General features: G+C 33.0%; 50 protein-coding genes (2 of these 50 running past the window's edge). 13 read left to right on the forward strand and 37 right to left on the reverse strand.

The features are described 5' to 3' along the window. The 4 genes from hisB to hisG all read right to left on the reverse strand — a co-directional run. Positions 1-1,055, reverse strand: partial view of a bifunctional histidinol-phosphatase/imidazoleglycerol-phosphate dehydratase HisB gene (gene hisB, locus EYY60_RS19855; protein ID WP_132991025.1) — the 5' portion only. 82 nt of this gene lie to the left of the window's left edge; 1,055 of the gene's 1,137 nt are visible here — the first part of the coding sequence; the start codon lies at positions 1,053-1,055; its stop codon lies beyond the left edge, outside the window. A gap of 173 nt (positions 1,056-1,228) precedes the next feature. Next, a complete protein-coding gene (hisC, locus tag EYY60_RS19860) occupies positions 1,229-2,278 on the reverse strand; it encodes a histidinol-phosphate transaminase (RefSeq protein ID WP_132991026.1) in 1,050 nt (349 codons plus the stop codon). A gap of 84 nt (positions 2,279-2,362) precedes the next feature. Continuing rightward, positions 2,363-3,646 (reverse strand): histidinol dehydrogenase, encoded by a 1,284-nt coding sequence (gene hisD / locus EYY60_RS19865; protein WP_132991027.1) that lies wholly within the window; start codon positions 3,644-3,646, stop codon positions 2,363-2,365. A 100-nt stretch (positions 3,647-3,746) separates the two neighbouring features. After that, positions 3,747-4,604: an ATP phosphoribosyltransferase gene (gene hisG, locus EYY60_RS19870; protein ID WP_111424887.1), complete on the reverse strand. Its 858-nt coding sequence runs from the start codon at positions 4,602-4,604 to the stop codon at positions 3,747-3,749. An 88-nt stretch (positions 4,605-4,692) separates the two neighbouring features. Between hisG and EYY60_RS22535 the strand changes: the two genes are divergently transcribed. Next, positions 4,693-4,821, forward strand: coding sequence for a hypothetical protein (locus tag EYY60_RS22535; RefSeq protein ID WP_262711229.1), 129 nt, complete (start codon positions 4,693-4,695; stop codon positions 4,819-4,821). Between the two features lie 109 nt (positions 4,822-4,930). Here EYY60_RS22535 and EYY60_RS19875 read toward each other — a convergent pair whose 3' ends face one another. Beyond that, positions 4,931-6,316, reverse strand: a complete 1,386-nt coding sequence (locus EYY60_RS19875; RefSeq protein ID WP_132991028.1) for a sensor histidine kinase — start codon at positions 6,314-6,316, stop codon at positions 4,931-4,933. Beyond that, on the reverse strand, positions 6,317-6,982 hold the full coding sequence (locus tag EYY60_RS19880) for a response regulator transcription factor (RefSeq protein ID WP_132991029.1): 666 nt from the start codon (positions 6,980-6,982) through the stop codon (positions 6,317-6,319). Positions 6,983-7,186: 204 nt separating this feature from the next. Here EYY60_RS19880 and EYY60_RS19885 point away from each other — a divergent pair, with 204 nt between their 5' ends. Then, a complete protein-coding gene (locus tag EYY60_RS19885; protein WP_132991030.1) occupies positions 7,187-9,325 on the forward strand; it encodes an LTA synthase family protein in 2,139 nt (712 codons plus the stop codon). 79 nt (positions 9,326-9,404) lie between these two features. Here the strand turns inward: EYY60_RS19885 and EYY60_RS19890 are convergent, their stop codons facing one another. Beyond that, the gene (locus EYY60_RS19890) at positions 9,405-10,403 is read right to left on the reverse strand and encodes a zinc dependent phospholipase C family protein (protein ID WP_132991031.1); all 999 of its coding nucleotides are present in this window, start codon (positions 10,401-10,403) and stop codon (positions 9,405-9,407) included. Positions 10,404-10,580: 177 nt separating this feature from the next. Here EYY60_RS19890 and EYY60_RS19895 point away from each other — a divergent pair, with 177 nt between their 5' ends. Then, positions 10,581-11,531, forward strand: a complete 951-nt coding sequence (locus EYY60_RS19895) for a glycoside hydrolase family 68 protein (RefSeq protein ID WP_132991032.1) — start codon at positions 10,581-10,583, stop codon at positions 11,529-11,531. 1 nt (position 11,532) lies between these two features. Here EYY60_RS19895 and EYY60_RS19900 read toward each other — a convergent pair whose 3' ends face one another. The 23 genes from EYY60_RS19900 to EYY60_RS20010 form a co-directional block, all read right to left on the reverse strand. Beyond that, positions 11,533-12,510: a YeiH family protein gene (locus EYY60_RS19900; protein WP_132991033.1), complete on the reverse strand. Its 978-nt coding sequence runs from the start codon at positions 12,508-12,510 to the stop codon at positions 11,533-11,535. 75 nt (positions 12,511-12,585) lie between these two features. Beyond that, the gene (locus tag EYY60_RS19905) at positions 12,586-13,482 is read right to left on the reverse strand and encodes a LysR family transcriptional regulator (RefSeq protein WP_132991034.1); all 897 of its coding nucleotides are present in this window, start codon (positions 13,480-13,482) and stop codon (positions 12,586-12,588) included. A gap of 69 nt (positions 13,483-13,551) precedes the next feature. After that, the gene (locus EYY60_RS19910; RefSeq protein ID WP_132991035.1) at positions 13,552-14,298 is read right to left on the reverse strand and encodes a M15 family metallopeptidase; all 747 of its coding nucleotides are present in this window, start codon (positions 14,296-14,298) and stop codon (positions 13,552-13,554) included. After that, positions 14,299-15,132 (reverse strand): DUF4846 domain-containing protein, encoded by an 834-nt coding sequence (locus EYY60_RS19915; RefSeq protein ID WP_132991036.1) that lies wholly within the window; start codon positions 15,130-15,132, stop codon positions 14,299-14,301. 212 nt (positions 15,133-15,344) lie between these two features. Continuing rightward, entirely contained in the window at positions 15,345-17,372 is a 2,028-nt protein-coding gene (locus tag EYY60_RS19920) for a hypothetical protein (protein ID WP_132991037.1), read from the reverse strand. 108 nt (positions 17,373-17,480) lie between these two features. Further along, positions 17,481-18,227, reverse strand: coding sequence for a 3-oxoacyl-[acyl-carrier-protein] reductase (gene fabG, locus EYY60_RS19925; protein ID WP_026729795.1), 747 nt, complete (start codon positions 18,225-18,227; stop codon positions 17,481-17,483). Between the two features lie 166 nt (positions 18,228-18,393). Further along, the gene (locus EYY60_RS19930) at positions 18,394-18,669 is read right to left on the reverse strand and encodes a hypothetical protein (protein WP_132991038.1); all 276 of its coding nucleotides are present in this window, start codon (positions 18,667-18,669) and stop codon (positions 18,394-18,396) included. A gap of 113 nt (positions 18,670-18,782) precedes the next feature. Continuing rightward, positions 18,783-20,123, reverse strand: coding sequence for a DUF4302 domain-containing protein (locus tag EYY60_RS19935; RefSeq protein ID WP_317128876.1), 1,341 nt, complete (start codon positions 20,121-20,123; stop codon positions 18,783-18,785). Between the two features lie 16 nt (positions 20,124-20,139). Next, positions 20,140-20,997 (reverse strand): zinc-binding metallopeptidase, encoded by an 858-nt coding sequence (locus EYY60_RS19940; protein WP_132991040.1) that lies wholly within the window; start codon positions 20,995-20,997, stop codon positions 20,140-20,142. Positions 20,998-21,014: 17 nt separating this feature from the next. Beyond that, positions 21,015-22,493: a RagB/SusD family nutrient uptake outer membrane protein gene (locus tag EYY60_RS19945; protein ID WP_132991041.1), complete on the reverse strand. Its 1,479-nt coding sequence runs from the start codon at positions 22,491-22,493 to the stop codon at positions 21,015-21,017. Between the two features lie 11 nt (positions 22,494-22,504). Beyond that, positions 22,505-26,233 (reverse strand): SusC/RagA family TonB-linked outer membrane protein, encoded by a 3,729-nt coding sequence (locus tag EYY60_RS19950; protein ID WP_132991042.1) that lies wholly within the window; start codon positions 26,231-26,233, stop codon positions 22,505-22,507. Between the two features lie 241 nt (positions 26,234-26,474). After that, positions 26,475-27,587 carry a FecR family protein gene (locus tag EYY60_RS19955; RefSeq protein WP_132991043.1) on the reverse strand — a complete coding sequence of 371 codons (1,113 nt, stop codon included), beginning with the start codon at positions 27,585-27,587 and terminating at the stop codon, positions 26,475-26,477. 89 nt (positions 27,588-27,676) lie between these two features. Continuing rightward, entirely contained in the window at positions 27,677-28,291 is a 615-nt protein-coding gene (locus tag EYY60_RS19960; protein ID WP_132991044.1) for an RNA polymerase sigma factor, read from the reverse strand. Positions 28,292-28,547: 256 nt separating this feature from the next. Further along, positions 28,548-31,082: a DUF7619 domain-containing protein gene (locus tag EYY60_RS19965; protein WP_132991045.1), complete on the reverse strand. Its 2,535-nt coding sequence runs from the start codon at positions 31,080-31,082 to the stop codon at positions 28,548-28,550. Between the two features lie 121 nt (positions 31,083-31,203). Further along, complete coding sequence (locus EYY60_RS19970; RefSeq protein ID WP_132991046.1) at positions 31,204-31,632, reverse strand: hypothetical protein; 429 nt, start codon at positions 31,630-31,632, stop codon at positions 31,204-31,206. Positions 31,633-31,772: 140 nt separating this feature from the next. After that, complete coding sequence (gene sucD / locus EYY60_RS19975; protein WP_012024957.1) at positions 31,773-32,645, reverse strand: succinate--CoA ligase subunit alpha; 873 nt, start codon at positions 32,643-32,645, stop codon at positions 31,773-31,775. An 86-nt stretch (positions 32,646-32,731) separates the two neighbouring features. Continuing rightward, positions 32,732-33,094, reverse strand: coding sequence for a nuclear transport factor 2 family protein (locus EYY60_RS19980; protein WP_132991047.1), 363 nt, complete (start codon positions 33,092-33,094; stop codon positions 32,732-32,734). A 2-nt stretch (positions 33,095-33,096) separates the two neighbouring features. Beyond that, positions 33,097-34,026 (reverse strand): UDP-3-O-(3-hydroxymyristoyl)glucosamine N-acyltransferase, encoded by a 930-nt coding sequence (locus EYY60_RS19985; protein WP_132991048.1) that lies wholly within the window; start codon positions 34,024-34,026, stop codon positions 33,097-33,099. A gap of 222 nt (positions 34,027-34,248) precedes the next feature. Continuing rightward, positions 34,249-34,815 (reverse strand): elongation factor P, encoded by a 567-nt coding sequence (efp, locus tag EYY60_RS19990; protein ID WP_132991049.1) that lies wholly within the window; start codon positions 34,813-34,815, stop codon positions 34,249-34,251. 129 nt (positions 34,816-34,944) lie between these two features. Next, positions 34,945-35,730, reverse strand: a complete 786-nt coding sequence (lpxA, locus tag EYY60_RS19995; protein WP_026729784.1) for an acyl-ACP--UDP-N-acetylglucosamine O-acyltransferase — start codon at positions 35,728-35,730, stop codon at positions 34,945-34,947. 72 nt (positions 35,731-35,802) lie between these two features. Continuing rightward, on the reverse strand, positions 35,803-37,191 hold the full coding sequence (locus EYY60_RS20000; RefSeq protein ID WP_132991050.1) for a bifunctional UDP-3-O-[3-hydroxymyristoyl] N-acetylglucosamine deacetylase/3-hydroxyacyl-ACP dehydratase: 1,389 nt from the start codon (positions 37,189-37,191) through the stop codon (positions 35,803-35,805). Next, the gene (lpxD, locus tag EYY60_RS20005) at positions 37,184-38,227 is read right to left on the reverse strand and encodes a UDP-3-O-(3-hydroxymyristoyl)glucosamine N-acyltransferase (RefSeq protein ID WP_132991051.1); all 1,044 of its coding nucleotides are present in this window, start codon (positions 38,225-38,227) and stop codon (positions 37,184-37,186) included. The genes EYY60_RS20000 and lpxD overlap by 8 nt, the downstream gene beginning before the upstream one ends. A 39-nt stretch (positions 38,228-38,266) precedes the next feature. Next, on the reverse strand, positions 38,267-39,496 hold the full coding sequence (locus EYY60_RS20010) for an HD domain-containing protein (protein WP_132991052.1): 1,230 nt from the start codon (positions 39,494-39,496) through the stop codon (positions 38,267-38,269). Positions 39,497-39,708: 212 nt separating this feature from the next. Between EYY60_RS20010 and porX the strand changes: the two genes are divergently transcribed. The 5 genes from porX to EYY60_RS20035 all read left to right on the forward strand — a co-directional run bounded on the left by porX (position 39,709) and on the right by EYY60_RS20035 (position 43,973). Next, entirely contained in the window at positions 39,709-41,262 is a 1,554-nt protein-coding gene (porX, locus tag EYY60_RS20015) for a T9SS response regulator signal transducer PorX (RefSeq protein ID WP_132991053.1), read from the forward strand. Between the two features lie 80 nt (positions 41,263-41,342). Beyond that, positions 41,343-41,750: a tRNA (adenosine(37)-N6)-threonylcarbamoyltransferase complex ATPase subunit type 1 TsaE gene (gene tsaE, locus EYY60_RS20020; RefSeq protein WP_132991054.1), complete on the forward strand. Its 408-nt coding sequence runs from the start codon at positions 41,343-41,345 to the stop codon at positions 41,748-41,750. A gap of 41 nt (positions 41,751-41,791) precedes the next feature. After that, entirely contained in the window at positions 41,792-42,265 is a 474-nt protein-coding gene (locus EYY60_RS20025; protein WP_132991055.1) for a GNAT family N-acetyltransferase, read from the forward strand. Positions 42,266-42,350: 85 nt separating this feature from the next. Continuing rightward, a complete protein-coding gene (locus EYY60_RS20030; protein ID WP_132991056.1) occupies positions 42,351-43,550 on the forward strand; it encodes an alanine dehydrogenase in 1,200 nt (399 codons plus the stop codon). A 36-nt stretch (positions 43,551-43,586) separates the two neighbouring features. After that, positions 43,587-43,973, forward strand: a complete 387-nt coding sequence (locus tag EYY60_RS20035; RefSeq protein WP_026729776.1) for a DUF4258 domain-containing protein — start codon at positions 43,587-43,589, stop codon at positions 43,971-43,973. Between the two features lie 13 nt (positions 43,974-43,986). Here EYY60_RS20035 and EYY60_RS20040 read toward each other — a convergent pair whose 3' ends face one another. Beyond that, entirely contained in the window at positions 43,987-44,658 is a 672-nt protein-coding gene (locus EYY60_RS20040; RefSeq protein WP_132991057.1) for a uracil-DNA glycosylase, read from the reverse strand. A gap of 110 nt (positions 44,659-44,768) precedes the next feature. On the opposite strand from EYY60_RS20040, the gene EYY60_RS20045 reads away from it, so the two are divergent. Further along, positions 44,769-46,934 carry an endonuclease MutS2 gene (locus EYY60_RS20045; protein ID WP_132991437.1) on the forward strand — a complete coding sequence of 722 codons (2,166 nt, stop codon included), beginning with the start codon at positions 44,769-44,771 and terminating at the stop codon, positions 46,932-46,934. A 270-nt stretch (positions 46,935-47,204) separates the two neighbouring features. Beyond that, positions 47,205-47,618, forward strand: a complete 414-nt coding sequence (locus tag EYY60_RS20050) for a thiol-disulfide oxidoreductase DCC family protein (protein ID WP_132991058.1) — start codon at positions 47,205-47,207, stop codon at positions 47,616-47,618. 233 nt (positions 47,619-47,851) lie between these two features. On the opposite strand, the gene ettA is transcribed toward EYY60_RS20050, so the two are convergent. From ettA to holA, 3 genes are all read right to left on the reverse strand, one after another. After that, positions 47,852-49,543: an energy-dependent translational throttle protein EttA gene (gene ettA / locus EYY60_RS20055; RefSeq protein WP_132991059.1), complete on the reverse strand. Its 1,692-nt coding sequence runs from the start codon at positions 49,541-49,543 to the stop codon at positions 47,852-47,854. A 46-nt stretch (positions 49,544-49,589) separates the two neighbouring features. Beyond that, complete coding sequence (locus EYY60_RS20060; protein WP_035108693.1) at positions 49,590-49,772, reverse strand: CAL67264 family membrane protein; 183 nt, start codon at positions 49,770-49,772, stop codon at positions 49,590-49,592. A gap of 65 nt (positions 49,773-49,837) precedes the next feature. Next, positions 49,838-50,842 (reverse strand): DNA polymerase III subunit delta, encoded by a 1,005-nt coding sequence (gene holA, locus EYY60_RS20065; RefSeq protein ID WP_132991060.1) that lies wholly within the window; start codon positions 50,840-50,842, stop codon positions 49,838-49,840. 94 nt (positions 50,843-50,936) lie between these two features. Between holA and EYY60_RS20070 the strand changes: the two genes are divergently transcribed. From EYY60_RS20070 to EYY60_RS20080, 3 genes are read left to right on the forward strand one after another with little or no spacing between them, the layout of a single operon-like run. Then, positions 50,937-51,389 (forward strand): type I restriction enzyme HsdR N-terminal domain-containing protein, encoded by a 453-nt coding sequence (locus tag EYY60_RS20070; RefSeq protein ID WP_132991061.1) that lies wholly within the window; start codon positions 50,937-50,939, stop codon positions 51,387-51,389. 20 nt (positions 51,390-51,409) lie between these two features. Then, positions 51,410-52,429 carry a glycosyltransferase family 2 protein gene (locus tag EYY60_RS20075; protein ID WP_132991062.1) on the forward strand — a complete coding sequence of 340 codons (1,020 nt, stop codon included), beginning with the start codon at positions 51,410-51,412 and terminating at the stop codon, positions 52,427-52,429. Between the two features lie 34 nt (positions 52,430-52,463). Next, the gene (locus EYY60_RS20080; RefSeq protein WP_026729768.1) at positions 52,464-53,297 is read left to right on the forward strand and encodes an OmpA/MotB family protein; all 834 of its coding nucleotides are present in this window, start codon (positions 52,464-52,466) and stop codon (positions 53,295-53,297) included. A gap of 224 nt (positions 53,298-53,521) precedes the next feature. Here EYY60_RS20080 and EYY60_RS20085 read toward each other — a convergent pair whose 3' ends face one another. From EYY60_RS20085 to EYY60_RS20095, 3 genes are all read right to left on the reverse strand, one after another. Further along, on the reverse strand, positions 53,522-54,556 hold the full coding sequence (locus EYY60_RS20085; protein ID WP_132991063.1) for a carboxypeptidase-like regulatory domain-containing protein: 1,035 nt from the start codon (positions 54,554-54,556) through the stop codon (positions 53,522-53,524). Between the two features lie 78 nt (positions 54,557-54,634). After that, positions 54,635-55,255 (reverse strand): L-threonylcarbamoyladenylate synthase, encoded by a 621-nt coding sequence (locus EYY60_RS20090; RefSeq protein WP_132991064.1) that lies wholly within the window; start codon positions 55,253-55,255, stop codon positions 54,635-54,637. 125 nt (positions 55,256-55,380) lie between these two features. Continuing rightward, positions 55,381-57,671: the 3' portion of an ATP-dependent helicase gene (locus EYY60_RS20095; protein ID WP_132991065.1), read on the reverse strand. Its footprint extends 46 nt past the window's final position; only the last 2,291 of its 2,337 coding nucleotides appear in the window; its start codon lies beyond the right edge, outside the window — the gene reads right to left on this strand; it ends in the stop codon at positions 55,381-55,383.

A 57,671-nucleotide genomic window follows, 5' to 3' on the forward strand; every position in this document is an offset into this window, starting at 1 on the left:
TTAAAAATTGCTTCAATCTTGTGATGCTCGTTGATTCCTTCCGCTTTGATGTTTAAATTCGCTTTTGCACCGTCTGTGAATGATTTAAAGAAGTGATAGAACATTTCTGTTGGCATTTTGCCTACCATTTCACGTTTGAATTCCGTTTCCCAGATCAGCCAGTTTCTTCCACCGAAATCAATTGCTGCTTGAGCTAAACAATCGTCCATTGGAAGACAGAAACCATAACGTTCAATTCCTAATTTATTTCCTAAAGCTTTTGCGAAAACTTCTCCTAAAGCAATTGCTGTATCTTCGATTGTATGATGTTCATCAACTTCTAAATCCCCTTTTACAAGAATCTCCAAGTCCATTTGACCGTGACGCGAGATTTGATCTAACATGTGGTCAAAAAATGCAATTCCGGTGTCGATTTTGCTTTTTCCTGTTCCGTCAAGATTTAAATTAATATAAATATCCGTTTCGTTCGTTTTTCTTGTAATAGAAGCCGAACGCGCCTCTAATTTTAAAAACTCATAGATTTTCTTCCAATCCATTGATTGCAAAACAATTGTTTCGTTCAATTCTTCGCGTTTTGATGAAATTTCGTTGCTTCCTGCTCCGTCAGTATCGTTCATGAAAATCGCTTTTGCGCCAAGGTTTTTAGCCAGTTCAACATCAGTCAAACGATCTCCTAAAACAAAAGAATTCTCCAAATCATATTCTGGATTATTCAAATATTTTGTCAACATTCCCGTTCTTGGCTTGCGAGTTGGCGCATTCTCTTCGGGAAAAGTTCTGTCCACGAAAATTTCATCAAAAACAACTCCTTCATTTTCAAAGGCTTTTAAAATGAAATTTTGCGTTGGCCAAAACGTATCTTCCGGAAAACTATCTGTACCTAATCCGTCTTGATTAGTTACCATTGCTAATTCATAATCCAATTCATTGGCAATTTTAGCCAGGTACTGAAATGCTTTTGGATAAAATTCTAGTTTATCCAAACTATCTAATTGTAAATTTTCAGGCTCTAGGACAATCGTTCCGTCACGATCGATAAAAAGTACTTTTTTCATATTTTATGTTTTTTGCCACAGATTAAAAGGATTAGAATGATTTTTCTTTTGCCACGAATTACACAAATTTCACTAATTCAATTCGTGTAAATTCGTGTAATTCGTGGCAAAAAAATTATACACAAACAGAATAAAAAAATCATTTTAATCTGTATAATCTGTGGCTAATATTTTTAGTTCAACAATTTTAATTCTCTAATTACAATTGCATTTTCTTCTTTTGTTCCAATTGTAAAACGAAGACAGTTTTCACATAAAGGCTGTGTTGTTCTATTTCGAATCACAATTCCTTTTTCGATTAATTGATCGTATCTTTTGTTTGCGTCATCCACTTTTGCTAAGATAAAATTGGCTTCTGTTGGATACACTTTTTCAACAAAACTTACTTCAAGTAACACTTTAAGCAATTCCTCTCTTTGCTCAACAATAGACGCTATTTCTTGCTTTATTTTTTCAGAATCTTTTAAACGCTCAATTGCTCTTTGCTGTGTTAGTTCATTGACATTATAAGGAGGCTTGATCTTGTTTAAAATTGAAATTACAGTTTCTGAAGCATAACAAATTCCTAGACGAATTCCTGCCAAACCATACGCTTTTGAAAGTGTTTGCGTAATTACTAAATTAGGATAAGCATCAATTTCCGCCAGCCAGCTTTCTTTCTCAGAAAAATCTATATACGCTTCATCAATTACTACCAAACCTCTGAAATTTTGAAGCAATTTCACCACGCTTTCATCTGAAAAAGAATTTCCTGTTGGATTATTAGGCGAACATAAAAAGATGATTTTTGTATTCTCATTAACCGCTTCTAGAATCTTTTCTACTTGTGGCTGAAAATCTGTTGTTAAAAGAATTTCTCTGTTTTCAACCGCATTGATATTCGCCAAAACACCATACATTCCATATGTTGGTGGCAACGAAATAATATTGTCTTTATTAGGTTCGCAGAAAGCTCTGAAAAGCAAGTCCAAGACTTCATCACTTCCGTTTCCTAATAAAATCTGATTTTGTTTTATTAAATTATTTTTAGCCAAAATCGCTTTAACTGAATTTTGTTGTGGATCCGGATAACGGTTTACGCCATTTTGATATGGATTTTCATTCGCATCCAGGAAAATCATGTCGGCGGTATCAAAATCCTCAAACTCATCTCTTGCAGAAGAATATGGTTTTAAGGATTTTACATTTTCTCTTGTTATTGTATTTATATCGAAAGTACTCATTGTGTTATTTTTTTAAGAAGCAAGAACCAAGAAGAAAGACTTCATAAAATCTTACTTCTTTGCTCATTTTTTTCTATTCTCATCTTATTCTAAACTCTTCAATCTTAAAGTTACTGCATTCTTGTGCGCTTGCAAACCTTCGGCTTCAGCCATTGTTTCGATTGCTTTTCCAATGTTTAAAATTCCTGTTTTTGTAATTTTTTGAAAAGTCATTGATTTCATAAAACTATCCAAATTTACACCGCTGTAATTTTTAGCATAGCCATTTGTAGGCAAGGTATGATTCGTTCCTGAAGCGTAATCTCCGGCACTTTCAGGCGTGTAATTTCCAATGAAAACTGAACCTGCATTTACAATTCCGTTACAGTAGAAATCATCGTATTCTGAACATATTATAAAGTGCTCAGGCCCATATTCATTGATTAAATCCAAAGCAATTTGATCGTTTTCAACATAAATCAATTTCGAGTTTTGAATTGCTTTTTCAGCGATCGCCTTTCTTGGAAGAACTTCTAATTGTGATTGGATTTCATTTTCAACGTCATTGATTAATCTTCTCGAAGTTGAAACCAAAATCACTTGGCTGTCTGTCCCATGTTCTGCCTGAGACAACAAATCCGAAGCTACGAAAGCCGGAACTGCTGTATCATCAGCCACTATCAATAATTCTGATGGGCCAGCCGGCATGTCAATCGCAACGCCAAATTGCGTTGCTAATTGTTTCGCCACAGTCACAAATTGATTTCCCGGTCCAAAAATCTTGTATACTTTTGGTATCGATTGTGTTCCAAAAGTCATTCCTGCAATAGCTTGAATACCACCAACTTTCAAAATTTTAGTTACGCCACATAAATTCGCTGCATATAAAATTGCCGGATTAATTTTCCCTTTTTTATCTGGTGGCGAACACAACACAATTTCTTTGGATCCAGCAATTTCGGCGGGAACAGCCAACATTAAAACAGTTGAAAACAAAGGCGCTGTTCCTCCAGGAATATACAAGCCAATCTTTTGAATTGGTCTTTTTTCTTGCCAGCAATTTACTCCTTCAACAGTTTCGACCTCAATTCTGTCTGTTTTTTGTGCACTATGAAATTTGTAAATATTGTTCTTTGCCAATTCAATAGCCTCTTTCAATTCATTCGGAATCAAACTAATAGCTTCATTGATTTCTTCTTGAGAAACCTCATAATTATCTAATGAAATTCCATCAAAAATCGAAGTATATTTTGCTACAGCTTCATCTCCTTTTCTCTGAACTTCTTTGAAGATTTCTTTTACTGTAACCTCAATATCATCAATAGTTTGAGTTGGTCTTTTTAATATTTCTGACCAGATTTCTGGTTTTGGATTGTCTATTTTATTCATTTTTTTTATGCTTTATGCTATAAGCCTTAGGCTTTAAGCTTTCTTAACTTTGCGATTTTGGCTTATAGCTTACTGCCTAAAGCCTAAAGCGGGCGAAGCCCTACAAAACCATTTTCTCAATTGGGCAAACAAGAATTCCTTCTGCTCCAACTTCTTTTAATTGATCGATTACATCCCAAAAAGTATCTTTATCAATTACAGAGTGAACACTGCTCCAACCTTCTTGCGCTAATGGAAGAACCGTTAAACTTCTCAAAACCGGAAGGATTTTTCCAACTGCTTCAATTTTATCGTTTGGAACGTTCATTAAGATATATTTTGAATTTCTAGCCCTTAAAACTGCCTGGATTCTGAATTTTAAAGTGTCAATGTGTTTTTGTATTTCAGGAGAAACTTTTGGAGAAACTGCTAAAACCGCTTCACTTTTTAAGATTACTTCAACTTCTTTTAAGTTGTTTTTGAAAAGTGTGCTACCGCTTGAAACGATATCTACAATTGCATCAGCAAGTCCTATATTTGGAGCAATTTCAACTGAACCAGAAATTTGGTGAATATCTACAGTTAACCCAAATTTACTGAAATATTCATTAACTGTATTTGGGTAAGAAGTTGCAATACGAAGATTTGCTAAATCTTGAACTGAATTGTACTCGAAAGTTTTAGGAACTGCAACAGAAACTTTGCATTTTGAGAAACCTAGTTTTTGAACCACTTCAATTCCTTTTCCTTTTTCCACTAAAAGATTGTCGCCAACAATCGCTAAATCTACTACTCCATCAATTAAATATTGAGGAATATCTGAATTTCTAAGATACAAAACTTCAAGAGGAAAGTTTGAAGCTTCTGCTTTTAATTGGTCGATTCCGTTGTTGATTGAAATACCGCAATCTTTAAGGATCTGAATGCTGTCTTCGTTTAAACGACCTGATTTTTGAATTGCAATTTTTAAAGTACTCATTTTTTTTAGTTGTTGTTTGATTAATAGTTTGAGTACAAAGAATTGGTATAAAAAAACCCGTTTGATGTACTCAAACGGGTTTTAAAATATGATGATTTACATCCATACCATTAACACATCGCTTGAGAGCAATAATGAAAATGATGATGATGTAATTGATTTGAAATCATTGTTTGGTTTGTTTTATAATTCTTTGATTCGGTTGCAAATATACTAGTTAATTTCATAAAAAAGCAATTTTTAATATAACTTAACGATAGTTTATTGTTAAATAAAAATTGAAGCGCCATTTTTACTGCCGATTTTCAATTTACTATAACGTTTTCTTAATCTTCTTTAAAAGTCAAGATTACAGTTGTTCCTTCTTCTAGTTCGCTCTCTATTTTTAGCTTGATATCCAGTAATTCAGTAGTTCTTTTCACAATAGACAAACCTAGCCCAGTTCCTTTAATTTCAGGGTGATCAGTCGAATTTGACCTGAAAAACGGATTCATGATAAATTCTAAATCCTCTTTCGCAATTCCGATTCCGTTATCTTTTATTTTGCATATTGTCTTGCCGTTTTGCTTTAGTAGCAAAACCAAAATGCTGCCTCCATTATTTGTATATTTAATTGCGTTTGAGATAATATTTCTTAAAATCGTAATCATCAAAAAAGTATCCGACTGAATATAACAATCGGTACTCGCATCAAATTTCACTTTAATGTTTTTCGCATTTATCTTTTCAGAATTCAATGTAAAAACATCTAAAATCAATGAATTCAAATAAACCGATTCTGTTTTAATATTTTGTTTTTGATTCTCAAAACGCGCCATTACAAGCAACTGATCTACAAGTGCATTCAAATGATCAACTTCATTTATACAATAATTTATTTTTTCTTCATATTCCTTATTATCACGAGGTTTACGAATCAAAACTTCAAGTGTTCCTTTAATTACTGTGAGAGGCGTTCTTAGCTCATGTGAAGCATCTGAAGTAAATTGTTTTTCGCGTTCAATAGCGTCTTCAATTCGGTTCAATAAATTATTTATTGTTTTTGAAAGTGTAAACAATTCGTCACGTGTTTTTGGCAACGGAATCCTCGTTTTTAAATTGTCTTTTGTAATTATTTTAGATGTATTTATAATTGCATTTATTGGTCTAATACTTCGTCCAGCAAAAAACCTCGCAATTAAATAAAGTACTACCAAGATTATTGGAAAAGCAATTAACAAAGTATCCAAAAGGTTTTCCAATACTTTAGCCGAGTCAGAAAGTGACATTGCAATGATCAAATAGCCTACTTTTTTAGACTTTATATGAAGCGGAATTTGAATTTGCCTGATTTTATTGCCCAATAATTTGGTGTCAAACAATTCATAATGATCTTTGCTTTCGTGGTAAACTAATTTTTCGTTTTTTAAATTTGGAGATTTTTCAATTATTTTCTTATTCAAATCCAAAAACTGGACAAAAACAGGATTCACATCAACAGAATTGTGCTCTCGCTCCTCCCATTCTTCGGCATCCATAAAAATCACTTTCTTATTTTCGATTCTGACTTCTTTTAAATGATCGTTAATTTCAATCATCAAATTTTCATCAATATGCTTATAAACAGTAAATTTTACAGTAAAATAAGTGGCTGAAAAAACCACCAATATCAACAAGCCCGTTGTTATGATATAGTTTAAAGCAATTCTGTGCTTAAAAGATAGTTGTTCCATTTACAAATCATTAGCTATATAACCAATTCCACGAATCGTTTTTATATAATCTTCTTCAATTTTTAAATTGAGTTTTTTCCTAATGGCGTTCATAAAAACATCAATCACGCCTGTATCGTACTCAAAATTAATTTCCCAAACATCTTTCAAGATTTGATTTCGGGTACAAACTTTACCTTTATTCTGAATTAAATAGGTCAGCAATTCAAATTCTCTCTGCGTGAGCGCCACTTCTTCATCATCTTTAAGCACAATATGTTTCGACAAATCAATTTTTATGGTGCCAAGCATTAATTCCTGATCTCCTTTTTTATGCCTGAAATGAATTTTAATGCGCTCTACAAGCTCTTCAAAACTAAAAGGCTTCTTGATATAATCATTTGCACCAGCTTTTAAACCTGCAATCGTTTCCTGCACAGTATCTTTTGCAGTCAAGAAAATGATTGGCGTATGCTGATCTTTGATTCTGATCGCTTTACACAAATCCAAACCGTTAATTTTAGGCAACATCCAATCCAACAAGATTAGGTCAAATTGATGCTCTTGAACCAATTCAAATCCTTTTGAGCCGTCATTGGCTGTTGTCACCAAATAACCTTCTTCTTGTAGTCCTTGTTGCAGAAATTGCACAATTCCTAATTCATCTTCAACTATTAAAATATGCATGTATTTACGATTTAGATTTAAAACTGAATCTCCCCTTAGGTTTGTCAAAGATAAAAATTTTCATACTTAGAAGTAGCCTTAATGCTCTATAATAAACCAATTTAATCATCTTAAGACAACATTAAGTTAACGCTAAGCAAGGTAAAAGCATATCTTCATCTGCCATTCATTAATGCAAATTAATTTTGCATAAAATATAATACCATGGTTTTCTATAAAAAGTTTTCACCTTTTTACAATCTCGCAATCTTCTATTTTTTAGTTAGTTTTTTATTGCGAATTGTTCTTTTCTTTCACCCAATAACGCAGAGCTCGTTTACAATCCTTGAAAGTTTAAAGATTTTCAGTTTAGGATTAGTTTCTGATTTTTTTGTTTTTGTATTGGCAAGTGGATTCTTATGGCTTTATTTAATTTTCATTTCCAATGCAAAATACCACAAACCATACGGATACATTATCCTTTTGGGCTTTGTTGCTTTACTTCTATATATTGCCTCTGGAAAAAGCATATTGGATGAATACGGCGGTGCTTTGCCACGAATTGTTTTAATATTTGTTGGAATAAAAACGCTCCTTTTTTCTCTATTGCTTTTTCTTCCAAAATGGAGAGACAAAATCAGATACTGGTTATTTGCTTTTGTTATTTTCCTTTACGTTCTATTGATTCTTCAAAATGGATTGAGCGAATATTTCTTTTGGAATGAATTTGGAGTAAAATACAATTTCATTGCTGTCAATTATTTGATTTACACAAATGAGGTAATCGGGAATATCATGCAGTCTTATCCTGTTGTTCCTATTTTTTCTGTTCTTTTTATAATAACTGCCACAATTACTTATTTTATATTAAAAAAATCCAAAAACTATCTTGAAGAAATCCCTAATCTAAATGAAAAATTAAAAATTTCGGGAATCTACTTAGGTCTGTTTTTTATCTCTTTATTTGCAGTTCCAACGATGTCAAAAACTGAAAACTCTAAAAATGTTTTTGTCAATGAATTGCAATCAAACGGAATATATAAGTTTTACTTGGCTTTCCAAAACAACAAATTAGACTATTTCAAGTTTTACAAAACGTTGCCGAACGATCAGGCATTTGCTAATTTAAAGGTAAATTTTCCGAATATCTCAGGCGACAATACAGCCAGAAAAATTTCTAGCGATTCTCTTGAAACTCACAAAAATGTTGTTTTAATCACAATTGAAAGTTACAGTGCCGATTTTATGAAAGCTTATGGAAATAAGCAAAACATTACTCCTTTCCTAGATAGTTTAGCGCAAAAAAGCTTGCAGTTTACCAATTTGTACGCTGCAGGAAACAGAACTGTTCGCGGTCTTGAAGCAGTGACTTTGTGCTTGCCTCCAACTGCTGGCGAAAGTGTTGTGAAGCGCGAAGACAACAAAAACAAGTTTTCAACTGGATCTGTTTTTAAAGCAAAAGGCTATAATGTAAAATTCATGTATGGAGGCGATGCTTTTTTTGACAACATGAGAGATTTTTATTCCGGGAATGGCTATCAAATTGTAGACAAATCAAGCTTTTCGCCAGAAGAAATTACATTTTCAAATGTTTGGGGAGTTTGTGATGAAGATATGTACAATAAAGCAATCAAAGTAATGAACGCCGAAGCAAAGGGAAACAAACCTTTTTTTAATCATATTATGACGGTGAGCAACCATAGACCGTTTACCTATCCAAACAATAAAATTGATATTCCAGGTGATATTAAATCTCGTGAAGGCGGTGTAAAATATACTGATTTTGCACTTCGAAAATTCTTCGAAATGGCAAGCAAACAACCTTGGTTCAACAATACTGTTTTTGTTATTGTGGCCGACCATTGTGCTTCAAGTGCAGGAAAAACGCAACTTCCATTAGACAAATATAGAATTCCGGCCTTTATTTACACTCCAAATAAAAAACCAGCGCAATACAATCAATTGATGTCGCAAATTGATTTAATGCCAACGCTTTTTGGAATGTTGCATTTTGATTATGAAAGCAAATTTTTCGGTCAAGACGTTTTTAAAACCGATTACAAACCGAGAGCTTTCATTGCGACTTATCAAGACTTGGGACTTATAAAAGACAATGTTTTGACTATTTTGTCGCCAAAACAAGTAGTAAAACAATATGCCTTAAAAGTAAAACCAATGGCAGGAGTTGCACCGGATTTTCAAATTATGTACGAAGAAAGTCCATTGAAAACTGAAAGAACCGATTTGGTAAATGATGCCATTTCTTACTATCAATCAGCTTCTTATTTATTAAAAGAAAAGCAATATCAGTTCAATGATTTAAAAGCAAAACACGCCAAGTTGTATGCTGCCGACAAATTATAACAGTCATAAAAACCAAAAAAGAAAGCCTCAAATTCATAAGAACTTGAGGCTTTCTTTTTTACTTGAACTTGATCGAAACTTAATCGTTTTGATTTTTCATTCCGAATAAATCACCTTTTTGGTATAGCTTTAAATCTTCCTGCAAAGCTGGATAATTTCTTTGAGTAATAGCTGGGGCATCTAAAGTACTTAAATCTGGTTTTCCTGCATTTACCCATGCTGTGTACCAAAAACTTGCTGTTGCAGCGATTGCTTTTCTCATTTGAGACTCAACCATTCCATTCAGATCTTTATGCAATTTCTCAGCATATTCTTCAGAGAAAACAGCAGTATTGTATTTTGTTTTCAAAATTTTGCCTTCAGCATCTTTTTTAAACACACCATCTTCTGGAGTTGAAGTTCTCAATTTTTTATCGATATCCAACAACGGTCTAACTAAGCTGTGTGTATCATTAATCATAGCCCAAGTTGCTTTATGAACATCTTCATAATATTGTGCTTCAGGAACATTTAATTTATAGTTTTTTGCGAATAATTCTGGCAATCTGCTTTCCCAAAGTGAATGAATTCCTTTTTGATCGCTTAATTGTCCGTCATGATTCGCTGAAGTATGCAAAGGCATGTGCGCATCTCCGATATAATGACCTAAATCTGCTGCAAGAAACAAAATTTCAGCTCTGTTTTTATCTTTAAAAGCTTTAGTCAATTTTGCCATCATTTCTTCAATGTACCAAGGCAAAATTCCATTATCATTCAAAAATTTAGCATCATATTTTTGTTTCGCTTCTTCTAATGTCTGTGGCAAACTCTCAACAGGTCCAAAATTTTCCATATCAAAATAATGTCTCCCATTTTCTTCTTTATAATTTAAAGCATATTTACGAATGTCTGGAACTGAAGCCTCTTGAGTAATAAAATCAATGTGATTGTAAAAGAATACCTGTACTTGTTTTGGCAAAGCCATTACAGCCGCTTTGTTGATTCTTTCATGGCCTACAATACCCCATGATAAAGTAAAAAAACCAATAATTAAAGCAAATAAGGCAATTAACCTTGGTCTCATTCTGAAGTTTTTCATTTGTTTTTGTTATTTGAGGGGGCAAATCTACACATAATTTAAAGATAATTCAAAGAATACTATTTAAGATTGTACTAATTTAATTTTTTCTCCATTTTAAGCTTTATAAGTGCCATAAGCTTATTTCTGACTCAAATTTTATTTGTAAGTTTGATTTTACAATTTAACAAAATTACTATGCGCCTTACTGCTTTACATCTATTTCTTTTCTTGACTGTAATTTCATTCGCACAAGAAACTGATATCCACCTAAAAAATGTTAGCGATACCATTTTAAACACAAAAAGAACACTAAAAATTGCTGATCCATTTAACGCGGAAACGACAATGCTGCAATTATTTACAGGAAACATATACCATTACGCTGATAAAAATACCTTTATAAGCTGGAAGTGCAAATCTTGCAAACCAGCCGCTTATATAGATGTGAATGGAACAGAAGGCGATCAATTATTTCCTTACACACAAGGCGTTGCAACAAGACTTCTCGAAAATTTCGATTATGCAGATTCAAAAGGAAATCAGTTCAAGCTATTATTCTTTAATCATTCAGAAAATGATGAAGATGGTTTGCAAACAGGACGATTTTTTGGAGGTCTTGTTGGTGTTGCTAAATTTGCCAAAAACGGAACTATTTGGGAAATGAAGTCATTTCAACCCGCAATTGCTGCATTCGGTTCATTTTCTCAAGCACCAAAACCCAAACTTGTTGAAATTGGAGAAAATCAATATGCCTTTACCATTTTACATACCAATGGAGGCGCAGGTGCGCCATACAATGGCTATTTATATCTAATTGCAGGATTTGACGGCAAATATCAACCTTTAATGGAGGTAGATTATTATACGCTTTCAAATAGTATTAGTTCGAACTGGTCAAGCTCTTATACTGTCATTACAGATAACAACAAGAAGTTTTTTAGGGATTTTATAATCAAAACAACTGGTTCCTATAAAAAAGCAAAAAATACAGAAGATGATTTTGAAGTTGATTTGCCGGCAGAACTCGCTACGACAGCCAAAACAAAAAAACAATTTGATTTTGCAATTGAAAGGCGTTTTGAATTTAAAGGGAAATTCTACAAAATGATCGGCAAACCAGTGGTCAAAATTTTTAATGCAAAATGATTTATGCCAAATAAATAACCGAAACTAAGCTCAAAACTGCAATAAAAACCCAAAGAAAAACACCTTGAAGCAAAGGCTTCACTCCTACTGCTTTTAAAGTTGTAAAGTTTAAAGTGGCACCAATCAAGAACAAAGTTATCGTCAATCCAATTTTTGCAACACTTACAATATGTGGCGCAAAATGAGAAATATTTGGAACGTAAGAATTCAACAACATCGCCAAAATAAACAGTCCGATGAAATAAGGAATCTTTATTTTTGTCCCGACGCTTCGGGATTTATTCTTGAAAATCACTGCTGTAATAAGCGAAATCGGAATAATCCATAATGCTCTTGCTAATTTTACAGTTGTTGCTATTTGCAAAGCTTCGGCACCATATTTATTTGCAGCGCCAACAACAGAACTTGTATCATGAATTGCAATAGCGCACCATAACCCAAAATCTTGCTGTGACAAATTCAACTGATGTCCAATAAATGGGAAAACAAACAATGCGATAGAATTCAAAATAAAAATAACGCCCAATGCAATCGAAGTCTGATTTTCATTTGATTTAATTACTGGCGAGATCGCCGCAATTGCGCTTCCTCCGCAAATTGCTGTGCCACATGAAATTAAGTGAGATGTTTTTTTCTCGGTTTTCAGCCATTTTCCCAAAAGAAAACCAAAAATTAAGGTGCTGAAAATAGAAAATACAGTTAATATAAAACCTTCTTTTCCAGCTGAAAAAGCGCTAGAGGCATTCATTCCGAAACCTAATCCAACAACTGAAAATTGCAATAAAAACGTGATTGCTCTAGCATTAAATTCTGCAAATGGATTTCCGAATACATTTACAAGAACAACACCTAACAACAAAGCAACTGGAGGAGAAATAATCGAAAATAAACACAATAAAACAATTACTGCAAAAAGTACTTGCTGTAATGATTCATTGATTTCAAATAATTGCGATGCTGATTGTTGTTTCGTTTTCAAAATGTGATAATTGATATTTTACTCTGCAAAGGTCAGTTCTTTTTAGGAGAATCACCAATCGCAAATAACAATCTCCTATAACTTCAAGTTATAATGAGATGAAATATTCTGAATAAATAATTCAGATAAAGGGTCGGATTTCCCTAACAAAGTAATAATATAGAAATATCTGTCGATGGTCAAATTTTCAACATCCAAAACCATCAATTCTTTATTTTTCAATTCATTACCAACAGCATGAATAGACATAAAGGCAAAGCAATCAGAATTTAAAAGATACGATTTTATGCTTTCCGTACTTCCTAACTGCATTTCAATCTGCAAATCAGAAAGTTTTAAGTTTATATTTTTCAAAGCAAATTCTATAACTTCAAGTGTTCCTGAGCCACGTTCTCTGGTTATGAATTTCATTGATTTTAAATCGTTTACTGAAACTTCATTTTGCTTCGCTAACGGATTTTTACTGCTGCAAACCAAAACCAGTTCATCTTTTAAAAACGGAATATATTTAATCGACTGATTTTTAGATTGCCCTTCAACAATTCCTATTTCGATTTCTTTGTTGATTAAAGCATTTTCAATTTGCTCTGTATTTCCATTCAGCAAATTGACTTTAATGTCTTTTTGTTTTTGATGAAAACGCGCCAAAACTGGAGAAATAACATATTGGGAAATTGTTGTACTTGCTCCTAAACGCAGCAAACCTTGACGTTCACTGATAAAGGAACTCATTTCAAAATCTATTTCGCGATAAATTTCGAAGATTTCTTTTGTATGTTTTAATAAAATTTCTCCGGCTGGAGTCAAGGCAATTTTAGAACCGTTTCGTTCAAAAAGTTTCGTTTTATAGGTTTCTTCGAGCTCCTGAATGTGTTTTGAAACAGCAGGCTGTGTGATATACAATTCGGTTGCCGCTTTAGTAAAGTTAAGGCGGAGCGCAACAGTGTAAAATACTTTTAGCCTAAAATCCATAATTATAAATTTTTAATTCCTAATCCACTTTCCTCTGAACTATTTTTTGCAATAAAATAATTTTAAAACTTACAACAAAAGTTCAGGTCGAAACTCAAAATGCATTGTATCATAATGTTTCCAATTTCCTCCCCAAATAAAGCCGTATTTTTCGAAAATTGAAACTAGCTTGAGCGGAATCTGATTTCTATACGAAAGAGTAGCATCTTCATTTTTACAGTTACAATCCCATTGCCAATAATTAGAATTTTTGATATTAATATCTATTGTCATTCCAAAACTATGCATACTCAATCGGTTTGTCCCTGAAATTTTTCTCCAATTAAATGTGCCTCCAATATCAATAATGTATTTTTTAAACTCTGGATTATTATCTAATTCTGCTGAGAGTTTTTTTATTATTTTATCAATACCATTTACGGTTGTTACTTTTATTTTCTGATTGACTAATTTTGGGCACCAAATAATTTCAGTCATTTTTGATTCAACTTCTGATTTCGAATTTCCGTAGATTTTCTTAAAAAAAGCTTCATTTCGAATTCTTCCTGGATCGTCCTTTGGAATTAAATTCTTATCTGCTTTATTATAAACAAACTTAAACTGATCCTCAATATCAGGACTATCTAATAATTCTTGATCCGTTTTATTTTTAAAATCATCATAAATTAAAGTTGTTTTATCACTAAAAATAATCTTATTGTCTTTATAACCAATGATTTGATCTGGATATGCTTTAATTATTTTTTGAACATTCAATGGGATTTCTTGCGAAAAAGCATTTTGAAATATAAGGACTAAAAAAAAGAATCGTTTCATTTAAAAACGTTTTAATTGTAAGGAACTAAAAGTCCATTCGGGTGTTTTCAGAGAAGTTCCAAAATCAACAGCATACCAAGGACTCAACGAACTATTATTTGGATTTTTCAATATTTGAATTTCCTGTGCCGGCATATAACTTTGCGCCAAAAGCATAATTTTTTGATTGTTTTTGGGATTTACAGCCATATCAACCACAATAACGGCATGACCCGGAAAGCCTCCTTTTATAAAAACATCCCCTATTTTTATGTCTGAAACATTAATTGGTTTTAGTTCTTTTTCTAGCGAAGCCGTTCCTGCATACATAAAAACCGTCTCTAAGTATTTCCAATAAGTTTCATAAGTGTCAGATGGTTTTGCCGTTTTAATCCAATTGGTTTTGTTGCCTTTAACTGCAATTCTGTAACCTGCAGCCCATTTGCTAAAATCAGCTCGGAAACCATTTGTAAAATTAAAATGTATTTTATCGTACTGTTTTTGACTAAAAAAATAATCTGCTCGTAAACGCATTACGGCATCAGCACATTGATGCAAATCCTGTTTTCCAATGGGCAAATCCACAACCGCTTCATAAACGTTTTTATTTGGTTTTATAGTTCCATCAAAATACAAAACATTTGAACCCAATGGTTTTAATGGAAGATTTCGCAAAAAAAAATCAAACGAAGTTTTAGATTCCTCTTCCCTCACAAATCCCTGAGGCAGTTGAAAACGTTGCTGGATCGTGTTTTCCAAAAGATTGTTTTTGTTGGTAGTATTTGTCTCTGAAAATGAAAAAAAGCAAAAAATTGCCATTAAAATTGCTACGGTAAAAAAGAATTTAACTTTCATAATTTTAGACTTTTATCTTATAATCACAAGATTAAAAAACGCTAGGAATTCAATTATATTTCATCACAACAAAACATTCCGTTGTTAATAAATTCTACCAACATTAAGCTCCTAACGGAGCTAAAACAAATAGCAAACAATCTCGTAGAGATTAAATATTGGTAACCTAAAGCCAACAACATTCTTTATGTCCCGTAGGGACAGCATAAAAACTACAAAAGTCCATTATACTTCCTAACAAACCATTCCGTTGTTAATAAAGCAGTAATCAAGATTAACAACCAAACCCAGTCAATTATTGGTGTTTTTGTTGAAACATTTTTCTCGATTGATTTGTATTCTTTATTTTCTAAAAGCGTGTTAATTAAATCATCTACCTGATTTTCGAAGAATGCTTTTCCATTAGTTTGTAAAGCTAATTGTTTCAGTTTTAAAACGTCAGGATTTACAAATTGTTTTTCAATATCAAAATCTAAAATTTCAAAATGACTTGAATACGAAGTATTTGAATTTAATTCCTTTACCGTAAAATTGTATTTTCCGGCAGTTAATCCGTCTAGATTTACAGAATAAGAATTATTTCCTTTTAATAAATCGTAGTTTTTATTTTGCTTCGTTTCTGTATTTGTAACCGAAATTGTCAATCTTGCTTTTTCGTCAAATTCGTAGTTTTTATTAAAATATTGCGCATTAATTACAAGTTCATCTCCAGAATTATAAAAACTTTCATGTGTTACTACCAAAGATTTTTTTGAAGCTGAAGTCGCTAAAAACTGAATTATCTTATCTATAAAAACATCATATTTTTCAAAAGATTGATTGTCGATATGACTCTGCAAACGCCATTTCCAGCTGTTTTCTCCTAAAAGAAAAGCCGTTCTTTTTCCTTGATTTTCGGCGAAAGCCAATAAAGGCGCATTTGTAGAAACATTTCTAATTCTTGAAGAAAGCAAAACTGAAACATTTCCGTTAGTTGTAATTGTTCCGAATGCATTTTGTAATGGAGGGAAATTTTCGAAACCTATATTATCAATTGCAAACAGATTAAACTGCGATTGAAATTCGGACAAATAATCCTCAACTTGTCCACTCATTTTAAAAATCAGATTGTTTTGTTGCTGATTTAAAAAATTGAAATCGGTATTGTTACCTGTTATGATGAAGGTGTTTCTTCCGGCATTTTTATTGTTATCGAAAACGGCTTTAAAAGAAGCATTCGGTTGATACAAAACCAAAACAGAAGCTTCTTGCAACTTACTGATATCATTTGGTTTAACTAAAATCACTTTACGTTGCGCATTAACTTCAATTGAACGTTTTAAAGCTGCAATATCTGGATGATTTATAGCCGAAACAATTGCGATTGTAGATTTTTGATCAATTATTTCAACAGCAAAATTCTTGATATTATTGTAGCTGTTTTTCTCTTTTACATTTGAAGAAATTGAGGCTCTAAATATTTGAAGTCCCACTTTATCGGCTGGCAAAAGCAAATTTATTGAAGCTGTTTTTTTAGAAGGCGAAAAGGAAACTTTCTCTTTTGCCACAACTGAATTTCCTTGTGAAATGGTAAAATCAGCAGTTGTTGGCTTATCGCCTGAATATTGTAGAAAAACTTCTACCGGAAATTTATTTTTATGAAAAGCGTATTTGTTTACATTTAATTGATTGATTTTTAAATCAAAAAAAGTGGTTGTATCTCCCACAACCAAAGGATAAACTTTATTAGCAGGATCGAATCTATAAACGTAGTCGTTTCCTGTAGTCTGATTTCCATCGGTAATAATTACGGTTGGGAAAGTCAGGTTTTTGTTGATGTTTTTTAGATTTTTGGCAACTTCATCAAGATTAGTTTGCTTTCCTTTAAAATCAAATTTATCCGAAGATTTAAAATCGGCATCAAATTTATACGACTGAATTTCGAACTTTTCCTTTAAAGCAGGGTTTGAAATCAGTTTTTGATACAATTCAACAACTTTTTTATCTGATTTTAAAGCTGTTATTGAACTTGAATTATCAACTGCAATTGCCAAAGGCGTTTTTATAACTTCAAGCGAATTTTTCGAAATTATTGGGTTTATCAATAAAACCAATAATCCAAAAATGGCCAAAAAACGCAAAAAAGCCAAAAACCAAATCAGATTCGATTTGTTTTTGGCTTTAAAAAAATATTGAAAATACGACAACCCACCAGCAATTATTAAAGAAAGCAATAATAAAAAAATCGTGTTTGTAGTCATATATATTTAGTATTCAGTATCAGTTCGCAGTGATCAGATTAAAAATTGCGTTCTGTTTTCAGTGAGTTTAAAAAACTTAGCGCCTCAGAACCTTAGCAACTTAGCATCTTAGGTCAACATTCCTCCGCAAACGTTAAGAACTTGTCCTGTAACGTAAGCACTCATATCTGAAGCTAAGAAAAGACAAGCATTTGCAACGTCTTCTGTAGTTCCTCCACGTTTCAACGGAATTCCGTCTCTCCATCCTTTTACTACATCTTCAGGTAATTTTGCAGTCATTTCAGTTTCAATAAAACCTGGAGCGATTGCGTTGCAACGAATATTACGAGAACCTAATTCAAGTGCTACAGATTTTGTGAAACCAATTGCACCCGCTTTAGAAGCTGCGTAGTTAGTTTGACCAGCGTTTCCAGAAACACCTACAACAGAACTGATATTGATAATAGAACCTGCACGTTGTTTCAAAAATGTTTTTTGGATCGCTTTTGTCATATTGAAAACCGACTTCAAGTTAACATCAATAACTTGGTCAAAATCAGCTTCAGACATACGCATTAATAAGTTGTCTTTTGTAATTCCGGCATTGTTGATCAAAATGTCAACCGTTCCAAAATCAGCCAAAACAGCGTCAACAAAAGCTTGTGCTTCATTGAAATCAGCTGCATTCGATTGGTAACCTTTCGCTTTTACTCCTAAACTATTCAATTCAGCCTCAAGAGCTTCTGCAGATGCAGCAGATGAACTATATGTAAATGCTACGTTTGCGCCGTGTTTAGCAAAAACTTCAGCAATTCCTTTTCCGATTCCACGGCTAGCGCCTGTAATGATTGCTACTTTTCCTTCTAGTAATTTCATATTAAGGTATTCGTTTTTATTTTTTGAAATACAAATATAGATTATTTGGGCGTTTAATAAAATTTGAAGTACAAAAAATGGCATTTAATCTTCTTTTTTTAACCTAAAAAGCAACCCAAAAAATGGATTGCTTTTAGCTCAAAAAAATAAAAACAAAAAATAAAATCTATAAATAATTTTGTCGCGTTAGTAAATACCCGATTGCAAGCAATACAGCCACAATAAACATCCTAAAAATAGCAGCTTGAAATTTTATCGTTCCGTTTTGTTTGTCTTCTTTTCGCTGTTTTGTCAGATTTACAACCATTACAGGAAAAATTACAAGAATAGAGGCATACAAATAATATCTTGTGTATTGCGGATATGATTCTGAAAACGTAAGCAATACTAATCCCCAAAAAAGGAATATAACATTCACCGGTGTTATAATTTTTTTTATCATACTTTAGTAAATATTTTTATTATTTATTAATAATATCCATCCTTAAGAATAGTGACAAAAAGCAACCCATAAAATGGGCTGCTTTACCTCCAAAATTAAAACAAAACTAAAAACTAATTAAGTTTCCAAGTGGTCATCCTAAATGGACTTGATGCACTTGTAAATGTATATACAGGATCTGAGTAGAATAATCTGAAGCTTTCCGCTTTTACATAAAGTCCTTGAGGATCCATGAAATATTTATCAATACTAGCCAAGAAAGCAGGTGTTGCAACTGTAGTATTTCCGTTCCAAGATTTATGCTTTAAGATTATTTTCTTGCCAACTGCATCTTCTTGCACGGTTACATGATGTTGTAATGGATTTCTTCCTACAAAAGTGTAATAAATAAAAGTTCCTATCGAATGATTACCATATATCTGAATAGAAGCAATACTTTGCCCTGCCGGTAATGCTGCATTGACTTTTTCTAACTCAGCATAAAACAACGGCGAGTTTGCCGGAGAATCCATCGTGTAATCATCTGCATAGAATCCAAACCATGCCAATGGCTGTCCAGGAAGCATAAATTTATAATCATCTGTAAGAACCAAAGGTTTATCAGTGTATTTTATAATTGCAGATACACCGCCAGTTCCAGTTGACGTAAAACTTCCATCAGCATCATTATAAATGAAATTAGAAAGTTTTTGCCCGCCTACTTCAACGGCTGGACTCACAATAATTCCAGTTGGCGTGTAGCCAATTCCCATATTGTAGCTAACAGAATAACCTGCTTCAATAGAGTTTGAGTTTGCAAAACGAGTTGCTGCTGTAAATGAAAAGTCAAATTTATGAATCGCTTTACCATCGTTTGTTTCAAGAAGTCTAAAAAGAGGTCTTTCTTCTCCCCCAATAACATTTTGCTCCATATCTAGATTCTTAGACAAATTTGCCCAATCATCTGCAGTTGCTTTTACAAAACGAACTTCATGATTATTTCTGTTGGCTTTAAAAATGATTTCTCCATTTTCTTGTCCGTAATAAAGAAATTGAAAATCTCCCAAATAACCTTTTGCTCGCAATGCTGGAATTGGATAATTATTTGAATCTGATAAAAGGTGAATTCTGTTGTGTGTCGTAAAAGTTAAACTTACTGTACTTCCAACTTGAATTGCATATTCACTTTTATACGTTTTTGTATCATCATCAAAATCAGAAGCCATTTGCACTGTTCCATCTTTTGCGAATGCAAACAAATGAGTATAGCCTCCCAAAACTGTATTGTCTGTAAAATAAACCGCTTTCCATCCGTATTGTGATGAAAGCAAAGCCTCGTTTAATTCCGCTTTTTGATTATTTAAACGTGTCGTAGGCGTTTCTTCAAATAGTTGTTCTGCATCTGTATTATTGTTACATGCAGTCAATTGCAGTATTAAAATAGCTGCAAATAAATACTTATATAGTTGTTTCATTTTCATAATGCTAATTTTAATTTATTACAGATGTCGTATTTTTTTCTGCTTCGTCTCTCAAAGCATAAAAATCCATATTAAAAGCTTCTTTGAAATATTTTACCACAATTGCTTCTTTCGCTTTTAAAGCTTGAAGAGCAAAAGGACTTTGAATACCTGCCAAAAATGCTGCATATTCAGCTTTTGAATAAATCAGGATCATTGAAGCTGTTTCGGCAAAATCCTCATTAATATTTGATCTTGCATAACTTGTAATAAAGCCAAGCTCATTTGATTCTGGAATTTCATAATTGTACCAATCAGCTGTATAACCGCCTGGCGTTAATGTTTTCCAAGTTTTTTCATCAAATGGCTTGTTTTGATTTAAAATATGAATGTATTCGTGCTGAATAGTATGTATGAACTCTGATACGTTTGCACGGTTCGACTTATCAATATAATCTGTTTCAAACAAAGTAACTCGTTGTCCTCCTTCGGCCAATCCTAAAGTTCTTGTTCCAACACTATTTAAATTGACGCCTCCAACCAAAACAATTTCTCGTGGCGCAATTTTCTTTACAAAGTCTGGCCCGCCAATCGCAGTATAACTTTTTAGCCATATCGTTTGTACTATTTCAAGCGCAGGCTTGACTTTATCGACTGTAGGAGGAAATAAATAACGGCTATTGTCTACCGTGTTTTGATTCCATTTATATTGAACATTAATATTATATGGTTTTAGATAAGCACCATCAATCCAGTTATCTAAACTTGTTTTTTCAGGTTGCGTAAAATCTAACTGACTCTCTCCTACAAGATCATCACTACCACATGAAAATAGTGTTATTGAAACTAGTGCTAAAACCGCAATTTTATTATATTTTAATAATTTCATAATTTTCAATTTTAAGATTATCTAGGATTTAGTTCTATACCAGTGTTTGAAGCATGCAACGGAATCTGCAAAGCTCTTCTGTTGTCATCTTTTACCAATGTATTCGCTGGTTTGTTTGATGTTTCGTGTTTCACAACAATGTTGAAACGCTTAATATCAAACCATCTAAGTCCTTCGTGAATAAAATCTCTTCTTCTTGTTTCTGCAATTGCTTTTATATAAGAGGTCTGTACCGGTGTCATTGCATAGAATGGAGTATATTCATCTGCAATTACAGGGAATTTAGCCACTACTTTTGCCTCTGTCAATTTATCTGTTGTTGGATTATAAGTTGGAGTTCTTGTCGCTAAGAAATACTCTAATTCTGCAGTAGCTGTAGCGATATCGCCTTTCATTACATGAGCTTCTATTCTGTTCAAGAAAAACTCATCATTGCTTAATAAAACTTCAGCAACATAAGGATCTCCAATTCCAGCTGTTACATTAGAATATTTAAAGTATTCATAGAATTTTGGAAGGAACAAAGTAATACTTCCGTTTGAAGAATAGAAGTTGTAATAGTAAGCTTTATTAAAAAGGTTTGTAGTTGATCCAAAAATTTCTGGACGACGCAAACCTGATAAATTATAGCGGTTTAAAGAGTACAATCTCCCTACAATGGTATTTGCTGAAACAATCAATAAATTGGTTTCAACATCACTTGCGCCATATTTTAGCTGTTGATCTTCTACACCTATAGATTCATAAGTTGCAAAATCTCTCAATTTGCCTACAGGTTTCGAACCTAAATCGTTAGACAATTCAATTACTTTATCCCAGTTTCCTTTTACTAAATAAAATCTACTTGCAAAGGCTTTCGAAGCTGCGACATTAAAGTGGAACTTTGGTTCTTTATAGTCGTTTGTCACATACTTTAAACCATCTTCAATATCTTTTTCAAGAAAAGCAAAAACTTCAGCAATTGTATTTCTTTTGTATTTTGTCAGCAATTCTGTTTCCGGTTTTGTTACATACGGAATCCCTAAATCAGTATTAGCCGTTGATGGATTATAACGCTTTGACCATAATGAAACCAGCATAAAATGTGAATATGCTCTTGCCATTAAAGCTTCGCCTTTTTGCGGATTCAAACTTGCCGGATTCCCTAATTCTTCAATTGCTTGTAATGCTTTGTTGGCATGAGCGATTGCTTTATAACAAGCATCCCAATAATATGCTTGCGTATCAATATCAGTTGCCTCTGTATTAATTTCCCAATTGTAGTTTTGCTCATTTTTTATTAGTGTAGTAGCCAATCCGCTGTCAAAAACATTATCAGACATTGTTTCAGCAATCTCAAAATAACTCATTTGAGGATAAGCTTCTACTAATAATTCCTTTATTTTTTCTGGTGTATCAATTTCTGTTCTATTATCTGGTTTCTCTGATAAGAAATCATCGCAGCTAGTAATACTTATAAGTATCAATAGGGATAATGCTATTTTTAAGTTTTTCATGATCTCGACTATTATAATGAAAGGTTTAAAGTAAATGTGTATTGAGAAGTAACTGGCAAAGCAACTCCTCCAGAATTACGAAACTCAGGATCTTGTCCGTTTAATCTTTTATCAGAATAAATCAACCAAGGATTTACCGCCGAACCTTTTAAAGTAAAGGTGCTCACTCCTATTTTTTTCTTGAAGTCACTAGGAAATTCCCAACTCAATGAAATGTTTTTCAATCTGACAAAATCTCCATCAGCAATACGAACATCTGAATAGTTGTAGGTATTATACGCTCTAGCTAAAATTCGATCACCACCATAATTAGCATTCAAACGTTTGTCTGCGATAACTGGTACATTTGTAAAATTTTCATCTCCTGGATTAATCCATCTGTTTGTAAAATCTTTTGTAAATACTGTCAAGTCATCATAAGTACTGTCATACACTGGATTTAAACGCACTTTATTTCCTCCTGAACCTACAAAAAACACATATAAAGACCAGTTTTTGTATGTAAATGTATTTGCTAAACCAATTGATTTATTTGGCTCAATTGACCCTTCGTATTTCAAATATTTAGTAACATTCAAATTATCCTGAAAATTGGCGTCTGTAATGTTATTTTCAGCTCCATCCTGCAATATAAATGTTGGAAGACCTTGATTGTTCAAACCTGTAAATTGGTAAGAATACAATGAATTTCTAGGATGACCTACTGTATTTCCTCCATTTGCATCAACTAAATCAAACGCAGTTGGAGTGTTTTGCAACTTTGTAATTTCTTGATTATAAATTGAAAAATTAAGATTTGTTGACCATTTAAAATCTTTAGCATCAATGTTTCTAGTTGTAAACGCAACCTCCAAACCTTTTGTTTCCATATCAGCATTATTACCTTGTCTTATTCTTTGCCCACCAACACCCGAAGTAATTACATAATCAACCAAGTCAAAGGCTTTACGACGGTAAATATCTGTTGTAAACTGAATTCTATTATTGAACATTCCAAGATCAACCCCGATGTTAGTCTCAAACTGTTTTTCCCAAGTCAAACTTCCGTTTTGTAGTTCTTCAATTCTAATAGCTGATTCTCTGTCATCAAGTCCGAAACGGTCAGTAATAGCACTTTTATAGATCGCCAAAGAATTTGTAGCAGGCCCTGCAGTCGCCGTTAAACCGTAAGAAGCTCTCAGCGCCAAAGTATTTACTGAATGCACATTTTTCATAAAGCTTTCTTCGGCCACATTCCATTTTCCACTAAAAGTATATGTTGGCAACCATCTTGAAGAATCGCTGTCTCCTTGTCTGTTAGAACCATCATAACGTCCTGTAACAGAAGCTGTGTAACGACGATCGTATGTATAACCTACTTTTCCAAAGAAACCAACTGTTCTTTCTTTTTCTTCATTAAAACCATAGTACGAATCTCCTGCGTTTATTATCTTTTCAATAATTCTTGGATCCGTAAAAGCTGTCAATCCTCTGTCATATTGCAAACCTGCAGCTGTAAATTGATCACTGGTTCTATCAACCACTCTCATTTCAGTTCCAAATAAACCTTCTAGTTCGTGTTTTTCGCTGAAGATGTTTCTGTAATTAACACTATTTCTTAAATTATATGAAACCATGTCATTTGTAAACTTTCTTAGGAATCCTCCGTTTGGTAAAACCGATTCTTTTGGAGCTGTCAAATCATTAGGATCTTGATATAAAAAGATGTTCTGATCTCTTACCAGAGTATTTACTCCATCTTCACCAATTGCAGTTCCTGCTCTATAAGCCCCAACAACGTTTGACCCTTCTAAGATTTTATGCTCACGGCTTGTGTTTGCGTAACGCGCTGAACCTGTTAAATTATAAGTCAAGTGTGAATTGATCTTGTAATCCAAATCCAATTGAAAGCGAATATCTTTCACCTCAATTTCCATGAAATTGTTGGCTAATTCGTTTACGATATTCATTTTAGCCCAGTTGTTTCTGTAGTATTCTAAATTGCCATTTTCATCATAAGGTCTAAGCGTTCTGCTCGTATTTAAAACATAATTAAATGGATTGATGTCGAAATCACGTGTCACTTTTCCAAAAACAACATCTTTTTCACTTTCATAACTTCCTGGTGCGCCTTGATCACGAACAGAAGCAAGCGTAGATAATGTGACATTCAATTTGTCATTGATAAAAAATGTACCTTTAATATTCGATGAAAGCTGTTTTACATCATCAGCAATTGTCCATCCTGGATCTGTATAATACCCTAATGAAGCATAAAAAGTATTGTTTTTTCCTCCGCCAGAAAAACTTAAAGAGTGGTTTTGCGTAATAGCCGGTCTAAACAAAACACCAAACCAGTCTGTGTTTGCTTGCTCGTATTTTTTCAAAAAGTTATTACGGCTCACTGGATCATTATTTACTAAATAAGTCCCAGTTTCTGGATTGTAAGTATTTATGGCTCTCCCTAAAATATTATATGCACCTCCGTATCTTCCATTTACTGTAGATGGCAAATCCAAATAACCCTTAGCTTCCATTTCCTTAAAAATACTCATAGATTCCTGAGAATTCAAGATATCGTACTGACTGTAATTAGGAACTGCTCTTACAGTTTGTTCTAATCCGTAAGAAATTTTCAACGGAGAATCTCTTCGTCCTTGTTTGGTATTCACGACCACCACTCCATTCAATGATCTTGATCCATAAATTGACGTAGCCGATGCATCTTTAAGAATTTCAATGCTTTGAATGTCGTTTGCATTCAAACCGGCAACAGATGAGCTTAATAAAGTTTCAGAATTTCCAGATGCCAAGTCGGCAAATGTTAAATTAATAATGTCCTCTTGAACCACACCATCAATTACCCACAGCGGTTTTGTGTCTCCAAAAATTGAAGACGAACCACGAACTGTAATTTTAGGCGCCGTACCAAAAGTCCCCGTGACATTTTGAACTGTAACTCCGGCGGCTTTTCCTTCGATCATTCGGCTTACGTCAACTACTCCATCTATTTTTAATTCACTTCCAGAAATTTTACTGATTGCTCCCGTAAAAGTTCTTTTAGATGTTTTTTCATAACCTGTTGTTACTACCACTTCTTTTAGGTTTTGACCTAATTCTGTCAAAACAATAGTTGGTGAAGTATTTGAAGTACCAATTTCTTTTGTTTCCATACCTACATAAGAAACCACTAAAACTGTACTGTTTGCAGGCATTTCGATTGAGAAATTTCCATCAAAATCTGTCAAAACTGCAATTTTGGTTCCTTTTGCCAATACTGTTGCGCCAGGAAGCGGGTTTCCTGTTACATCGGTTACTTTCCCTTTTATAATTGGTCCCGCAGTAAATATGTTTGATAAAGCGTCATGATTTGCTGTGCTTGAAAATGAATCTTCAGACACGCTTTTTTGCAAAATAATCTGATTGCTTACTTCGGAAAAAGTGATATTAAAAGGCAATAAAATTCTGTTCAAGATACTTGAAAGCGTTTCTTGATTGGCTTCGATGCTGACCTTTTGGTTCAATTGAGGCAATCTCGAGTTGTAAGAAAATTTTACCTGTGCCGATTTTTCAATTTTAGATAAAGCATTGTCTAAAGTCAAATTTTCAACTGTAATGGTAACTTTAGTATCTAATTTTTTTTGCCCATTTACACTGTTTGCCATAGTAACACTTGAAAATATAAGTGCTAAGACAAACTGAAATAGTGTTATTTTCATGATTCGATGGAGTAATCGTTGTTTACCAACTGGTTTTTTCATAATTTTGGTTTGTTTTGATTAATACTGATTCGCGTGTATTTTAAGAAACGAACTGAATTGTTCTTTACAGAGCGCAATTCAACCCAATAAGTGTCGAGAATGTTACAGCATTTCGGCACTTTTTTTATGCTTTGGTTTTTACATAGGCTTATACTATTAGTTTGGTTTTTGGTTGATTTTTTGGTGTTAAATTTTAGGCCCAATCAAAAAATGTTTTACAATTACAGTTATAAAACAAAAATTAATTGCAACCTTCAGAAGTTATAATAATCTGATTCCCATTCATTTCAAAATTGGTTGTTGCGCTTATACTTTTACAGACAATCTTAAGTTTTTCGGGCAATGGCTGATCACTGAGTGAAGTGGTCAAATGGCAATCTTTCAATTTATTTTTAGGATAATCGATCTTGACTTGATAGGCTTGTTCAATTGTTTCAAAGATTTGAGAAACCGGAATATCACTAAATTCAAAACTCAATTGCTCGATATTGCCTGCACTTTGAACCAATTCCTTGTCTTGTGTAACATTTGTTATTTTATTGAATTTCAGCTCGTTTCTAAAAAAACGAAGCGCCTGATTTGGAAGAAGGACTACTTCCTCCTGATTTGCTTTGGCAACCAAATCATTAGATTTTACCTTCACTTTACCGGTGCGTACAAGAACTTCAACATCTGGCTGATCAGAAAAAGCTTTAACTCTAAAACTAGTTCCAACAACTTTTGTGACAATCTCATTTGCGTAAACGAAAAAAGGCTTTTTAGGATTTTTACTAATTTCAAAGAAACCTTCGCCGGATAAATACACCTTTCTTTCGTTGCCGGTAAAGATTTTAGGGTAACTTAATTTACTATTTGGCTGTAATAAAACTGAACTTCCGTCAGACAACGTGATAATTTGAGGATTATTCGAATTGTTTGTCTGCTCTACTAGGCCTTCACTATTTTCGGCTATCAGTTCTTTATAAGTGACAATATTGTCTGCTGGCAGATAATTTTTATAATACCATACAGCAATCAAACAAAAGACTAAACTGGCAGCAATTCCAGTAAAAAAATAGTTTTTGAAAAACTTAGTATTGGCATTTTTGCTGAAAAGAATTTCATTTTCTTTTTCTTCGATTTTCAGCCAAGTCTTTTGAAGTGCTTTTTGAATATCAGATCTTTCTAAATCTGAATCAGGAACTTTCATTGCCAATAGTAAATGTCTAGCATCTTCTACCAGTTTGGCACGTTCAAGGCTTTCTAAAGTCCATTCTTCCCAACCATCTTGATCCATTTTAAGTAAGATCCATGATTGAAAAGATTCATCAGACAAGAAGTCTTCAATTTGAGTATATGTGTTACGTTTTTGCATCTAAAAATGAGGTTACAAAAACATAGAGGACAGCTCTCTTATTATATACTCACTAAATTGTGATTTTTTTTATTTTTTTTGAAAGAAAATTAAAAACTACTTGCAGATAGCAGAAGAAATAAGGCAAAATTACCTTTCCAATCCTTGCGAAGACTCATCAAACCACGATGCAATAAATTACTAGCAGATTGATAGTTAACATCTAACATTTCTGCAATTTGTTCTACACTTAAACCTTGATGATATCGAAGATAAATAGCTTCTTTTTGACGCGCTGGTAAAGCATTCAATAGTTTGTTCAGGTGGATAATTTTTTCTTTCGCATCATCGTCAGCTTCGTCTAAAAGTTGATGATCAACTGAAAACTCAAGAAGGAAGGCTATTGAATCTGTACTGGCAGTTTTTCGAAAAATATGATCGCGTTCGTGCACACGTGCAATTCGCTTTCGCACACTGGATAGCAAATAAGCTTTTACGACCACTGAAGATTGCAATGAATTTCGATAAATCCAAATATCAGTAAAAACATCCTGAATACAATCTTGGACTTTTTCCTCAAATGGAGAAAAAGAATTCCCGTATCGGACTAAATCGGCATAATATCTTTCAAACAACATTGAGAATGATTTTTCATCACCATCTCTCAATTTGTTCCAAAGCGTGTTATCATCAGCAACATCAAATAGTAAAGTCGGGGTCTTCATGGTATTTCGGGGCAAGATTCTCTTCTTTGAGATTTACTTAATACAAGGATTTCATTTTTTTAACATTATCCTTCAATTTTGTGCGATAAATATATAAAAGCGATTTTGCAAAAGCAATTTTTTTACAAAAAAGAGACATTTATTTAATAATAAATCTATCGCAATCGATTACATAAAGAAAGGCAAGCAACTCGTTAAGAGATACAAATCTTCAAAAACAATCCCTTTTTTAGATTTTACATCTCCAGCACTTGCTTTAATTTTTAATGAATTTTGCCGAAGAAGTTCCTAAACTTGATTTAATTTTTAAAATATAATTGCCTGATTGCAATAGCGAAACATCAATTTTTGAAACATTTTCAGCATGAGGAACTGCAAGTACTAATTGCCCTAACATATCATAAACATACATAGCCTGTTTTTGCATTTCCATTTTAGAATTGATATTCAAAATATCTTTCACTGGATTTGGATAAATACTGAAGTATTGTGAAAACTCAAAATCCTGCGTTCCTAGTAGCGCCTTAAATGTTGAAGTGGCTTTATTAGTTAAAATAGGAAAGTTATAATCAAAATAAATATTAGCTTCATTTTCAAACGTATCTCCCACTTTTAAGGTTGGTAATGTTTTGATTTTAAAAGCAATATATCCGTTTCGATTGACACTATTAAAAGGAAGATTTATATTTTCGAAGATAAATTCGACTTTATTTCCATCAGAAATTTTTGTTGTATACGAATGACTTGCGCTAGTGGGAACCAAAGTCGAAATATCAAATTTTGATAGATCAATCAAATCTTTAACCACAATATTTTGAGCCATATAAGTTCCTGTGTTTTCAAAACGAATCATATAGTGAACATATTCGCCTATCAAACTTGGTGTAACAATATTTCCTTCTAAACAGGTTTTATCATTTGGATCGTAAGAACCAACAACAGTTTCATTATATGTAAAAGTATTATCTAGAGGCAATTCATCTGTTGCAGAAGAAGTTATTGTTGCAACATAAGAAAGAATATCGCCATTATTTACTGCAGGAATATCAGTTGGGGAGTTTATATCAAAATTTAGTAAAATCTGTCTTGATTCAAAAGGTTTTAAATTACTGAAATTCCATGAAATTTTATTTGATGCAGTTGTCGAAACCAAAGGATTTGCACCCGTTAAATCAAGAACAGAATCATCAAACGCTAAACTAATTGTTCCTGATTGAGCTACATTTCCTTTATTTTTATACACAATTTTATATCTAGCGGCAAAACCAGGTCGCGATGGCCAAATTGGCAAAAATGTAATTTCTAAGTCATTATGAACTCCTACTGCTTTGACACAAAAATCCTGTTGAAATGGGCTTGAAACTGTTGGAAACTCAACCTGGGTTGAAGCTGGAGAAATTGAAAAGTAGCTTGGATTTTCAAAAACTGGAGTAACTTTATAATTTCCTGCCGAAACTTTTACATCATACTTTCCTGCTTCATTACTTATAAAATTTCCTGTTTTCACCCCATCATCAATTTTGAATTTTAAGAAAGAAGCCGGAATATCCAAAGCATCACAGCCATTATTATTCAAATCATTACGATTTGTCAACTGAATTGAATAATTCTCTCCTCCTGGTCCAAAAGAACAATAAGAATTAACCAAACAATTATTATAATTATAGTAAGACACAATGCTTTGAACTTCAGATAACTGATCATCATCTGCGCAAATGTATTTTAAATTTGGTGTTTCATCCATAGATATCTCATTTTCAATGCTTCCATTTTTCATAAAAACAGTTTCTAACAATGGATTCCTATCAAAATAAAACGATTTTAGATTTGACAAATTGCTTACATCCAATTTTTTAAATTTATTAACGCTACACGCCAAATACTCAATAAATTTATGATTTGTAAGATCTAATTCCTCCAAGTTTAACCCACCGCAAGATAACATTGTTAGATTTTTGAACTTTGAAATATCAAATTTCGTTGTAGTAGTACCACCGCACACCAAAATCTTCAAATTTGGCATATTTAGCTTGCCAAGTTCAATATCTAATAATGGGTTGTTTTCAAAATTCAGTGCTTGGAGTTCGGTTTTATTATCTAAATTTAGTGCTGATAGCTTATTTCCACTTACAAATAAATTAACAAGTTTTAAATCTAATAAATCTAAGTTCGAAATTTCATTATTTGCACAACTTAAAAATACTAATTTGGGGTTTCCACTCAAATCTACATTTTTTAACCTATTACCATCACACTGTAAAAAAAGTAATTCAGGTAAATTCGAAATATCTATATCTTCAATTAAATTAGCATAAAATTGAAGTCTATATATTTTAGTTAATCCTGTTAAATCTAAATTTGTCAAAGAATTATTAGAACAATTTAAATCGAGTATTTTATTTGAACCGCTCAAATTTATTGAAGTCAACATGTTATCATAGCACGAAACATCTGTTAAATTTGGCAAATTACTTACATCTAAACTTGTCAATTGATTTTTGCTACATTGCAAATTCCATAAATTAGTAAACTTTTTAATTCCATCCAGACTAACTGCTTTAGTGAACGTTATCTTTAAAAAACGCACTTCTAATGCTTCGCTTTCCTGAATCTCGCCATCTCCGTTTGAATCAATTTTGATGTTTTTTTGGTTATTATCCTTGGCAATATCATTAGTAACATCCGCTTCTAGAAGTTTAGCCTTAAAATTAGCATCAGGAATATTAATTGTTTGAGAATTTATTGAAGAAAAAATACACAAAGCCAGCAATAGCAAGTAGTTCTTGGTCATAGGGTTAGTTTTGTTTTGGTTTTTAAATATATAAAAACCAAAAATCAAAACCAAAAATTTCATAAAAAAAGCCTTACTAATTAAAGTAAGACTTTTTGATTATTTATTTTGGAAAATAGTTTTAAAAAGCTACGTTCCAGCGTGGCAATTTGCCATTTGCATCTAAGAAGTTTTGCAAAACTTGCCCTTCAACAGCAGTTGGGATCGCTTTTATATCTGCATTAAAAGTTTCATACCAAACTACTTCAAGCTCAGAAATGTTTTCCAATTTCATTTGCGCTGGCCAAGAATATTTTCTTCCTGTTTTTGCAAATTGATGTCCGTTTACAATTTTATCGTATAAACCACCATTTTTGGTTTTTAACGTTCCATCATTTTGAACAGTTCCTGTAGAACCAACCATAATAAGCTCGTTCTCTGCTCCTTCAACAGCATAAACTACAAAAATTCCAGCGCTTCCTTCTGGAGCATTGCAAACTTCTTCTAAACTGTCTTCAATAGTAAAAGCAAAACTGCTTGTTGCTTTAAACTTTTCTAATTCTTTACTCATATTTCTTTTTTAAGCTTCTAAGACACTGAGATACTAAGATGCTAAGTTTTTTCTTTTTTACGCCTCAGTCTTTAAAATGTAAAAAAGTCTCAACAAAATATTGAGACTTCTTTGGAATTTGTTATTTCGAGACTTGAAGATTATCCAAGTACTTCTTTTACTTTTTTACCAATTTCAGCTGGTGAATCAACAACGTGAATTCCATTGTCTCTCATGATTTGCTTTTTAGCTGCAGCTGTATCATCAGAACCTCCAACAATAGCACCTGCGTGACCCATTGTTCTACCAGCAGGAGCAGTTTCTCCAGCGATAAAACCAATAACTGGCTTACGGTTACCATCAGCTTTTACCCATTTAGCAGCATCAGCTTCTAATTGACCTCCAATTTCACCAATCATGATGATAGCTTCAGTTTCTGGATCGTTCATTAACAATTCAACAGCTTCTTTAGTTGTAGTTCCAATAATTGGATCTCCACCAATACCAATAGCAGTAGTGATTCCTAAACCTTGTTTTACAACTTGGTCAGCAGCTTCATAAGTCAAAGTTCCTGATTTAGAAACGATACCAACTGTTCCTTTTTTGAAAACGAAACCTGGCATAATACCAACTTTAGCTTCACCTGGAGTAATAACTCCTGGACAGTTTGGTCCAATTAATCTTGAACTTCTTTCTTTAACATAATTATTTGCTTTAATCATATCTGCTACAGGAATTCCTTCTGTAATAGCGATAATTACTTTAATTCCAGCATCAGCAGCTTCCATAATTGCATCAGCAGCAAAAGCTGGCGGAACAAAAATGATAGATGTATCAGCTCCAGCTTGATCAACAGCGTCTTTTACTGTATTAAAAACCGGACGATCTAAATGGCTTGTACCTCCTTTTCCTGGAGTAACACCACCAACAACATTAGTACCGTACTCAATCATTTGAGAAGCGTGGAAAGTTCCTTCACTTCCTGTAAATCCCTGAACAATTATCTTGGAATCTTTATTAACTAAAACACTCATGATATATATTTTATGTAGTTTTTAAATTTGTGTTGCAAAAATAAGGTTTTGTAATGTATTTTGCCTCTTTTATTGTCAAAAAAATATTAAGAAAATTGACTCATCTGATAACCTCTAAAAAGTTTATCATCTTTTATTTGCCAAATAGTTGAAAAATGTGCCAATAACATCTCTTCTCGAGGGTTTTCAATCGTTTTTACATAATGCGAGTAACGTATTGAAACTAAGTCCTCTTCTTCAATAATATGACTAATTCTGACCTTAGAACGCACATATGCACGACTTAAATCATTTGCCATATCCAACATCGAATTATAATCCATTTCGATCAATCCTTTTGTGCTGTGCCACTCCAATTTTATTTCTGGATGCAAGTACGTTTTCATGATTTCGCTATCAATTAAGGCATCCGACTTATAAAATTTTTGAACAAATTCTTTTATAGACATAATTACTTCAATTTATTTAGAATTTCAGGAATCTTTTTGATATTGGCTAATTGCTTAAGTTTTTCTCTTGATTCTTCTATTGGAGTTCCAAAATATGATTTTCCGCCTTCAACTGATTTGGTCACACCTGTTTGCCCCATAATAACAGCCTTTGCTCCTATTGTAATGCCACTCGTTGTTCCTACTTGTCCCCAAAGTGTTACTTCATCTTCAATAATTACACATCCAGCAATACCGGTTTGTGATGCAATCAAGCATTTTTTCCCGATAATAGTATCATGTCCAACATGAACTTGGTTATCGATTTTTGTTCCTGCTCCAATTGTTGTATCACCCGTTACTCCTTTATCTATTGTACACAAAGCACCAATTCCAACATTATCTTCGATTACTACTCTTCCACCAGAAATCAACTGATCGAAGCCTTCTGGACGTTTTTTGTAATAAAAGGCATCTGCTCCTAAAATAGTTCCTGCATGAATAATAACATTGTCGCCAATAACTGTATGATCATAAATTGAAACATTCGAATGAATCAAACAGTTTTTGCCAATTTTCACGTTATTTCCAATAAAACTATTCGGCTGAATCACGGTACCTTCACCAATTTCTGCAGTTTGCGCAATCGCAACATTTGTAAATTGAAAAGGCTTAAAATGTTTGGTCAAAGTATTGAAATCTCTGAAAGGATCATCAGAAATCAAAAGCGCTTTTCCTTCTGGACAATCTACTTTTTTATTAATCAAAACAATAGTTGCAGCAGATTGCAAAGCTTTGTCATAATATTTTGGATGATCCACAAAAACAATATCACCAGGCTCTACAACATGAATTTCGTTCATGCCTAAAACCTGAAAGTCTTTGTCACCAATAAATTCGCAATTCAGCAAATTTGCAATTTCTTGTAAAGAATGACTCTTTGGAAATTTCATATATTATAATTAGAAAATTTGTCAATTAGAAAATGAGTCTATTAGAAAATCAATATACAAAAATTGTGTTGATCCAAAAATTATCTAATTGACACATTGTCAAATTATCTTAATTAAAAAATTGTCAATTAGAAAATGAGTCAATTAGAATATGAATATACAAATTTTTGTCGATCCACAAATTTTCTAATTGACTCATTGTCAAATTATCTTAATTAAGAATTACTCTTTTACACGCTCCATGTAAGAACCTGAAGCTGTATCAATTTTGATTTTATCACCTTCGTTGATAAACAAAGGAACGTTTACAGATGCACCTGTTTCAACAGTAGCATTTTTTGTAGCATTTGTAGCTGTATTTCCTTTTACTCCTGGCTCAGCGTAAGTAACTTCAAGAATTACAGATGCAGGCATATCTACAGATAAAGGCAAATCTGTTTCTGTATTAATTTGAACCATTACGTTTGTTCCTTCTTTTAATAAATCTGGAGCATCTAAGATGTTTTTGTTTAAAGAAATTTGTTCAAACGTTTCAGCATTCATAAAGTGAAATTCATCTCCTTCTGGATATAAAAATTGGAATGTATGTGTCTCAACACGAATAACATCAATTTTATGTCCTGCAGAAAAAGTATTGTCTAATACTTTACCTGAAGTTAAACTTTTAAGTTTTGTTCTTACGAAAGCTGGACCTTTTCCAGGTTTAACGTGAAGAAATTCAATAATTTTATAGATGTCGTGATTAAATTTAATACACAATCCGTTTCTAATATCTGATGTAGATGCCATTTTGTTTTTAATTTTAGATTTTAGAATGTAGATTTTAGATTCTCTTGAAAGAATTAAAATTTACACATTTTTAATATTTTTTTTATTCGCAAGTTTAGAAATCTAAAATCAGAAATCTAAACTCTAAAATTAGTAATTCCCTGAATAACCTTTCATAATTCCTCGTGATGAATTTCTGATGAAATCAAGAATTTCATCTCTCTCAGGAGTCGCTTCCATCTCAGCTTCAATAATACTCAAAGCTTGTGTTGTGTTATAGTTTTTTTGGTATAAAATTCTGTAGATTTCCTGAATTTCTCTGATTTTCTCAGTACTGAAACCTCTTCTTCTTAAACCAACTGAATTGATACCAACATATGACAATGGCTCTTTTGCTGCTTTTGTATAAGGAGGAACATCTTTTCTTACCAATGATCCACCAGAAATCATTGCATGATCTCCAATATGAATAAATTGATGAATTGCCGCCAATCCTCCAATTACTGCGTGATTTCCAACAACCACGTGGCCAGCCAAAGCAACACCGTTTACAATAATTGCATTGTTTCCAATTTCACAATCGTGTGCAATGTGTGCATAAGCCATTACTAAGCAGTTGTTCCCTAGAACAGTTTGTCCAGATGCAACTGTGCCTCTATTAATGGTTACACACTCTCTAATTGTACAATTATCTCCGATGATAGCAAGAGAATCTTCACCGCCGAATTTTAAATCCTGTGGCACCGCAGAAATTACAGCTCCGGGAAAAATGTTGCAATTTTTACCGATGCGCGCACCTTCCATGATGGTGACATTTGAACCAATCCAAGTACCATCACCAATAACAACATTATTGTGAATTGTTGTAAAAGGCTCAATTACAACGTTTTTAGCGATTTTAGCGCCAGGATGAACATATGCTAATGGTTGATTCATCTGTATGTTTTATATTTTAAATTAAAATAGTCTAATTTGAGGGCAACAAACCTAAACAATAAATTTGATTATTTATTGTTTTCTTGCAATTTGTGCCATTAATTCTGCCTCAGTCACTAATTTTCCGTTTGCATATGCATTTGCTTGCATGTGGCAAATTCCTCTTCTGATTGGAGAAATCAACTCGCATTTGAAAATTAATGTGTCACCTGGCAATACTTTATGCTTAAATTTAACATTGTCAATTTTCATGAAATATGTCAAATAATTTTCAGGATCTGGAACTGTGCTTAAAACTAAAATCCCTCCTGTTTGCGCCATAGCTTCAACAATTAAAACTCCTGGCATAACTGGTGCTTCTGGAAAGTGTCCTACAAAGAAATTTTCATTCATAGTAACATTTTTCAAACCAACAACATGACGATCAGACATTTCAATAATTCTGTCAATCAATAAAAATGGAGGTCTGTGAGGAAGCATTGCCATGATTTTGTGAATATCCATCAATGGCTCTTGATTCAAATCATAAACTGGAACATGGTTTCTTTGCTCAATTTTGATGATTTTTGCCAATTTTTTAGCAAACTGAGTATTTACAAAGTGACCTGGTTTATTTGCAATGATTTTTCCTTGGATACGAACTCCAATTAAAGACAAATCACCAATAACATCAAGTAATTTGTGTCTTGCTGCTTCGTTTGGATAATGCAACGTAAGATTATCTAAAACTCCGTTTGGTTTAACAGAAATTTCATCTTTTCCAAAAGCTTTCTTTAAATTCTCCATTGTAGACTCAGAGATTTCTTTATCTACATAAACAATTGCATTATTTAAATCACCTCCTTTAATAAGTCCGTGCTCTAATAGTGATTCTAATTCATGCAAGAAACTAAAAGTTCTTGAACTTGCGATTTCAGTTTTAAAATCTGCAATACTTTTAAGTGTAGCATTTTGAGTACCTAATACTTTTGTACCAAAATCTACCATTGTTGTAACCTGATATTCATCACTTGGCATAACAAGTATTTCGCTTCCTGTTGCTTCGTCAGTAAAAGAAATTACTTCTTTTACCACATAAACATTACGTTGGGCATCTTGCTCTTCAATTCCAGCTTTTTCAATCGCTTCAACAAAATATTTTGATGAACCATCCATAATAGGAAGTTCAGAGGCATCTAATTCAATGATAATATTATCCAAATCGCAACCAACTACTGCCGCTAAAACGTGTTCTGGAGTTTGTATTTTTACACCTAATTTTTCTAAATTAGTACCTCTTTGCGTATTAACAACATAATTAGCGTCAGCCTCAATTATTGGCTGACCTTGCAAATCTACTCTAACAAAAGTGAAACCATTATTAATAGGAGCTGGTTTGAAAGTCATTGTAACTTCTTTTCCAGTGTGTAATCCAACTCCTGTTAGTGAAATTTCATTTTTGATGGTCTTCTGTTTAACCATTATTTCCATTTTTTGGGTTTATTATTTGTTTTTTTATTTCTTCAACTTCGGCAACTATCTTAGGAAGGTTTTTAAAGTGAACATACGATTTATTAAAATCAGTATAGCCCAGAGATGGAGTTCCTTGCAAAACTTCGTCGTCTTTAATGTTTCTTGCCACTCCAGACTGTGCCTGAAGCCTAACATTATTCCCAATAGTTAAATGGCCTGCGATACCAACCTGCCCACCAATCATACAATTCTCTCCTATTTTAGTAGAACCAGCAACACCGCTTTGTGCGGCAATTACTGTGTTTTTACCAATTTCAACATTGTGAGCGATTTGAATTTGATTGTCTAATTTCACTCCTTTTCTAATTATTGTAGAACCAAGAGTTGCTCTGTCTATTGTTGTATTTGCCCCAATATCCACATTATCCTCAATGATAACATTTCCAATTTGTGGCACTTTGCTGTATTCTCCATTTTCGTTAGGAGCAAATCCAAAACCATCAGCTCCAATTATTACACCTGAATGAATCGTACAATTATTACCAATTACGGTTTCAGAATAAATTTTTGCACCTGCAAAAACATATACATTATCTCCAATAACAACATTATCACCAATAAAACTGTTCGGATAAATTTTAACATTATTTCCTAAAACAACATTTTGGCCAATATAGCTAAAGCTTCCTAAATATAGATTTTCTCCATATTTTGTTCCTTCAGACATAAAAGACTGCGCTTCGATTCCTGTCTTATTCAATTTTACTTGATTGTAAAAATGCAAAAGCTTAGAAAAAGCAGCATACGCATCTTCTACTTTTATTAAAGTTGTAGTAATTTCTTGTTCTGGAATAAAGCTGTCGTTGACAATTGTAACTGTTGCTTTTGTAGTATATATATAATTGACATACTTTGGATTAGCCAAAAAAGTAAGCGATCCATCTTCGCCTTCTTCGATTTTAGATAGCCGAGAAACTTCTGCATTGGGATTCCCAACAACTTCTCCTTCTAAAATTCCTGCTATTTGTTCTGCTGTAAATTTCATCGCGACAAAAATATAAAAAATAGATTTTAAATGTTAATTTTAGATAAGTTGTTTTGGAAAACAGATGTAATATTTTGTGACCAATTTAGATAACGATTTCAAATTCAGCTGGTCAGATGCTTCAACAACATCCTCAATTGTCTTATCTTTTTTCAAAATTCGTATCGGTTCCGCTGCTTTGCTGTAGGCTTGGTTTTTAATTTTTCCTCTAAAAATAAAATAACCGGCTTCTAACAATGAAATACGATGATCTTGAGCAAACTCTTCTTTCATTGCTTGAGATTCTTCCATTGAAATCTTCTCTGCGCTCATTTTAATTTTAAGCAAATCTCTATTGATAATCATTTTGCTCAAAGTAGAAAGTATAAAGTCATCTTGTCTTTGCCATGCTTTCAAAGCACTTATAATATCAAAATCGTCTAATTGAGAAAACAAATCCAATTTTTCGGCATCAAAATCTTCAAGCGTAATTTTGTTTTGCATAAAAAACAAAAGGGGCTCACTGCAAGGAAGAGCAATTCCTTTTAATGTAAGCTCTTTTGCTCTTTTTAATACTTTCATTAAAATCAATTCGGCAACCAAACTTGTTTTATGCAAATAGGCTTGCCAATACATCAATCGTCTTGAAAGCAGAAATTTCTCAACCGAATATATTCCCTTCTCTTCTATAACTAAAATGTCATTCTCAACATTCATCATCTGAATCAATCGTTCAGAATTGACATTTCCTTCTGCAACTCCAGTATAAAAACTATCACGTTTTAAATAATCCATTCGATCCATATCTAATTGGCTCGAAATCAACTGCAACATGAATTTTCTGTGATATTCTCCTTTAAAAACCTGAATAGCCAAACTTAATCTTCCGTCAAATTCTTCATTCAACTGATTCATAAACAATAAAGAAATCGCTTCGTGGTGCACATCTTCAACAATACTCTTTTCCATGGCATGAGAAAACGGTCCGTGTCCAATATCGTGAAGCAAAATTGCTATCAGCAACGCATTTTCTTCTTCTTCAGAAATTGCAACATCTTTAAAACGAAGCGTATCAATTGCTTTTTTCATCAAATGCATGCATCCCAAAGCGTGATGAAAGCGTGTATGATTGGCGCCAGGATAAACCAAATACGACAAACCCATTTGTGAAATACGGCGCAAACGCTGAAAATATGGATGCTGGATTAAATCGTAAATAAGCTCGTTCGGGATTGTAATAAACCCGTAAATGGGATCATTGAATATTTTTAACTTATTGATATGAGTCACTATTTGGTTATTTTTTTAGGTGAACAAATATAAGTAATTAACTATAGTTTTTCATTTAAAAGTTGACATTAAATTCAACTGATTTTGAGACAAATACTCTAATATCACAAAGTTTTTATCTAAAAAATAGCTTTCATTTATCTTAAATTTATACTATTTTTAATACTTTTTAAGTTCTATACTTCTAAATTGCATGAAAAATAAATTTATTTATGGATAAGATAAAAATACTTTGGGTCGATGATGAAATCGATCTTTTAAAGCCACATATATTATTTCTGGAGAAAAAAAATTATTCGGTAACAACCTGCAACAACGGTCTTGATGCAGTCGCTTTATTCGAAGAAGATAATTTTGACATTGTTTTTTTGGATGAAAACATGCCAGGAATGAGCGGTTTGGAAACACTTTCTGAAATGAAAGAGAAAAAATCGGCAATTCCTATGATTATGATCACCAAAAGCGAGGAAGAATATATTATGGAAGAAGCAATTGGGTCTAAAATTGCCGATTACTTGATAAAACCTGTGAATCCGAATCAAATCCTGTTAAGTTTGAAGAAAAATCTAGAGGATTCAAGGTTGATTACTGAAAAAACCACACTCGATTATCAGAAAGAATTCCGAAAAATTTCAATGGAATTGGCAATGGTTAATTCTTATGAAGACTGGGTTGAATTGTATAAAAAATTACTTTTTTGGGAACTAAAACTGGAAGACATCAACGACACGGCGATGATCGAAATTCTGGAATCTCAAAAAGTAGAGGCAAATTCGCAATTCGGAAAATATATTGAACGAAATTATGAAGATTGGTTTGCTCCAAAAGCAGACAAACCTATTCAATCCAATACTTTATTCAAAGAATTGGTGGTTCCTGAAATCAAAAAGAAAGACAAACCTATACTTTTTGTGGTCATCGATAATCTTCGTTACGATCAGTGGAAATCTTTTGAAAGTGTTGTCTCAAATTATTACAAACTAGAAAAAGAAGTTCCATATTTCTCTATTCTTCCAACCGCTACTCAATATGCCAGAAATGCAATTTTCTCTGGTTTAATGCCTCTAGAAATGGAAAAACAATTCCCTGAATATTGGAAAAATGATGTAGAAGATGGCGGGAAAAATCTTTATGAAGCCGAATTCCTTTCAGCACAATTAAAACGTTTAGGCTTAAATATTAAGGAAGATTATTTCAAAATCACGAATTACGCTGGCGGAAAAAAACTGGCAGAAAACTTTAAAGCCTTAAAAGGAAATGATTTAGTAACTGTGGTTTACAATTTCGTTGACATGCTTTCGCACGCTAAAACTGAAATGGAAGTCGTTAAAGAATTAGCTTCAGATGATAAGGCCTATCGTTCATTGACTTTGAGCTGGTTTAAAAACTCGCCTTTGTTAGAAATTATTCAACAGGCTCAGCTATTAGGTTTCAAACTGATTTTAACAACAGATCACGGAACAATAAATGTAAAAAATCCATCGAAAGTTGTTGGAGATAAAAATACAAGTCTAAATTTGCGTTACAAAACTGGGCGTAGTTTGACATACGAACAAAAAGATGTTTATGTGGTAAAAGAGCCAAAAACAATTGGCTTGCCTGCCATAAACATGAGCAGTTCGTTTATTTTCGCTAAAAATGATTTCTTTTTGGCCTATGTAAACAACTACAATCATTATGTGAGTTATTACAAAAACACCTATCAACATGGCGGAATTTCATTGGAAGAAATGATTATTCCGTTCTTGGTATTTAATCCTAAATAAAAAGTTTTCAGTCCCAGTTTTCAGTCGCAGTTAAGAACTGAAAACTGTGACTGCGACTGAGACTAAACAAAACAGTAAAAATGAGCATCGTTTTTTCATTAGATCAAATTCAAGAAGTTGCAGAGCAGATTATTGCTTCAAATCCTAAAAAAATCATTCTTTTCAATGGAGAAATGGGTGTAGGAAAAACAACCTTGATTAAACAATTATGCAAAACTTTAGGAGTTGAAGATGCCACAAGCAGCCCAACTTTTTCTTTAGTAAACGAATATCAAACTTCTAACAATCAAACAGTTTACCATTTTGACTTTTACAGATTAAACAAAGAAACTGAAGCGCTTGACATGGGCGTTGACGATTATTTATATTCTGGAAACTGGTGCTTCATAGAATGGTCTGAAAAAATCGCCAATTTGCTTCCTGAAGAATATTCGACAATCAATATTGAATTATTGATAGATGGAAAACGACAACTTGAATTAGCATAAAACTTTGAGAAGTTTTGCATTCTCTAAGAAATAAAACAACAATGAATACCTCAAAACAAGTAGAAATAATCCCCTTTTCTGCAGATTTAAAAGAACATATTAAAATCTTGAATATTGCTTGGCTAGAAAAATACTTCAGAGTTGAAGCCAAAGACAAAATCACGCTTTCTAATCCGCAAGAAGAAATTATTGATAAAGGCGGCATGATTTTCTATGCGCAATACAATAACGAAATTATCGGAACGGCTTCATTATTAAAAATTAACGATTCTACTTTCGAATTAAGCAAAATGGCCGTTTCTGATAAAGCTCAAGGACTCGGAATTGGCAACAAACTTCTTGAACATTGCATAAAAATTGCTAAAGAAAAAGATATAAAAACACTCTTTTTGTATTCAAATACTATTTTGCATCCAGCAATTCATTTGTACAAAAAATTTGGTTTCGTCGAAATCCCTTTAGAGTCGGGCATTTACGAAAGAGCCGACATAAAAATGGAGAAAAAAATTTCTTAACATTGCCATTGTAGTATTAGCAGAATTTTTGCATTAATTTTAAATCTTTTTGCGTAATTTGTACCTTTAATTTTTTGCACAACCCATGTCAATCACGTTAACTCCATTTACAAAACAACAATTAATCCCACAAGAAGAAAAACTTGAGATTGGTCGTTTTAAAAGAGAACTTTTCATAGGAATTCCGAAAGAAACTAGCTATCAGGAACGTCGTATATGTCTAACTCCTGATGCTGTAAACTCACTTACTTATGAAGGACACAGAGTAATGATTGAATCTGGTGCAGGCGAAAGTTCGAGCTATACTGATAAAGAATATGCTGATGCCGGCGCCGAAATTACAAAAGATACCAAAAGAGTTTTTGGCTGTCCGTTTTTATTAAAAGTAGAACCGCCTACTTTAGCTGAAATTGAAATGATTAATCCTGAAACGGTGATTATTTCAGCTATTCAGCTTAAAACCAAAAAGAAAGCGTACTTCGAAGCTTTGGCACAAAAGAAAATCACAGCATTAGCTTTTGAATATATTAAAGATGAAGATGGATCATATCCAGCAGTAAAATCCTTAAGCGAAATTGCTGGAACTGCCTCAATTCTTATTGCCGCCGAATTAATGATTACTGACGAATTTGGAAAAGGACTTTTGTTTGGGAATATAACTGGGGTTCCTCCTACCGAAGTTGTGATTCTTGGAGCTGGAACTGTTGGTGAATTTGCCGCTAAAACGGCAATTGGACTTGGCGCAAACGTAAAAGTTTTTGATAATTCAATTACAAAATTGCGACGTTTGCAAAACAATTTAAACCAAAGAATTTTCACTTCAACAATCCAGCAAAAAGGTTTATTGAAAGCTTTACGCCGTTGTGATGTAGCGATTGGAGCGATGCGAGGAAAAGAACGTTGCCCGATTGTAGTAACCGAAACTATGGTCGAGCACATGAAAAAAGGTGCCGTAATTGTAGATGTCAGTATTGATACAGGTGGCTGTTTCGAAAGCTCTGAAGTAACGACACATGAAAAACCGACCTTTATTAAAAACAATGTTTTACACTATTGCGTACCAAATATCCCTTCTCGATATTCCAAAACTGCCTCATTATCAATAAGTAACATTTTAACTCCTTATCTTCATCAGATAGCCGAAGATGGTGGTTTAGAAAGTGCTATTCGATGCAATAAAGGCCTTAAAAACGGAATTTATTTGTACCACGGAATCCTTACAAACAAAGCCATTGGTGATTGGTTTGATTTGCCAGACAACGATATTAATTTACTTGTTTTTTAAAGGAACTTTAGTGTACCTTTGCAAAAATTTTATTTCATGAAGTTCGTACACCGTTTTGCATATTATCTTATTGGCCTTGTATTAGGATGTTTTATCGTATCAGGATTTTTTATTGGAAAAGATACGCGTTGCAATTATTTCCCAAATGCCAGAGTTTTAAATAATCTGAGAACAAAACCTTTTCAATATTCAGACAAAGCTGTTCAAACCTTAAACGAAAAATGGGTCGACACTGCAGATGTAAAAAACACGTTGACTTACGGAGATGTTGATTTTGACCAAAGTAATATCCCATATAAAAAAGGAAAGCTTTATATCATTGAAGGAAAAACAGTAAAAAATCAGGAAATCATTCTAAAAGTGGTTAATTATGAAAATAAAGCTGTTTTAGAAGACATTATCAAAAAAGAAACTGAAAAATAGTTTCCCTCAAATATTAAAACCACTCTATTTCTTTAATTTTCTTTGATTTTAGAAAAGCATTCGTTTGGCTGAAATGTTTGTTTCCAAACCACTTTCCTTGATTAGCACTCATTGGTGAAGGATGTCCAGATTCTAAAACATAATGTTTTGAACGATCAATCTTTAGCCCTTTTTTCTGAGCAAAACTGCCCCATAAAAGAAAAACAACATTTTCTTTCTGGTCAGAAATTGTCTGGATAACGGCATCAGTAAAAACATTCCACTTTAGATGTTTATGGCTATTTGGGCTATCTTTTCGCACGGTCAAAGAGGCATTTAAAAGCAATACACCTTGCTGTGCCCATTTTTCAAGATTTCCTGAAGTTGGCATAAAAATCGAATCAAAATCGGTATTTATTTCTCTGAAAATATTGCGAAGCGAGGGCGGGATTTTGATATTATCATTTACAGAAAAGCTCAAACCATTGGCTTCTCCTTCTCCATGATAAGGATCTTGGCCAATAATTACAATTTTCAAGTCTGAAAAACTACAATTATTAAAGGCGGAGAAAATCAATTCGGCTGGCGGATAGCAGGTGTGTGTTTTGTACTCTATATCTAACGCGTCCATCAAATCCCTAAAATAAGGTTTCTGAATTTCGTCTTCCAAAACAGTTTGCCAATCTTGAGATAAATTAATTTTCATTTTTAAAATTTTATTACAAATTACGCAAAGTTTTCTTCAAAGTGCCAACAAATAATGCATTTTAGTTTCAAAACTTTGTAACTTTGAAATCTTACAACTTACGATATATAATGGTATCTATTACAGAAAAAACATTACAAGATTTACAATTTCCAACCGTACTTGAAACCATTTCAGATGGTTGCAATACTGATATTGGAAAAGAAAAGGCTTTACAAATAAAACCATTTAGAGACAAAGAAGAGCTAATGCAGTCGCTGATGCAGACATCAGAATATGTTTCTTCTTTTCAAAATAACAACGCCATTCCGAATCATGGATTTGACGCTATTACGCATGAAATTAAATTTTTAGCAATTGAAGACAGCTTTCTTGAAGTAGGAAGTTTTAGAAAAATTGCCAATCTTTCTGCAACCACAAATGTATTGTTGCATTTCTTGAAAAAATTCAATGATTATTATCCAAACTTAAATGCCAGAGCTTCTCGTGTTGAGTTGACCAAAGACATCATTACCGCAATTGATACAATTGTTGATAAATATGGAGAAATCAAAGACAATGCATCACCTGCCTTAGCTGGAATTCGCCAAAATATGAATTTGGTTCGAGGAAAAGTAAACCAAAGTTTTGGTGTTGCCTTAACTCAATACAATGGTCTAGGATATTTGGATGATATTAAGGAAAGTTTTGTGCAAAACCGCAGGGTTTTAGCGGTTTTAGCTATGTATCGCCGAAAAGTAAAAGGATCAATTTTAGGAAGTTCGAAAACTGGAAGCATTGCATATATCGAACCTGAAGCTACTTTGAAATATTCTAGAGAATTAGCTAATTTAGAATATGAAGAGAAAGAAGAAATTACAAGAATTCTAAAGAATTTATCGAATGTAATTCGCCCGTATCTCCCTTTATTAATTGAATATCAAGACTTTTTGAGCGACATTGATGTGGTTGCTGGAAAAGCTAAATATGCAAACCGAATCAACGGAATTTTGCCAACAATTACTGAAGAAAGAAGATTGTTTTTTAGAGAAGCCTATCACCCAATTTTGTATTTAAACAACAAACAGAAAAAGGAAGTTACGCATCCACAAACAATTGAGCTAAAACAAGAAAACCGAATTATCGTAATTTCTGGACCAAACGCTGGAGGAAAAACTATTTCCTTAAAAACAGTTGGTTTGTTGCAATTAATGTTGCAATCAGGAATTTTAATTCCGGTTCACGAAAGAAGTGAAACTTTCTTGTTTGACAGAATCCTAACCGACATCGGAGACAATCAATCAATTGAAAATCACTTAAGTACATACAGCTACCGATTAAAAAACATGAATTATTTCTTGAAGAAATGCAATAGAAAAACCATGTTTTTAATTGACGAATTTGGTACAGGTTCTGATCCAGAACTTGGTGGAGCTTTGGCTGAAATTTTCTTGGAAGAATTTTACCATCGTGAAGCTTTCGGAATTATCACGACGCATTATTCCAATTTAAAAATTCTTGCCAACGAATTGCCATACGCAACAAATGCCAATATGATGTTCGACGAAAAATCTCTCGAACCAATGTATAAATTGGCTTTGGGACAGGCAGGAAGTTCGTTTACTTTTGAGGTTGCTCAAAAAAATGGAATTCCGTTTGGACTGATCAATCGTGCGAAAAAGAAAATCGAAGTTGGAAAAGTTCGTTTTGACAAAACCATCGCAACACTTCAAAAAGAGCGATCAAAACTGGAAAAAACTTCTTTGAATTTAAAAGAAGAAGAAACCAGAGCGCGCGAGGAAAGCAAAAAGATGGAAAACATCAATACTAAAATCCAACAAAAATTAGAAAGCTATCAGGAATTGTACGACAGCAATCAGAAGATTATATATATAGGACAAAAAATTGATGATATTGCCGAGAAGTATTTCAACAACAAAAACAAAAAAGAACTAATTGGCGAATTTTTGAAAATTGTTGAGATAGAAAATTCAAAACGTAAAAAAGCAACACCAAAAGAAGTCAAAGCAAAAGTTGAAAAACAAAAAGAAATTATTGCTGAAGTTCAGGTAAAAGTTGAAGAAATTCGAAAAGAGAAAAAAGAGAAAAAACTTAAACCTGTTGTAGAAAAACCAAAACCAATTTTAAAAGTTGGCGACCGAGTAAGAATGCTTGACGGAAGATCTGTTGGAAGTATTGATTCAATCGAAAAAAATAAAGCAACAGTTAATTATGGAATTTTTACTTCGAAAGTAAGTTTGGATGAATTGGAATTGGTTGAAGCTGTTAAAAAATAGGTTTTCAGTCGCAGTCACAGTTTTTAGTCTTAAAAATTGACATAAAAAACAGTTAAACTAAAATAAAGCGATTTAATAGACGTTTTTATTTTTAAAGCAAAATAAGATTGTCTTTTTCTAAAATTCGATTAAAATCAATTTATGAAGGCCATTTTTAATTTGTTATTTTGATAAAAATCAAAAAATCAATAGATAAAATTAATTCTTTAAATCTATAGAGCTTTGTCAAAGTTTGAAACTTTGACAAAGTTTTTACTTTAAAACTATAAAATGGAAAGCCTTCCAAATAATAAAAAAATAGTTCTTTTTGACGGAGTTTGCAATCTCTGCAGTTCTGCGGTACAATTTATTATCAAACACGATAAAAAAGATATTTTCAGATTTGTCGCATTGCAATCTGATTTAGGAATTTCCATTTGCAAACATTTAGGAATCAGTTTTTCTAAAATGGACAGCATAATTATGTATAATCCTGGAACAGCTTATTTTTATAAATCTTCTGCTGTGATCGAAATAGCCAAAAATTTTGGTGGTGTTTGGAAATTGACGCCAATTTTTAGAATTGTTCCTATTTTCATCAGCGATAGAATTTATGATTATGTTGCAAAAAACAGATACAACTGGTACGGCAAGAAAGAAAGCTGTATGATTCCTACTCCAGAATTGAAATCCAAGTTTTTGTAAAATTCCAAATTTTTAAATTCCAAACTCCAATTTAGCGCAATCTTGTCATTTCGACGAAGGAGAAATCACATACGAAATTCCATAAAACAATTCTTCAATCTTTGTCGAGTTTCTAGTGTGATTTCTCCTTCGTCGAAATGACAAACTTAAGGCAAAGAATTATAAAAATAGAAAAATCCCAAATTCACAATAATTGGAATTTGGGATTTTTTAAAATTGGAAATTAATTAAAGTTATCTAATTAACTTTCTGTATTTAATACGTTTTGGAGTTAAATCATTTCCAAGACGTTTCTTTTTATTTTCTTCATACTCCGTAAAACTTCCTTCAAAGAAATAAACTTCAGAATCTCCTTCAAAAGCTAGAATGTGTGTACAAATTCTATCTAAGAACCATCTGTCGTGAGAAATAATTACAGCGCAACCAGCGAAATTCTCCAAACCTTCTTCAAGTGCACGAAGTGTATTTACGTCAAGGTCGTTCGTAGGCTCATCCAGTAAAAGAACGTTTCCTTCTTCCTTCAAAGTCATTGCCAAGTGCAAACGGTTACGTTCTCCACCAGAAAGCATTGACACTTTTTTGTTTTGCTCACCGCCACCAAAGTTGAAACGTGATAAATAAGCTCTTGAGTTTACTTGCTTACCGCCCATCATAATTAGTTCCTGACCATCAGCGAAGTTTTCCCAGATTGATTTATTTGGATCAATATTAGCATGAGACTGATCTACGTAAGCAATTTTTACAGTATCTCCAACTGAAAATTCTCCGCTGTCTGTAGCTTGTTCACCCATAATCATTTTGAAAATAGTCGATTTACCAGCACCGTTAGGTCCGATAATTCCAACAATTCCCGCTTGTGGCAACGTAAAGTTCAAATTATCATATAATAATTTATCACCAAAAGCTTTCGCTACATTTTTAGCTTCAATAACATTTGTTCCTAAACGAGGACCATTCGGGATATAGATCTCTAACTTTTCATCAAGTTGTTTTTGATCTTCATTTAATAATTTGTCATAGTTCTGTAAACGCGCTTTTTGTTTCGTCTGACGACCTTTTGCACCTTGACGAACCCACTCCAACTCACGTTCTAAAGTTTTTCTACGTTTAGAAGCTACTTTTTCTTCTTGTGCCAAACGGTTTGATTTTTGATCCAACCAAGAAGAATAGTTTCCTTTCCACGGAATACCTTCTCCTCTATCCAACTCTAAAATCCATCCTGCCACATTATCCAAGAAATAACGGTCGTGCGTTACCGCAATTACAGTTCCTGAATATTGCGCCAAATGCTGCTCTAACCAAAGTACAGACTCAGCATCAAGGTGGTTGGTAGGCTCATCTAATAACAATACATCTGGCTGTTGCAGCAACAAACGACATAAAGCTACACGACGACGCTCTCCACCTGAAAGGTTTTTAATAGGCGTATCACCTTCTGGAGTACGCAATGCATCCATTGCGATTTCTAATTTTGTATCGATTTCCCAAGCACCAAGAGCATCAATTTTGTCTTGCAACGCCGCTTGACGGTCCATCAATTTATCCATTTTGTCTTGATCTTCGTAATATTCTGGAAGACCAAATAAATCATTGATTTGATTGTACTCTTCTAAAACTGCCATAGTTTCTGCTGCTCCTTCACGAACAATTTCAATAACTGTTTTAGAATCATCAAGAATTGGCTCTTGCTCTAAATAACCTACAGTATAACCCGGCTGAAAAACCACATCACCTTGGTAGTTTTTATCAACTCCAGCAATAATTTTTAAAAGTGAAGATTTTCCAGAACCGTTAAGTCCCAAAATACCAATCTTAGCTCCATAAAAGAAACTCAAATAAATATTTTTAAGTACTGGTTTGTCTGCTCCTTGATAGGTTTTGCTCAATTTCTGCATTGAGAAAATTACTTTCTTATCGTCTGACATTTGTTTTTATTTTTTATTTAAATTATTTATTATGATCAAAAACAGATTAAACTCTTCCTTTCAAAGCATTGAATACCCAGGCATTAGCAAAGAAACCAACTCCAACTGCACCAAATCCCCAGCCTGAAACATCACTGTATCTAAAAACGCCTAGACCAATTAGTAACAATCCCATAAGCACCATTATCAAAGTAGCCCATCCTAAAATGGTATTTTTATTCATTCCCATAATTGTGTAATTATTTTTTAATCTGATTATTTTTTAGAAAGGCAAATATCGTGAATTATTACGGCTTAATTAAATATTTTATAAAGCATTTCTTTTAATAAATCAGATTGCGGAAGTGCATTTGCTCCTACTCCTTTGCTTTTTACGTCAATATCGCGTAAAGCACCAACTATCTGACTTACTTTTCGCATTGGATAATTTTTAACTGCCAAATCATATTCTTTCAAGAAAAATGGATTTACACCAAGAACAGAAGCAACATTTTTAGGGTTTTTATCTTTCAAACCGTGGTATTTTAAAAGCTGCACAAAAAATCCGAAAACCAATCCTGTGGTCATAACTAGAGGATATTCTTTTGGATTGTGGGCAAAATTTTCAGCTATTTTATACGCTTTTAATTGATTTCGTTCTCCAATGGCTTTTCGAAGCTCAAAAACATTATAATCTTTACTGAACCCAATGTTTTCTTCAATATGTTCTGCTGTAATCATGGTGCCTTGTGGCAAAATAATCTGAAGTTTTTCAAGTTCGTTATTGATTTTGCTCAAATCGGTCCCTAGAAATTCTACTAGCATTGCATTTGCTTTGGGGTCAATTGTATATTTTTTTCCAGCCAAAATACGTTTTATCCAATCACCAACTTGGCTTTCGTAAAGCTTCTTGCTTTCATAAACCAATCCATTCTGAGCTAATACTTTGGTTACCTTTTTACGTTTGTCTAATGTTTTGTATTTGTAGCAAAAAACCAAAACCGTAGTTTCCATTGGATTATTGGCATAGGCTTCTAATTTATCAATATTTCTAGACAAATCTTGCGCTTCTTTTACAATAACAACCTGACGATCAGCCATCATAGGATAGCGCTTGGCCGTTGAAACAATATCTTCAATAGAAACATCCCTTCCATATAAAACAGTTTGGTTAAAACCTTTCTCTTCTTCAGCGAGTACATTCTCCTCAATATATTCAGTTAACTTATCTATATAGTAAGGCTCTTCGCCCATGAAAAAATAAATTGGTTTTATATTTCCGGCTTTAATATCGTTAACAATTTTTATTACTTCGTCCATTAAAAATTTTGTTTCAAGTTCAAAGTTTCAAGTTATCGTTCCAAAACTTGAAACTTTGAACTTGAAACCTGAAACTATTTTATATTTTTGCTTTATGCAGCAATTAAATTTCCCAGCTTACACTTTCCGATTCAAAAATAGCGAAAATAAAGTGTCTATTTTTGATGAAATCAGAAAAAAATTTATCATTCTTACGCCAGAAGAATGGGTTCGTCAACACGTTGTTCATTTTTTAATTCACGAAAAAAAATACCCCAAATCACTAATAAATGTTGAGAAAGTTCTAAAAGTCAATGGATTAAGAAAAAGATATGATGTTGTTGTTTTTAATCCAAACGGTTCCATACATATATTAGTAGAATGCAAAGCGCCCGAAGTAAAAATTTCTCAAGCAACTTTTGATCAAATTGCTCGTTACAATATGACAATGCAGGCACGGTTTTTGAATGTCACAAACGGACTAAACCATTTTTATTGTCAAATGGATTTTGAAAACGAAAAATATAAGTTTTTGAGAAGCCTTCCTGATTATAAAGAAAACCATTAAAATAAATAATTTAAGAACTTTTGGATAAAATAGCAGTTGTCATTTTAAATTGGAACGGAGTAAAATTGCTTGAGCAGTTTTTACCATCTGTTATTCAGTTTTCAGAAGGAGCAACAATTTATGTTGCCGACAATGATTCTACAGATAATTCAGTTGAATTTGTTCAACAAAATTTCCCTACAGTAAAAATTGTAAAAAATACTGGTAATTATGGTTTTGCAAAAGGCTACAATGATGCCTTGAAACATATTGATGCAGAAATTTATGCTTTAGTAAATTCAGATATTGAAGTAACTGAAAATTGGTTGAAACCCATATTGGAAACTTTTGAATCTGAAAAACAAACCGCAATTATTCAGCCTAAAATTCTTGACTTTAAAAACAAAGAATATTTTGAATATGCCGGAGGAGCAGGTGGATTTATTGACAAATACGGTTTTCCGTTTTGTCGCGGACGTATTTTTGACACTGTAGAAAAAGATAATGGCCAATACAATGATAATTGTGAATTATTTTGGGCTTCTGGTGCATGTTTTTTTATCCGAAAACATGTCTTTGATGAATTAGGCGGTTTTGATGAAAGCTTTTTTGCGCATCAGGAAGAAATTGATTTATGCTGGCGCGCCGCAAATGAAGGGCATATCATCAAATATAATTCGACGTCAGTTGTTTATCATGTTGGAGGCGCGACTTTACAGCAAGGAAATCCAAGGAAAACATTTTTGAATTTTAGAAATTCATTATTGATGCTTGTTAAAAATTTGCCCAAGAAAGGATTGTTTTTCACTATTTTCTTCCGAATGGTTTTAGATGGAATTGCAGGTATCCGTTTTCTTACACAAGGAAAATTCAGTCATACTTTTGCCATTTTAAAGGCACATTTCTCTTTTTATTGCCTATCTTTAAAGTATTTAAAAAAGAGAAAAGATTTTCAAATACAGCAATACTATACCGTAAAAAGTATCGTTTACCTATATTACGTAAAGAAATTGCTGGTTTTTAAAGAAATCTTTAACAGTAAACAAAATATTAAAAACTAAATTTGTAATCAACGTTTAATTAAATATAATACCTATGAGAAAAATAGTTATCGCACTATCAGTATTAATGGCCTTAACTTCGTGTGTATCGAAAAAGCAATACGCTGCACTTGAAGCTAAGAACAAAGAGACACAAGACTTATTAAACTCTTGTACTGTGAAATTAAATTCTTGTCTAGAAGAAAAAGCTGGATTAGCTGCTACAGTTGAAGGTTTGAAATCACATAATCAAGATTTAATCAATAGCTCTAAAGATTTGACTGTTTTAACTACTAAAGGAGCAGAAAACCTTGAAAAATCTCTAGAAAGCTTAAAAGAGAAAGATTTGAAAATCTCAAGACTTCAAGATGCTCTTACGAAAAAAGACAGTGTAACTTTAGCATTAGTTACAAGTTTAAAAGGAGCTGTTGGAATCAACGATCCAGATATCGAAATCAATGTTGAAAAAGGAGTTGTATTTATTTCTATCGCTGATAAATTATTATTCAAAAGTGGAAGTTATGACGTAAGCGACAAAGCAAAATCTGTTTTAGCTAAAGTTGCTAAAGTTGTAAACGACAAACCTGATTTTGAGTGCATGGTTGAAGGTCACACTGATGACGTTCCATACAAAAGCAACGGAATTATCCTTGACAACTGGGATTTAAGTGTTAAACGTTCTACTTCTATTGTTCGTGTATTAACAAATGATCTTGGAGTTAACCCTGCAAAATTAATTGCTGCTGGTAGAAGCTCTTATGTGCCATTAGTTGCTAATGATAGCGCTGAAAACAAAGCTCGTAACAGAAGAACTCGTATCGTGGTTATGCCAAAAATCGATCAGTTCTATGATATGATCGAAAAAGAAATGAAAAAACAAGCTAAATAATTCTTGTTCTACATATCATAAAAACAGAAAAAGCAGGTCTTACGACCTGCTTTTATGTATCCTTAATTTTTTTAATAACCAATTAAATATAAATTAAGAATAGCATTATTTTTAATCAACTAACTAAATTTTAACTATATTAAAGTTAGTGATTATTTTTTTAACATTTACACAATTTCAGTTTTTTTTTACAAATATACCATGTTGTAATTTTCATCATTACATTATTCCATCCCATAATTTAATGGCAACATATCGCCAACTCTTTTTTCCGAAATTTTCCCCGAAAAAAGTATGTCTTGAATATTTGAATTATTTCCATATTTATAAATATAAAAACTTTTTGTTTCAAAAGTGATCCTCGACGCTTCTTTTTTATCAAAGATAAGATTATATGTTACAACATACTTTGAGTTTAGATTTGTATTTTGGCCATTATCTTGAGGAATCAATTCTACTTTTGCGAAATCGTCTTCCTTAGTTATTTTGAAGCATTTAGTTGGATCCTGATTATATTTACCTTTAAACAATAAAAACTTCTTAGCTTCCCAATCTGTATTTGCTAAATTTCTGAAAAACTGAATTTGCGATCCCTGAAACGTTTTTTCTCGTCTTTTTAAAACTTTGGCGCTATTATCAATTTCTTCAAATCGGCTCACGCCACCGTAAAAATTCTTATACGCATCTAATGAATTAATACTAAATCTATTAAAAGAAACTTCAAAAATCACCAACTCAAAATCAATTTTGTATCCTAAGGCTGAATTTATAATTACCAAAGGTTTGTCTGAAGAGGCCGTAAAAAGTAAATTCTTTTTATCATAATTAAATTTAATATCATCTTCATTTTTAATAATAGCTGATTTCGCATTACTAGTTGTTCCTAAAAAATATTCTCTAAACAACTTTAATTTCTGAGCTCGTGTAAACTCATTATTATTATTAACAATAACTTCTTTAAGCTCATTTTCCGAAATCTTCATTGTTATGTTTAACGGCTTCGAAGCATCTAAACCCGAAAGATACTCGGTTTGATATCCTAATAAGCTAATCACTAAAATATTATTAGCATTAGGTTCATACTTGATCGAAAATTTTCCATCAGCATCTGAAACTGTTGAAATTGTTGTACCATCATAGTAAATATTCACTCCTTCTAACGGAATATTATCTTTACCTGTAATTTTACCATTAAGATTATGTTGTGAAAATATAGTGACCGCAGATAACAAAAACAAAAGAGTAAGTAATTTTTTCATTAAAGACAAAAGGTTTGATTAATTAGTAGCTAATTAACCAAACCTTTTTGTATTATCCTAGATATTCTGTTTCTTTTCTTACAAAATATCAATATCTCCTTTACCTTCTCTCACGATAACTGGTTCATATTCTGAAAGATCAATTATTGTTGAACCAACGTTGTCGCCATAACCGCCATCAATTACCAAATCGACAAGATTCTGCCATTTTTCAAAAATCAATTCAGGATCTGTAGTATATTCAATTACATCATCTTCATCACGAATCGAAGTTGAAACCACCGGATTTCCTAATTGCCGAACAATCTCTAAAATAATATTATTATCAGGAACACGAATACCAACAGTCGTTTTCTTTTTAAACTCTTTTGGCAAATTGTTATTTCCTGGCAAAATAAACGTGTACGGACCAGGCAAAGCTCTTTTCAGAATTTTGAAAGTCGATGTATCAATCTGACGTACATAATCTGATAAATTGCTCAAATCGTGACAAATAAACGAGAAATTTGCTTTCTCTAATTTAACGCCTTTAATTTTTGCAATTTTTTCTAAAGCCCTCGAATTGGTAATATCACAACCTAAACCGTAAACAGTATCTGTAGGATAAATTACCAATCCCCCATTCTGAAGCACTTTCACCACTTTTGCAATTGCAGCTTCACTAGGTTTATCTGGATATATTTTTATGAATTCAGCCATTTTGTTTTTGTTTTAAGTTTAATTTGTTTGCTTCGCCTGTTCAGCATTCTGCCTCGAGTCAGGTTTCAAGTTTCAAGTTTCAAGTTACTCGATAGCAACTTGAAACCTGAAACTTAAAACATTTTTTATCCTACGACATCTAATTTAGCAAATCTTAATAACAATTTCTTGATTCCGCCTACTTCAAATTTTATTTCGGCTTTTTTATCAGCGCCAACACCTTCCAGATTAATCACTTCGCCTTTTCCAAAACGTTCGTGCATTACCACATTTCCAACCGTTAACTTACTATCAAATAAGTTTGGAGCACCGGCATTTGGATTCGTTCCGCCAACTGGCTTAAGCTTTCTAATATTCAAATCCGGTTTCGGATTATTATCTGTAATATGTTTTGGTGGCGTTCCTCCAACTGGCTTAGATAATCGTAGTTTTGATTTATCAACATCTCCAAAAATATCACCGTCAATTGGTGATTTATAACGATAATTAGTTTCAGACGGAGTCAAATATTCTAAATACTGACCATCAATTTCCTCAATAAAACGCGACGGTTCACTATCTGTCAGTTTCCCCCAACGATAGCGCGACTGTGCATAAGTCAAATACGCCTGATGTTCAGCACGAGTTAAAGCTACGTAAAATAATCGTCGTTCTTCTTCCAATTCACTTCTCGTACTCATACTCATAGCAGACGGAAACAAATCTTCCTCCATTCCTACAACGAAAACATGTGGGAATTCAAGTCCTTTTGCCAAGTGAATTGTCATTAGAGCCACACGATCTTCATCGTTGGTATCTTTATCTAAATCTGTTGCTAAAGCTACATCTTCCATAAATTCAGAAAGCGCACCTCTAGCTCCGTCAATTTCTCTTTGTCCTTCAGTAAAATCTTTGATACCGTTTAAAAGTTCTTCTATATTCTGAATTTTTGCCATTCCTTCCGGCGTAGCATCTTTTTTCAATTCCTGAACCAAACCGGTTTTCTTTGCAACGTGATCCGTAATGTAAAAAGCATCCTGATTTTGATCAATAACCTGAAAACTCTGAATCATTGTTACAAAATCTTTCAATTTGTTTTTTGTCCCAGCATTCAGTTTTAAATCGATTTTATCGATATTCACCATTACTTCCCAAATCGAACGTTTGTAATGATTTGCCGCAATAGTCAATTTTTCAACAGTAGTATCTCCAATTCCACGAGCCGGATAATTGATCACACGAATCAAAGCTTCCTCATCTTTTGGATTCAAAACCAAACGCAAATAGCATAAAACGTCTTTGATCTCTTTACGTTGGTAAAAAGATAAACCGCCATAAATTCGATACGGAATATCACGTTTTCTCAATGCATCTTCCATTGCACGCGATTGCGCATTCGTTCTATATAAAATCGCGAAAGCGCCATTATGCAATTGATTCTGCATTTTCTGCTCAAAAATCGTACTGGCAACAAAACGGCCTTCTTCAGCATCGGTCAAACTTCTATGGACTTTGATTCTTGGCCCAAATTCATTTGCTGTCCAAACTACTTTATCAAGCTTTGTTTTATTGTGATCCATTACAGTATTTGCAGCTTCAACGATATTTCGTGTCGAACGGTAATTCTGCTCCAAACGGAACATTACCACGCCTTCATAATCTTTCTGGAAGTTCAAAATATTATTGATATTCGCTCCACGGAAAGCATAAATACTCTGCGCATCATCACCAACCACACAAATATTCTGAAATTTATCAGATAAAGCTCTAACGATCAAATACTGAGAGTGATTCGTATCTTGGTACTCATCAACCAAAATATAGCGGAAACGGTTTTGGTATTTTGCCAAAACTTCAGGAAAACGAGTCAGTAATTCATTGGTTTTCAATAATAAATCATCAAAATCCATTGCACCAGCTTTAAAACAGCGCTCCACATATTGCTGATAAATCTCACCCAATCTTGGTCTTTTTGCCATGGCATCGGCTTCAACCAATTCTGGATTATTAAAATATGCTTTAACGGTAATTAAACTGTTTTTATAACTAGATATACGTCCTAAAATCTGTTTTGGTTTATAGATATCGCGATCCAACTGCATTTCTTTAATAATTGAAGAAATCAATCTGGCCGAATCCTGAGAATCATAAATAGTAAAATTGGAAGGATAACCCAAATGATCTGATTCTGCTCTAAGAATACGAGCAAAAATCGAGTGAAACGTTCCCATCCAAAGGTTTTTCGCTTCAGATGCTCCCACAATATCCGAAATCCTGTGTTTCATTTCCCTCGCCGCTTTATTAGTAAAAGTCAGCGACAAAATATTGAATGCATCAATTCCCTGATGCATCAAATAAGCAATTCTAATCGTTAAAACTCGAGTTTTTCCCGAACCTGCACCAGCAATAATAATCATTGGCCCGTCTTTCTTTAAAA

Origin of the sequence: Flavobacterium zhairuonense, assembly GCF_004352915.1 — a bacterium.
Lineage (GTDB): Bacteria > Bacteroidota > Bacteroidia > Flavobacteriales > Flavobacteriaceae > Flavobacterium > Flavobacterium zhairuonense.

Bases quoted from the DNA above. Each gene is read 5' to 3' on its own strand.
- hisC (WP_132991026.1), bottom strand. From the start codon at position 2,278: ATGAGTACTTTCGATATAAATACAATAACAAGAGAAAATGTAAAATCC.
- hisD (WP_132991027.1), bottom strand. From the start codon at position 3,646: ATGAATAAAATAGACAATCCAAAACCAGAAATCTGGTCAGAAATATTA.
- hisG (WP_111424887.1), bottom strand. From the start codon at position 4,604: ATGAGTACTTTAAAAATTGCAATTCAAAAATCAGGTCGTTTAAACGAA.
- EYY60_RS22535 (WP_262711229.1), top strand. From the start codon at position 4,693: ATGATGATTTACATCCATACCATTAACACATCGCTTGAGAGCAATAAT.
- EYY60_RS19875 (WP_132991028.1), bottom strand. From the start codon at position 6,316: ATGGAACAACTATCTTTTAAGCACAGAATTGCTTTAAACTATATCATA.
- EYY60_RS19880 (WP_132991029.1), bottom strand. From the start codon at position 6,982: ATGCATATTTTAATAGTTGAAGATGAATTAGGAATTGTGCAATTTCTG.
- EYY60_RS19885 (WP_132991030.1), top strand. From the start codon at position 7,187: ATGGTTTTCTATAAAAAGTTTTCACCTTTTTACAATCTCGCAATCTTC.
- EYY60_RS19890 (WP_132991031.1), bottom strand. From the start codon at position 10,403: ATGAAAAACTTCAGAATGAGACCAAGGTTAATTGCCTTATTTGCTTTA.
- EYY60_RS19895 (WP_132991032.1), top strand. From the start codon at position 10,581: ATGCGCCTTACTGCTTTACATCTATTTCTTTTCTTGACTGTAATTTCA.
- EYY60_RS19905 (WP_132991034.1), bottom strand. From the start codon at position 13,482: ATGGATTTTAGGCTAAAAGTATTTTACACTGTTGCGCTCCGCCTTAAC.
- EYY60_RS19910 (WP_132991035.1), bottom strand. From the start codon at position 14,298: ATGAAACGATTCTTTTTTTTAGTCCTTATATTTCAAAATGCTTTTTCG.
- EYY60_RS19915 (WP_132991036.1), bottom strand. From the start codon at position 15,132: ATGAAAGTTAAATTCTTTTTTACCGTAGCAATTTTAATGGCAATTTTT.
- EYY60_RS19920 (WP_132991037.1), bottom strand. From the start codon at position 17,372: ATGACTACAAACACGATTTTTTTATTATTGCTTTCTTTAATAATTGCT.
- fabG (WP_026729795.1), bottom strand. From the start codon at position 18,227: ATGAAATTACTAGAAGGAAAAGTAGCAATCATTACAGGCGCTAGCCGT.
- EYY60_RS19930 (WP_132991038.1), bottom strand. From the start codon at position 18,669: ATGATAAAAAAAATTATAACACCGGTGAATGTTATATTCCTTTTTTGG.
- EYY60_RS19935 (WP_317128876.1), bottom strand. From the start codon at position 20,123: ATGAAACAACTATATAAGTATTTATTTGCAGCTATTTTAATACTGCAA.
- EYY60_RS19940 (WP_132991040.1), bottom strand. From the start codon at position 20,997: ATGAAATTATTAAAATATAATAAAATTGCGGTTTTAGCACTAGTTTCA.
- EYY60_RS19945 (WP_132991041.1), bottom strand. From the start codon at position 22,493: ATGAAAAACTTAAAAATAGCATTATCCCTATTGATACTTATAAGTATT.
- EYY60_RS19950 (WP_132991042.1), bottom strand. From the start codon at position 26,233: ATGAAAAAACCAGTTGGTAAACAACGATTACTCCATCGAATCATGAAA.
- EYY60_RS19955 (WP_132991043.1), bottom strand. From the start codon at position 27,587: ATGCAAAAACGTAACACATATACTCAAATTGAAGACTTCTTGTCTGAT.
- EYY60_RS19960 (WP_132991044.1), bottom strand. From the start codon at position 28,291: ATGAAGACCCCGACTTTACTATTTGATGTTGCTGATGATAACACGCTT.
- EYY60_RS19965 (WP_132991045.1), bottom strand. From the start codon at position 31,082: ATGACCAAGAACTACTTGCTATTGCTGGCTTTGTGTATTTTTTCTTCA.
- EYY60_RS19970 (WP_132991046.1), bottom strand. From the start codon at position 31,632: ATGAGTAAAGAATTAGAAAAGTTTAAAGCAACAAGCAGTTTTGCTTTT.
- sucD (WP_012024957.1), bottom strand. From the start codon at position 32,645: ATGAGTGTTTTAGTTAATAAAGATTCCAAGATAATTGTTCAGGGATTT.
- EYY60_RS19980 (WP_132991047.1), bottom strand. From the start codon at position 33,094: ATGTCTATAAAAGAATTTGTTCAAAAATTTTATAAGTCGGATGCCTTA.
- EYY60_RS19985 (WP_132991048.1), bottom strand. From the start codon at position 34,026: ATGAAATTTCCAAAGAGTCATTCTTTACAAGAAATTGCAAATTTGCTG.
- efp (WP_132991049.1), bottom strand. From the start codon at position 34,815: ATGGCATCTACATCAGATATTAGAAACGGATTGTGTATTAAATTTAAT.
- lpxA (WP_026729784.1), bottom strand. From the start codon at position 35,730: ATGAATCAACCATTAGCATATGTTCATCCTGGCGCTAAAATCGCTAAA.
- EYY60_RS20000 (WP_132991050.1), bottom strand. From the start codon at position 37,191: ATGGTTAAACAGAAGACCATCAAAAATGAAATTTCACTAACAGGAGTT.
- lpxD (WP_132991051.1), bottom strand. From the start codon at position 38,227: ATGAAATTTACAGCAGAACAAATAGCAGGAATTTTAGAAGGAGAAGTT.
- porX (WP_132991053.1), top strand. From the start codon at position 39,709: ATGGATAAGATAAAAATACTTTGGGTCGATGATGAAATCGATCTTTTA.
- tsaE (WP_132991054.1), top strand. From the start codon at position 41,343: ATGAGCATCGTTTTTTCATTAGATCAAATTCAAGAAGTTGCAGAGCAG.
- EYY60_RS20025 (WP_132991055.1), top strand. From the start codon at position 41,792: ATGAATACCTCAAAACAAGTAGAAATAATCCCCTTTTCTGCAGATTTA.
- EYY60_RS20030 (WP_132991056.1), top strand. From the start codon at position 42,351: ATGTCAATCACGTTAACTCCATTTACAAAACAACAATTAATCCCACAA.
- EYY60_RS20035 (WP_026729776.1), top strand. From the start codon at position 43,587: ATGAAGTTCGTACACCGTTTTGCATATTATCTTATTGGCCTTGTATTA.
- EYY60_RS20040 (WP_132991057.1), bottom strand. From the start codon at position 44,658: ATGAAAATTAATTTATCTCAAGATTGGCAAACTGTTTTGGAAGACGAA.
- EYY60_RS20045 (WP_132991437.1), top strand. From the start codon at position 44,769: ATGGTATCTATTACAGAAAAAACATTACAAGATTTACAATTTCCAACC.
- EYY60_RS20050 (WP_132991058.1), top strand. From the start codon at position 47,205: ATGGAAAGCCTTCCAAATAATAAAAAAATAGTTCTTTTTGACGGAGTT.
- ettA (WP_132991059.1), bottom strand. From the start codon at position 49,543: ATGTCAGACGATAAGAAAGTAATTTTCTCAATGCAGAAATTGAGCAAA.
- EYY60_RS20060 (WP_035108693.1), bottom strand. From the start codon at position 49,772: ATGGGAATGAATAAAAATACCATTTTAGGATGGGCTACTTTGATAATG.
- holA (WP_132991060.1), bottom strand. From the start codon at position 50,842: ATGGACGAAGTAATAAAAATTGTTAACGATATTAAAGCCGGAAATATA.
- EYY60_RS20070 (WP_132991061.1), top strand. From the start codon at position 50,937: ATGCAGCAATTAAATTTCCCAGCTTACACTTTCCGATTCAAAAATAGC.
- EYY60_RS20080 (WP_026729768.1), top strand. From the start codon at position 52,464: ATGAGAAAAATAGTTATCGCACTATCAGTATTAATGGCCTTAACTTCG.
- EYY60_RS20085 (WP_132991063.1), bottom strand. From the start codon at position 54,556: ATGAAAAAATTACTTACTCTTTTGTTTTTGTTATCTGCGGTCACTATA.
- EYY60_RS20090 (WP_132991064.1), bottom strand. From the start codon at position 55,255: ATGGCTGAATTCATAAAAATATATCCAGATAAACCTAGTGAAGCTGCA.